Annotated in this window: 47 protein-coding genes (2 of these 47 running past the window's edge); 19 read left to right on the top strand and 28 right to left on the bottom strand. The window is 66.2% G+C overall.

All coding sequences use genetic code 11. The features are described from left to right. On the top strand, positions 1–1,279 hold the 3' portion of the coding sequence (locus QO207_RS02865; RefSeq protein ID WP_301479356.1) for an aspartate ammonia-lyase. 146 nt of this gene lie to the left of the window's left edge; 1,279 of the gene's 1,425 nt are visible here — the last part of the coding sequence; its start codon lies beyond the left edge, outside the window; it ends in the stop codon at positions 1,277–1,279. A 561-nt stretch (positions 1,280–1,840) separates the two neighbouring features. On the opposite strand, the gene QO207_RS02860 is transcribed toward QO207_RS02865, so the two are convergent. The 9 genes from QO207_RS02860 to gbcA form a co-directional block, all read right to left on the bottom strand. Further along, entirely contained in the window at positions 1,841–2,137 is a 297-nt protein-coding gene (locus tag QO207_RS02860; protein WP_301479354.1) for a cell division protein ZapA, read from the bottom strand. After that, positions 2,134–2,364: a hypothetical protein gene (locus tag QO207_RS02855; RefSeq protein WP_301479352.1), complete on the bottom strand. Its 231-nt coding sequence runs from the start codon at positions 2,362–2,364 to the stop codon at positions 2,134–2,136. The genes QO207_RS02860 and QO207_RS02855 overlap by 4 nt, the downstream gene beginning before the upstream one ends. A 257-nt stretch (positions 2,365–2,621) precedes the next feature. Continuing rightward, positions 2,622–3,398, bottom strand: a complete 777-nt coding sequence (locus tag QO207_RS02850) for an electron transfer flavoprotein subunit beta (RefSeq protein ID WP_301479351.1) — start codon at positions 3,396–3,398, stop codon at positions 2,622–2,624. Positions 3,399–3,496: 98 nt separating this feature from the next. Next, positions 3,497–4,729 (bottom strand): electron transfer flavoprotein subunit alpha/FixB family protein, encoded by a 1,233-nt coding sequence (locus QO207_RS02845; protein WP_301479350.1) that lies wholly within the window; start codon positions 4,727–4,729, stop codon positions 3,497–3,499. Positions 4,730–4,847: 118 nt separating this feature from the next. Then, positions 4,848–6,815: a dimethylglycine demethylation protein DgcB gene (gene dgcB, locus QO207_RS02840; protein WP_301479349.1), complete on the bottom strand. Its 1,968-nt coding sequence runs from the start codon at positions 6,813–6,815 to the stop codon at positions 4,848–4,850. 94 nt (positions 6,816–6,909) lie between these two features. After that, entirely contained in the window at positions 6,910–8,970 is a 2,061-nt protein-coding gene (dgcA, locus tag QO207_RS02835; RefSeq protein ID WP_301479347.1) for a dimethylglycine demethylation protein DgcA, read from the bottom strand. A 75-nt stretch (positions 8,971–9,045) separates the two neighbouring features. Then, positions 9,046–9,576 carry a 4-vinyl reductase gene (locus tag QO207_RS02830; protein ID WP_301479346.1) on the bottom strand — a complete coding sequence of 177 codons (531 nt, stop codon included), beginning with the start codon at positions 9,574–9,576 and terminating at the stop codon, positions 9,046–9,048. A gap of 170 nt (positions 9,577–9,746) precedes the next feature. Beyond that, complete coding sequence (locus tag QO207_RS02825; protein WP_301479344.1) at positions 9,747–10,724, bottom strand: dipeptidase; 978 nt, start codon at positions 10,722–10,724, stop codon at positions 9,747–9,749. 531 nt (positions 10,725–11,255) lie between these two features. Continuing rightward, complete coding sequence (gene gbcA / locus QO207_RS02820; protein ID WP_301479342.1) at positions 11,256–12,545, bottom strand: glycine-betaine demethylase subunit GbcA; 1,290 nt, start codon at positions 12,543–12,545, stop codon at positions 11,256–11,258. Between the two features lie 427 nt (positions 12,546–12,972). On the opposite strand from gbcA, the gene gbcB reads away from it, so the two are divergent. After that, positions 12,973–14,076 carry a glycine-betaine demethylase subunit GbcB gene (gbcB, locus tag QO207_RS02815; RefSeq protein WP_301479340.1) on the top strand — a complete coding sequence of 368 codons (1,104 nt, stop codon included), beginning with the start codon at positions 12,973–12,975 and terminating at the stop codon, positions 14,074–14,076. A 235-nt stretch (positions 14,077–14,311) separates the two neighbouring features. Here the strand turns inward: gbcB and fusA are convergent, their stop codons facing one another. Next, the gene (fusA, locus tag QO207_RS02810) at positions 14,312–16,360 is read right to left on the bottom strand and encodes an elongation factor G (RefSeq protein WP_301479338.1); all 2,049 of its coding nucleotides are present in this window, start codon (positions 16,358–16,360) and stop codon (positions 14,312–14,314) included. A gap of 911 nt (positions 16,361–17,271) precedes the next feature. Here fusA and QO207_RS02805 point away from each other — a divergent pair. Then, positions 17,272–17,589 carry a heavy metal-binding domain-containing protein gene (locus QO207_RS02805; RefSeq protein WP_301479337.1) on the top strand — a complete coding sequence of 106 codons (318 nt, stop codon included), beginning with the start codon at positions 17,272–17,274 and terminating at the stop codon, positions 17,587–17,589. A gap of 253 nt (positions 17,590–17,842) precedes the next feature. Here the strand turns inward: QO207_RS02805 and QO207_RS02800 are convergent, their stop codons facing one another. The 3 genes from QO207_RS02800 to QO207_RS02790 all read right to left on the bottom strand — a co-directional run bounded on the left by QO207_RS02800 (position 17,843) and on the right by QO207_RS02790 (position 20,262). After that, entirely contained in the window at positions 17,843–18,889 is a 1,047-nt protein-coding gene (locus QO207_RS02800; protein ID WP_301479335.1) for a low specificity L-threonine aldolase, read from the bottom strand. A 106-nt stretch (positions 18,890–18,995) separates the two neighbouring features. Then, positions 18,996–19,670 carry a hypothetical protein gene (locus QO207_RS02795; protein ID WP_301479333.1) on the bottom strand — a complete coding sequence of 225 codons (675 nt, stop codon included), beginning with the start codon at positions 19,668–19,670 and terminating at the stop codon, positions 18,996–18,998. A gap of 64 nt (positions 19,671–19,734) precedes the next feature. Further along, entirely contained in the window at positions 19,735–20,262 is a 528-nt protein-coding gene (locus QO207_RS02790) for a hypothetical protein (RefSeq protein WP_301479331.1), read from the bottom strand. 237 nt (positions 20,263–20,499) lie between these two features. On the opposite strand from QO207_RS02790, the gene glyA reads away from it, so the two are divergent. The 7 genes from glyA to fdhA all read left to right on the top strand — a co-directional run bounded on the left by glyA (position 20,500) and on the right by fdhA (position 29,844). Next, complete coding sequence (gene glyA, locus QO207_RS02785; RefSeq protein ID WP_301479330.1) at positions 20,500–21,753, top strand: serine hydroxymethyltransferase; 1,254 nt, start codon at positions 20,500–20,502, stop codon at positions 21,751–21,753. 114 nt (positions 21,754–21,867) lie between these two features. Beyond that, positions 21,868–23,118, top strand: coding sequence for a sarcosine oxidase subunit beta (locus tag QO207_RS02780; RefSeq protein ID WP_024766973.1), 1,251 nt, complete (start codon positions 21,868–21,870; stop codon positions 23,116–23,118). Positions 23,119–23,130: 12 nt separating this feature from the next. Then, positions 23,131–23,454 carry a sarcosine oxidase subunit delta gene (locus QO207_RS02775; protein WP_301479328.1) on the top strand — a complete coding sequence of 108 codons (324 nt, stop codon included), beginning with the start codon at positions 23,131–23,133 and terminating at the stop codon, positions 23,452–23,454. Continuing rightward, positions 23,454–26,474, top strand: coding sequence for a sarcosine oxidase subunit alpha (locus tag QO207_RS02770; protein ID WP_301479326.1), 3,021 nt, complete (start codon positions 23,454–23,456; stop codon positions 26,472–26,474). Before QO207_RS02775 ends, QO207_RS02770 begins: the two co-directional genes overlap by 1 nt. A gap of 172 nt (positions 26,475–26,646) precedes the next feature. Beyond that, the gene (locus QO207_RS02765; RefSeq protein ID WP_301479325.1) at positions 26,647–27,282 is read left to right on the top strand and encodes a sarcosine oxidase subunit gamma; all 636 of its coding nucleotides are present in this window, start codon (positions 26,647–26,649) and stop codon (positions 27,280–27,282) included. Between the two features lie 95 nt (positions 27,283–27,377). Further along, positions 27,378–28,235 (top strand): formyltetrahydrofolate deformylase, encoded by an 858-nt coding sequence (locus tag QO207_RS02760; protein ID WP_301479323.1) that lies wholly within the window; start codon positions 27,378–27,380, stop codon positions 28,233–28,235. Between the two features lie 409 nt (positions 28,236–28,644). Further along, a complete protein-coding gene (fdhA, locus tag QO207_RS02755) occupies positions 28,645–29,844 on the top strand; it encodes a formaldehyde dehydrogenase, glutathione-independent (RefSeq protein ID WP_081519115.1) in 1,200 nt (399 codons plus the stop codon). Positions 29,845–30,099: 255 nt separating this feature from the next. Here fdhA and QO207_RS02750 read toward each other — a convergent pair whose 3' ends face one another. The 7 genes from QO207_RS02750 to QO207_RS02720 all read right to left on the bottom strand — a co-directional run bounded on the left by QO207_RS02750 (position 30,100) and on the right by QO207_RS02720 (position 38,572). After that, entirely contained in the window at positions 30,100–30,507 is a 408-nt protein-coding gene (locus tag QO207_RS02750) for a lysozyme inhibitor LprI family protein (RefSeq protein WP_301479321.1), read from the bottom strand. Positions 30,508–30,693: 186 nt separating this feature from the next. Beyond that, a complete protein-coding gene (locus QO207_RS02745) occupies positions 30,694–31,806 on the bottom strand; it encodes a class II histone deacetylase (RefSeq protein ID WP_301479319.1) in 1,113 nt (370 codons plus the stop codon). Then, positions 31,803–33,194, bottom strand: coding sequence for a cytosine permease (locus tag QO207_RS02740; protein WP_301479318.1), 1,392 nt, complete (start codon positions 33,192–33,194; stop codon positions 31,803–31,805). Before QO207_RS02740 ends, QO207_RS02745 begins: the two co-directional genes overlap by 4 nt. Positions 33,195–33,260: 66 nt before the next feature. Beyond that, positions 33,261–34,307 carry an ABC transporter substrate-binding protein gene (locus tag QO207_RS02735; protein WP_301479316.1) on the bottom strand — a complete coding sequence of 349 codons (1,047 nt, stop codon included), beginning with the start codon at positions 34,305–34,307 and terminating at the stop codon, positions 33,261–33,263. 224 nt (positions 34,308–34,531) lie between these two features. Further along, positions 34,532–35,914 carry an aspartate aminotransferase family protein gene (locus QO207_RS02730; RefSeq protein WP_301479314.1) on the bottom strand — a complete coding sequence of 461 codons (1,383 nt, stop codon included), beginning with the start codon at positions 35,912–35,914 and terminating at the stop codon, positions 34,532–34,534. A 171-nt stretch (positions 35,915–36,085) separates the two neighbouring features. Beyond that, positions 36,086–37,579, bottom strand: coding sequence for an aldehyde dehydrogenase (locus tag QO207_RS02725; protein WP_301479313.1), 1,494 nt, complete (start codon positions 37,577–37,579; stop codon positions 36,086–36,088). Between the two features lie 195 nt (positions 37,580–37,774). Continuing rightward, the gene (locus QO207_RS02720; protein WP_301479311.1) at positions 37,775–38,572 is read right to left on the bottom strand and encodes a carbon-nitrogen hydrolase family protein; all 798 of its coding nucleotides are present in this window, start codon (positions 38,570–38,572) and stop codon (positions 37,775–37,777) included. A 204-nt stretch (positions 38,573–38,776) separates the two neighbouring features. Here QO207_RS02720 and QO207_RS02715 point away from each other — a divergent pair, with 204 nt between their 5' ends. From QO207_RS02715 to QO207_RS02700, 4 genes are all read left to right on the top strand, one after another. Next, a complete protein-coding gene (locus tag QO207_RS02715; RefSeq protein WP_192435430.1) occupies positions 38,777–39,685 on the top strand; it encodes a LysR substrate-binding domain-containing protein in 909 nt (302 codons plus the stop codon). 297 nt (positions 39,686–39,982) lie between these two features. Beyond that, a complete protein-coding gene (locus tag QO207_RS02710) occupies positions 39,983–41,026 on the top strand; it encodes a DUF5924 family protein (protein ID WP_301479309.1) in 1,044 nt (347 codons plus the stop codon). 78 nt (positions 41,027–41,104) lie between these two features. Further along, complete coding sequence (locus QO207_RS02705) at positions 41,105–41,944, top strand: acyl-CoA thioesterase II (RefSeq protein ID WP_301479307.1); 840 nt, start codon at positions 41,105–41,107, stop codon at positions 41,942–41,944. 71 nt (positions 41,945–42,015) lie between these two features. Then, the gene (locus QO207_RS02700; protein ID WP_301479305.1) at positions 42,016–42,789 is read left to right on the top strand and encodes a HEAT repeat domain-containing protein; all 774 of its coding nucleotides are present in this window, start codon (positions 42,016–42,018) and stop codon (positions 42,787–42,789) included. Positions 42,790–42,834: 45 nt separating this feature from the next. On the opposite strand, the gene QO207_RS02695 is transcribed toward QO207_RS02700, so the two are convergent. Continuing rightward, the gene (locus tag QO207_RS02695) at positions 42,835–43,176 is read right to left on the bottom strand and encodes a zinc ribbon domain-containing protein YjdM (protein ID WP_301479303.1); all 342 of its coding nucleotides are present in this window, start codon (positions 43,174–43,176) and stop codon (positions 42,835–42,837) included. A gap of 173 nt (positions 43,177–43,349) precedes the next feature. On the opposite strand from QO207_RS02695, the gene QO207_RS02690 reads away from it, so the two are divergent. Next, positions 43,350–46,322: an autotransporter outer membrane beta-barrel domain-containing protein gene (locus QO207_RS02690; protein ID WP_301479301.1), complete on the top strand. Its 2,973-nt coding sequence runs from the start codon at positions 43,350–43,352 to the stop codon at positions 46,320–46,322. A 174-nt stretch (positions 46,323–46,496) separates the two neighbouring features. After that, complete coding sequence (locus QO207_RS02685) at positions 46,497–46,721, top strand: hypothetical protein (protein WP_301479299.1); 225 nt, start codon at positions 46,497–46,499, stop codon at positions 46,719–46,721. Between the two features lie 72 nt (positions 46,722–46,793). Here the strand turns inward: QO207_RS02685 and QO207_RS02680 are convergent, their stop codons facing one another. The 3 genes from QO207_RS02680 to QO207_RS02670 form a co-directional block, all read right to left on the bottom strand. Further along, complete coding sequence (locus tag QO207_RS02680; RefSeq protein WP_301479297.1) at positions 46,794–47,360, bottom strand: c-type cytochrome; 567 nt, start codon at positions 47,358–47,360, stop codon at positions 46,794–46,796. Between the two features lie 230 nt (positions 47,361–47,590). After that, positions 47,591–49,405, bottom strand: coding sequence for a sodium-extruding oxaloacetate decarboxylase subunit alpha (oadA, locus tag QO207_RS02675; RefSeq protein ID WP_301479296.1), 1,815 nt, complete (start codon positions 49,403–49,405; stop codon positions 47,591–47,593). Between the two features lie 11 nt (positions 49,406–49,416). Next, complete coding sequence (locus QO207_RS02670; protein ID WP_024766119.1) at positions 49,417–50,832, bottom strand: acetyl-CoA carboxylase biotin carboxylase subunit; 1,416 nt, start codon at positions 50,830–50,832, stop codon at positions 49,417–49,419. Between the two features lie 241 nt (positions 50,833–51,073). Between QO207_RS02670 and QO207_RS02665 the strand changes: the two genes are divergently transcribed. Beyond that, entirely contained in the window at positions 51,074–52,009 is a 936-nt protein-coding gene (locus tag QO207_RS02665) for a LysR family transcriptional regulator (RefSeq protein WP_138213613.1), read from the top strand. Here the strand turns inward: QO207_RS02665 and QO207_RS02660 are convergent. Together QO207_RS02660 and hexR are read right to left on the bottom strand one after the other, a co-directional pair. After that, positions 51,963–52,145: a PA3496 family putative envelope integrity protein gene (locus tag QO207_RS02660; protein WP_301479294.1), complete on the bottom strand. Its 183-nt coding sequence runs from the start codon at positions 52,143–52,145 to the stop codon at positions 51,963–51,965. The genes QO207_RS02665 and QO207_RS02660 overlap by 47 nt on opposite strands. A gap of 157 nt (positions 52,146–52,302) precedes the next feature. After that, positions 52,303–53,187: a transcriptional regulator HexR gene (hexR, locus tag QO207_RS02655; RefSeq protein ID WP_301479292.1), complete on the bottom strand. Its 885-nt coding sequence runs from the start codon at positions 53,185–53,187 to the stop codon at positions 52,303–52,305. Between the two features lie 91 nt (positions 53,188–53,278). On the opposite strand from hexR, the gene zwf reads away from it, so the two are divergent. After that, positions 53,279–54,754: a glucose-6-phosphate dehydrogenase gene (gene zwf / locus QO207_RS02650; RefSeq protein ID WP_301479290.1), complete on the top strand. Its 1,476-nt coding sequence runs from the start codon at positions 53,279–53,281 to the stop codon at positions 54,752–54,754. Positions 54,755–55,036: 282 nt separating this feature from the next. Beyond that, positions 55,037–56,440 (top strand): tRNA 5-hydroxyuridine modification protein YegQ, encoded by a 1,404-nt coding sequence (yegQ, locus tag QO207_RS02645; protein WP_301479288.1) that lies wholly within the window; start codon positions 55,037–55,039, stop codon positions 56,438–56,440. Between the two features lie 255 nt (positions 56,441–56,695). Here yegQ and QO207_RS02640 read toward each other — a convergent pair whose 3' ends face one another. Together QO207_RS02640 and QO207_RS02635 are read right to left on the bottom strand one after the other, a co-directional pair. After that, entirely contained in the window at positions 56,696–57,403 is a 708-nt protein-coding gene (locus QO207_RS02640; protein WP_301479286.1) for a DUF3142 domain-containing protein, read from the bottom strand. A gap of 5 nt (positions 57,404–57,408) precedes the next feature. Further along, positions 57,409–57,671: the 3' portion of an outer membrane assembly lipoprotein YfiO gene (locus tag QO207_RS02635; RefSeq protein WP_301479284.1), read on the bottom strand. Its footprint extends 1,915 nt past the window's final position; the window shows 263 of its 2,178 coding nt (coding positions 1,916–2,178); the start codon falls outside the window, past its right edge — the gene reads right to left on this strand; it ends in the stop codon at positions 57,409–57,411.

Here is a 57,671-nt window from a genome sequence, read left to right as displayed (position 1 = left end):
GGTCGTCGCCCTGGCGATGGTCAAGCAGGCGGCAGCCGATGCCAACCACAAGCTCGGCCACCTGCCGGCAGACAAGCACGCCGCCATCAGCGAAGCCTGTGCCCGTCTGATCCGCGGTGACTTCCACGACCAGTTCGTGGTGGACATGATCCAGGGTGGCGCCGGCACCTCCACCAACATGAACGCGAACGAAGTGATCGCGAACATCGCGCTGGAAGCCATGGGCCACACCAAGGGTGAGTACAAGTACCTGCACCCGAACAACGACGTGAACATGGCGCAGTCGACCAACGACGCGTACCCGACCGCCATCCGCCTGGGCCTGCTGCTCGGCCACGACACCCTGCTGGCCAGCCTCGACAGCCTGATCCAGGCCTTCGCCGCGAAGGGCGTCGAGTTCGCCAGCGTACTGAAGATGGGCCGTACCCAGCTGCAGGACGCGGTGCCGATGACCCTCGGCCAGGAATTCCACGCCTTCGCCACTACCCTGGGCGAAGACCTCGACCGCCTGCGTCGCCTGGCGCCGGAACTGCTGACCGAAGTGAACCTCGGCGGCACCGCGATCGGCACCGGCATCAACGCCGACCCCGGCTACCAGAAGCTCGCCGTCGAGCGCCTGGCTGAAATCAGCGGTCATCCGGTCGTCCCGGCCGCCGACCTGATCGAAGCGACTTCCGACATGGGCGCCTTCGTGCTGTTCTCCGGCATGCTCAAGCGCACCGCGGTCAAGCTGTCGAAGATCTGCAACGACCTGCGCCTGCTGTCCAGCGGCCCGCGCACCGGCATCAACGAGATCAACCTGCCGCCGCGCCAGCCGGGCAGCTCGATCATGCCGGGCAAGGTCAACCCAGTGATCCCGGAGGCGGTGAACATGTGCGCCTTCGAAATCATGGGCAACGACCTGGCGCTGACCATCGCTGCCGAAGGCGGCCAGCTGCAGCTGAACGTGATGGAGCCGCTGATCGCCTACAAGATCTTCGACTCGATCCGCCTGCTCCAGCGCGCCATGGACATGCTGCGCGAGCATTGCATCACCGGCATCACCGCCAACGTCGAGCGCTGCCACCAGCTGGTGGAACACAGCATCGGCCTGGTCACCGCGCTGAACCCGTACATCGGCTACGAGAACTCCACCCGCATCGCCAAGATCGCGCTGGAAACCGGCCGCGGCGTACTGGAACTGGTTCGCGAGGAGAAGCTGCTGGACGAAGCCACGCTGGCCGACATCCTGCTGCCGGAAAACATGATCGCCCCGCGCCTGATTCCGCTGCGCGCCTGATCACCCGCCCGGTGCGAGCCGGGCACGTCTCACCGGTTGAGGGGGAGTACTCCTTCCTCACCTTTCAGGGATTGGTTACCCCCACTCCCTTCTTTTATGCCCGGCGCGGCGGACTTGTCCGAAGCGCCACGTCTCACCGGTTGAGGGGCCTTCTGGCCCACTCTCCTTTAGAAGGGACACCGCTTACCCCGGTGTCCCCTTTTTTTGCCTGCGATTTGGGTACGTCCAGAGATTGGACGCCCGCTCTCACTGGATATTTCTGAGCTCGGATCGGCCCTCACCCTAACCCTCTCCCAAAGGGAGAGGGGACTGTTCGGCGCAGGATGAGGCCATGGTGTCAGCCAGCACAATCTGCCCCCTCTCCCTCCGGGAGAGGGCTGGGGTGAGGGGAAGCCGCAGGCACGGAATCACCCGTGACAAGACGACATCGGCATAGGGCGCATGGGAGCGGACACTGTAGGAGCGAGCTTGCTCGCGAACACGATCTCACCTCGGTAGTGCCGGTGCAGAATTAGGTTCGCGAGCAAGCTCGCTCCTACAAAAAAGCAGAGACGCGCGGGATCAGTCCTGGCTTTGCAGGTGATCGCGAATCCGGCGGTTGAGGGCGGCGATACGCTCCACGGCGTCCGCCTCGTCGCACTCCTCGTCCTGCGCGCCGAGCTGGCGGGCACAGAGATTGAGCGCGGAGAGCACCATCAGCTCATTGCTGGTGACGTAGGGGAATTTTTTCTTGCTGGCGGTGATCTCCGCCTGCAACAGCGCGGCCGCGTCCTGCAGCCGGCGCTCTTCACCGGCCGGCGCCCGGACGCTGTACTCGCGCCCGAGGATGCGCAGGACGCGGACGCCGTCGCCACTCATGCGTGGGTGCGGCTGTCGCTGACGCGGCGGATCAGGGCCTGCAGGCGGGTAGCCGTGGCGTTGTGCTTCTCTTCCTGCTCCATCAGGGACAGCTGCAGACTGTCGTTTTCCTCACGGGCCTTGAGCAGCTCTTCACGCACCTGGGCGTTGTCCTGCACCAGCACTTCATTCTGCTGCAGCAGTTCGGCGACCAGCTGTTCAAGTTGTTCGAGGGTGGAATCGAGCATGGGAGCCTCCGCAAAGCCTTTCAAAGGGTGCGGAGGATAAAGAAAGGGGCGCCTGGGGGCCAGCAGAAACGCAGTTCTTCTGACAAGCCGTATGCTGTCAATTCAATAGCTTACGAGATGATTCTCGTGTTATTTCAACATCTTCCCTGCGCCATTACGCGTTTGGACCAGCCAATCGCGGACAAAGTCCGCTCCTACGGCAAACTCTGAGCGTAGGAGCGGACTCCGTCCGCGATCGGTATCAGGCCACTCCGTACTCAAACACGGATCACGCCCTCTTCGCGCAGCAACTTGAAGATCGCCTCGGCGCCCGCTTCGGGGGTGACGTCCTTGAGCACCTGCCCGGTGCCGCCGGAAGCCTTGGCGGTGGCGGCCTTCATGCGTTCGGCGCCGGTCTTGGCCTTGATCACCTTCAGCCGCTTGGGGCGCGGGCGCGCCGGTTGCAGATTGCCCTCGGCGAGCAGCGGGTCTTCCACCACTTCCACTTCGTGGGCTTCCAGATAACCGCGACGGGCCGGGCCGAATGCACTCTGCCGGGCCACCGGTGCGGCATTGTCGACGCTGGCGACGAAGGGCAGGCGCACCTTCAACCGCCGGCGCTGGCCACGGGGCAAGGCCTGCAGCACCTGGGCGCTGCCGCCTTCCACCTTCTCCACTTCTGCCAAGCCGATCACCAGCGGCCAGCCCAGGCGCTCGGCCAGCAGGAAGGGCAGCATGCCGGAGCCTTCGCCGGTTTCTGCCTGGGTACCCGTGAGCACAAGCTGTGCTTCGCTGTCGCCGAGGTAGGCTGCCAGCGCCGGCAGGGCGTCAGCGCCAGCGGGCTGCTCCAGCACCGCCAGCTCATCCAGGCCCATGCCGAGATAGCCGCGCAGTGCTTCCTCACCGGCATCGCCGGCATGCACCACACGCAGGCGCTTGCCGGCGAGGCTCATGCCCAGCTCCACCGCGCGCGCATCCTGCTCGGCGCGACGCGCACGGCCGGAGGCCGGGTGGGCGCCGACGGAAACCAGGGCGACGATGTTCAGGTCATTCATCAGACACCTCAGAATCGGTGTAGGAGCGAGCTTGCTCGCGAAGCTTCTGGCTTGGCAGGTTCGCGAGCAAGCTCGCTCCTACGAAGAGCATTCCGGGTTCAGGCCGCATCACGCGCCGCTCCATTGCGATGGGCCTCGGCCAGGGCCATCAGCGCCTTGAGGATCGCCGCGGAATCGCCGATCACCGAGAGGTCGGCGCGTTTGATCATGTCGCAGCCCGGGTCCATGTTGATCGCCACCACCTTGTCGCAGGAGCCGATGCCCTGCAGGTGCTGGATCGCCCCGGAGATGCCGACGGCGAGATAGACCCGTGCGGTGACCCAGGTACCAGTGGCACCGACCTGGCGACCGCGCGGCATGTGGCCGTCGTCCACCGCCACGCGCGAGGCGCCTTCAGTGGCGCCGAGGGCAATGGCGGCACGGTGGAACAGGTCCCAGTCCTTCACCCCGTTGCCGCCGGAAAGGATGAACTCCGCCTCGGCCATGGGAATCTGCGCCGGATCCACGGCCACCGGGCCGAGGTCCTCGATGCGCGGGAGATTGCGCGCGACGTTGCTTTCCAGCTCGACAGCACGGGCTTCGTGGCGGGTTTCGCTGACCGGCTCGGCGCACTCCGCAGCGGCCAGGATCAGACGCGGCAGCTCGCGGTGCAGGTCTTGCTGGCCGGCGCCGGCACGGCCGACGCAACGCTCGCCTTCGGCCTGCCAGACGCGGGTTGCCGGACGTTCGCCGAGGCTCGCGGCGAGGCGGCGACCCAGCTCGCCGCCACCGCTGCGGCTGTCTGGCAGCAGCCAGTGGCGCGGGGCGAACTGGCTGTTCGCCGAGCGTAGCGCCAGTACCCGTTGTTCCGGGGCGTAGCCGTCGTACTCGCTGCCATCGATCTGCAGCAGGCGGTCGACGCCGGCGGTATCGAAGGCGGATTCCTTGTGCCCACCGAACACCACGGCGAGCACCGCACCGTCGCTGCCAGCGAGCTTGCGAGCCAGGCCGAGCAGGTCGCGGTCGTGGCTGGAAAGGCGGCCGCCGACCATGTCCGGGACCACGGCGATGAGGAACGCCGGTTGTTCGAGAATCACCAGCGGCAGCTGTACCACTTCCGGAGTGCTACTGCGCTTGCCGCCGGTGCCCTGCTGGCCACCGGAGCGGTCGATGCGCTTGATGCCGTTCGGGCCAATGAAGCCGACCGCGTGGGGATTCTTGCGCACCACGCCGTTGGGGCCCATCCAGCGGCTTTCGCCGCCCTGGGCCGATTGCATGGCAGCGTGCAGTGGATGCAGGCGGTTGCGGGCGATCCACTCGGCGCGCGGGTCGCGGCGGATGATGTCGCTCATGCTCGATGCTCCAGGCTGATGTAGGGCGAATAACGCGCAGCGTTATCCGCCGATGAAGTCGGGGCGGCGGATAAAGCCGTTGGCTTTATGCGCCCTACGAGGGCGTCCGGCGCGTTCATCAGTGCACCTCCGCCGATTCTTCACGGCGCGCCAGCGAGGGCTTTTTTGCCGGCACCTCGGTGGCCTCGATGAGGACCTCGGCGACCAGTTCGGCGATGTCCTTGATCTCCGGGCGCGGTGCGACCACGCCTTCGAGCATCGCGGTGCACTGCGGGCAGCCCACGGCTACCAGCTCGGCGCCGGTTTCCTTGATGTCGACCATGCGCATATCGGGAATCCGCTGCTTGCCGGGGATATCGGTGATCGGCGCGCCGCCGCCACCGCCGCAACAGCGCGAGCGGAAGCCGGAGCGCTGCATTTCCTTCACCTCGATGCCGATGGCCTTGAGCACAGCGCGCGGGGCTTCGTACTCGCCGTTGTAGCGGCCGAGGTAGCACGGGTCGTGGTAGGTCACGCTGGCGGCCTTGCTCTGGCCGAGGTTCAGCGCGCCCTTCTGTACCAGCTCGTCGATGAAGGTGGTGTGGTGCAGCACCTGGTAGTTGCCGCCCAGCGCGCCGTACTCGTTCTTCAGCACGTGGAAGCTGTGCGGGTCGCAGCTGACGATGCGCTTGAAGCGGTACTTGGCCAGGGTGGCGATGTTGCGCTTGGCCAGGGTCTGGAAGGTGGCTTCGTCACCCAGGCGGCGGGCCACGTCGCCGCTGTCGCGTTCTTCCAGGCCGAGTACGGCGAAGTCGACGTTGGCGGCCTTGAGGATCTTCACGAAGGACCGCAGGGTGCGCTGGTTGCGCATGTCGAAGGCACCGTCGCCGACCCAGAACAGCACGTCGGCCTGCTGCTTGTCGGCCAGCAGCGGCAGGTTCAGGTCCGCCGCCCAGTTCAGCCGGCCACCGGGGGCGAAGCCGCCGGGGTTGTCGGTGGCGATGAGGTTTTCCAGCACCTCAGCGCCCTTGTTCGGGGTCGCGCCCTTCTCCAGGGTGAGGTGGCGGCGCATGTCGACGATGGCGTCGACGTGCTCGATCATCATCGGGCATTCCTCGACGCAGGCGCGGCAGGTGGTGCAGGACCAGAGGGTCTCGGCATCCACCAGGGCCTTGCCGCCCAGTGCAACGATCGGCTGGTGCGGGCCGCCGCTGTGTTCGCCGAGCGGTTTGCCAGGGTACGGGGAGCCGGCGAAGTTGGCGTCGCTGCCGCCGGCCAGGCCAATGACCATGTCCTGGATGAGCTTCTTCGGGTTCAGCGGCTGGCCGGCGGCGAAGGCCGGGCACATGGCCTCGCACTTGCCGCACTGCACGCAGGCGTCGAAGCCGAGCAGCTGGTTCCAGGTGAAGTCGGTGGGCTTCTCGACGCCCAGCGGCGCCATGGGGTCTGCCAGGTCCAGCGGCTTGAGGCCGGTGGAACGGCCGCCGCCGAAGCGTTCAGCGCGGCGGTGCCACGCCAGGTGCAGGGCGCCTGCAAAGGCGTGCTTCATCGGCCCGCCCCAGGTCATGCCGAAGAACAGTTCGGACACGCCCCAGGCCACGCCGACAGCGAGGATGGCCGCGAGGAACCAACCACCGAAGCCTTCCGGCAGGATGCCCGCCACCGGCAGGGTGGCGATGAAGAAGCTCGCCGAGAACATCAGCAGGCTTTTCGGCAGGCGCATCCACGGGCCTTTCGACAGCCGCGATGGCGGGTCGAGGCGGCGTTTGGCGACAAACAGTGCGCCGCAGAACATCAGCGCGGTGGCGGCCAGCAGGGCGAAACCAAGGATGCGGCTGTGCAGGCCGAAACCGTGCACCAGGATCGCCAGCAACGCGGCGGCGACGAAGCCGCCGGCGGTGGCCACGTGGGTCTTCGACATGTACTTGTCGCGCTCGACCACGTGGTGCAGGTCCACCAGGTAGCGGCGCGGCATCTTCAGCAGACCGCCGAGCCAGTCGACCTGGGCGGGCCGGCCGCGGCGCCACATGGCGAAGCGCTTCACGGCGCCGAATGCGGCCAGTGCCAAGCCTGTGAAAAGGAGGATGGGAAGCAGTGTGCTCAACATGGAAAACCACCTTGGCCGCAGCTACAGGCTACAAGCCGCAGGCTCCAGGCGAAGCACTCACCTGTCGCCTGTTGCCTGCAGCCTGTCGCCGCTCTTAGAAGTCCTTGCACAGACGCAGCGCGTCATAGATCGCGGCATGGGTGTTGCGCGGGGCCACGCAGTCGCCGATGCGGAACAGCAGATAGCCGTCGCCCGACTCGCTGAGGCACGGCTGCGGCTTGATCGCGAACAGCGCGTCGACATCGATCTGGCCCTTGTTGCGCGAGCCCTGCTTGAGCGCGTAGTACAGGCTCTCGTCCGGGCGCACGCCGTTCTCCACGACGACCTGGTCGACCACCCGCTCCTCTTTCGCGCCGGTGTATTCGTTCTCCAGCACCGCCACCAGCTTGTCGCCCTCGCGGTAGACCTTTTCCAGCATCAGGTCGCCGGTCATGATCACTTCCTTGGGGTACATGCTGCGGTAGTAGGTCGGGAAGGTGGTGCCGCCCATGGCTACGCCCGGCTTGATGTCGTCGGTGACGATCTCGACCTGGGAACCCTTGTCCGCCAGGAAGTCCGCCGCCGACATGCCGCCGAACTCACAGATGGTGTCGTAGACCAGCACGTTCTTGCCYGGCGCAACCTTGCCGTCGAGCACGTCCCAGCTGCTGACTACCAGCCCGTCGGCGGCGCCCCAGTGTTCGTTCTGCTCGACGAACGGATGGCCGCCGTTGGCCAGCACCACCACGTCGGGGCGCAGGTCGAGGATGGTGTCGGCGTCCGCGCCGGTGCCCAGGCGCAGGTCCACGTTCAGCCGCGCCAGCTCCAGCTGGTACCAGCGGGTGATGCCGGCGATCTGGTCGCGCTGCGGGGCTTTCGAGGCGATGGTGATCTGCCCGCCGAGCTGGTCCTTCTTCTCGAACAGGGTGACGTCGTGACCGCGCTCGGCGGCGACGCGTGCCGCTTCCATCCCGGCCGGGCCACCACCGACCACCACCACCTTGCGCTTCACGCCGGTGGTCTTCTCGATGATGTGCGGCAGGCCCATGTACTCACGGGTGGTCGCGGCGTTCTGGATGCACAGCACGTCCAGGCCCTGGTACTGGCGGTCGATGCAGTAGTTGGCGCCGACGCACTGCTTGATCTGGTCGACCTGGCCCATCTTGATCTTGGCGATCAGGTGCGGGTCGGCGATGTGCGCACGGGTCATACCGACCATGTCGACGTAGCCGCCTTCGAGGATGCGTGTGGCCTGATTCGGGTCCTTGATGTTCTGCGCGTGCAGCACCGGCACGTTGACCACTTCCTTGATGCCGGCGGCCAGGTGCAGGAAGGGTTCCGGCGGGAAGCTCATGTTGGGGATGACGTTGGCCAGGGTGTTGTGGGTGTCCGCGCCGGAGCCGACCACGCCGATGAAGTCGAGCATGCCGGTGTCGCTGTAGTACTTGGCGATCTGCTTCATGTCCTCGTGGGACAGGCCATCCGGATGGAACTCGTCACCGGAGATACGCAGACCGACGCAGAAGTCGTCGCCGACCTCCTGGCGCACGGCCTTGAGCACTTCCAGGCCGAACTTCATCCGTCCCTCGAAAGTGCCGCCCCACTCGTCGGTGCGCTTGTTGACGCGCGGGCTCCAGAACTGGTCGATCATGTGCTGGTGCACGGCGGACAGCTCGACACCGTCCAGGCCGCCGGCCTTGGCGCGGCGGGCCGCCTGGGCGAAATCGCCGATCACCCGCCAGATTTCCTCGATCTCGATGGTCTTGCAGGTGGCCCGGTGCACCGGTTCGCGGACGCCGGAGGGCGACATCAGGGTCGGCCAGTTGAAGCCGTCCCAGCGCGAGCGGCGGCCCATGTGGGTAATCTGGATCATGATCTTGGCGCCATGCTTGTGCATGGCGTCGGCCAGGTTCTGGAAGTGCGGGATGATGCGGTCGGTGGAGAGGTTCACCGAACTCCACCACTCCTGCGGGCTGTCGCTGGAGACGACCGAGGAGCCGCCGCAGATCGCCAGGCCGATGCCGCCCTTGGCCTTCTCCTCGTAGTACTTCACGTAGCGCTCGGTGGTCATGCCGCCATCGGTGGCAATCACTTCGGCGTGGGCAGTGGAGAGCACGCGGTTGCGGATGGTCAGCTTGCCGATCTGGATCGGCTGGAACATTGCCTCGAAAGCCATTGCGGCATCCTCACGGGATCAGAGGTTTCTTGTTGTGGTGGCGACCCTCGGGCCGCCCGTGCCGAAAGTCGTGAATCAGAGAGGTTTGACGACGAACAGGCCGTCGTCGTGGCCTTCCTCGGCGCCGCTGTAGACCTGCTCGGCCACGGTGCGCAACTCGCTGCCGCGCGCCTGGAGGATCTGGTCCATGGCGCCGGCGAACCAGCCGGTGAACATGTAGTCGACCTTGCGGTTGACCTTGCCGTAGACGTAGACGAAGGCCGAGTGCTTCAGGCGCACCTGGGCGGTGCCCTTGTCGAGATCGATCTGCTCGATCTGGAACAGCCCCCAGCCGCGCTGGGACAGGCGCTTCATGTAATGCTCGAAGACTTCCACGCCGACCAGGCCGTGGCACTCGGCTTCCTTCTCGCACCAGTGCCAGGCGGACTTGTAGCCGGCCTTGTAGAGGATTTCGGCATAGCGCTCGGCGCCCAGCTCTTCCTCGATGCCCATGTGGTTGTTGACGAAGAAGTGCCGCGGTACGTAGAGCATCGGCAGGGCGTCGGAGGTCCAGACGCCGGTTTCGCTGTCGACTTCGATGGGCAGTTCGGGGGCGTGTTTGGCCATGGTGGCAAGACTCCAGAATTCGTGTGTGCGGTTGCCCTCTCCCCAGCCCTCTCCCTGAAGGGAGAGGGAGCTATCCGTGCATGCGGAGGGTCAGGTGCATGCCGGCGACTCTGCTCCCCTCTCCCGCTTGCGGGAGAGGGGCTGGGGGAGAGGGCGCTGTTGAGGTTGAATCACTCACCCCAGACTTCGCCAAGGATGCGTACCCAGTTCTCGCCCATGACCTTGCGCACCACGCGCTCGGGCATGCCGCGCTTGAGCAGGGTCTCGGTGAGGTTGGGGAATTCGCCGACGGTGCGGATGCCCAGCGGGTTGACGATCTTGCCGAAGTTGGTGAGGCGGCGGGCGTAACCCTTGTCGTGGGTCAGCCACTCGAAGAAGTCCTGGCCGTGGCCCTGGGTGAAGTCAGTGCCGATGCCGATGGCGTCCTCGCCGACGATGTTCATCACGTACTCGATGGCTTCGGCGTAGTCGTCGATGGTCGAGTCGATGCCCTTGGCGAGGAACGGCGCGAACATGGTCACGCCGACGAAGCCGCCGTGGTCGGCGATGAACTTCAGCTCGGCGTCGGACTTGTTGCGCGGGTGCTCCTTGAGGCCCGACGGCAGGCAGTGGGAATAGGTGACGGGCTTCTTCGATTCGAGGATGACTTCCTCGGAGGTCTTCGAGCCGACGTGGGACAGGTCGCACATGATGCCGACGCGATTCATCTCCGCGACGATCTCGCGGCCGAAGCCGGAGAGGCCGCCGTCGCGCTCGTAGCAACCGGTGCCGACCAGGTTCTGGGTGTTGTAGCACATCTGCACGATGCCCACGCCCAGCTGCTTGAACACCTCGACGTAGCCCAGCTGGTCCTCGAACGCGTGGGCGTTCTGGAAGCCGAAGAGGATGCCGGTCTTGCCCTGCTCCTTGGCCTTGCGGATGTCGTTGGTGGTGCGCACCTGCAGCACCAGGTCGCTGTTGTCGCGGATCAGCTTGCTGCTGGAGACGATGTTGTTCACCGTCGCCTGGAACCCTTCCCACACCGACACGGTGCAGTTGGCGGCAGTCAGGCCGCCCTTGCGCATGTCCTCGAACAGTTCGCGGTTCCACTTGGCGATGATCAGGCCATCGATGACGATGCTGTCGGCGTGAAGTTCGGCTGGGCTCATCTTGGCGTCTCTCTATATCAGGCAAGGCTTGTCAGGCTTGGCGCGCCGGGGCTTGTGCCGACGCTTTGCAGGCAGGATATCCCTGCACCCCGAGGCGACCCGGTTCGAAAACGACCAGGGTCGTGCCGAAAGCGTCAAGCCGGCGACATGGGCGACAGCGTTTGCGTCGTGCAGGGGAATGTGAGGGCGGGAGGCGAGGATTGGCGCGGACTTGTAGGAGCGAGCTTGCTCGCGAACGCTCTTCGTTGCGGGGTGCGCAGCCAGGGCTGGGGAGAGGTTGTTACGGCGGCGGCACGGAGCCCGCCGGGAAGACGTTCGCGAGCAAGGACTAGGCGTCCCCCTCGGTCCTACGAAAAGCGCAGCGGCGAGCGCGTCAGCGCTTGCGCCAGCAGGCAATGAGGTTCCACGCCACCAGGCCGGTGACGAAGGCGGAGCTGCTGTAGAAGAGCATGGCGTCCACGTGGATTCCTCAGTAATGACAGCGCGTAACGACAACGCCCCCGAGGACGGGGGGCGCTGGATGGCGGGGGCTTACTTCTCGGCGACCAGTCGGGCGTGGGCGGACTCCTCGCCCAGGTTGTTCAGCAGGCGCTCGCTGTACCAGTCGAGGAAGTTGATCACGCCGAACTCGTAGGTCTTGGAGTACGGCCCCGGCTGGTAGGCGGTGGAGTTGATGCCGCGCTGGTTCTCTTCGGCGAGGCGACGATCCTGGTCGTTGGTGGCGTCCCAGACTTCGCGCAGGCGCGCCACGTCGTAATCGACGCCTTCCACCGCATCCTTGTGCACCAGCCACTTGGTGGTGACCATGGTCTGCTGCGCGCTGATCGGCCACACGGTGAAGACGATCAGGTGGTCGCCCATGCAGTGGTTCCAGGAGTGCGGCAGGTGCAGGATGCGCATCGAGCCCAGGTCCGGGTTCTGGATGCGGCCCATGAGCTTCTTGCTACCCTGCTTGCCGTCCATGGTCATGGACACGGTGCCCTGCAGCAGCGGCATGCGCACGATGCGATTGCGCAGGCCGAAGCTTTCGTGGGCATAGGGAATCTTCTCGGCTTCCCAGGCGGTGGTGCAGGCGGCGACCTGGTCCTTGAACGCCTGGCTGGCGCGCGGGTCGGTGACGTCGTCCCACTCCAGCAGGGTGTTCAGCAGCTCCGGGTGCGAACCGTTGCAGTGGTAGCACTCGCGGTTGTTCTCCAGCACCAGCTTCCAGTTGGCCTTTTCCATCAGCGTGGTCTGCACCGCGACCTTGGTGTTCTCCATGTCGTACGGCTCCATGTAGTGCTCGAGCGTACGCAGGAAGTCATCGATGGCCGGCGGGTTCTCCGACAGCGAGATGAAGATGTAGCCGCCGGCGGTCTTCACGTTCACCGGTTTCAGGCTGTAGTCCTTCATGTCGAAGTCGGCGCCCATCTCGGTGCCGGCGAACAGCAGGCGGCCGTCCAGCTCGTAGGTCCACTGGTGGTAGGGGCAGACCAGCTTGGCGACCTTGCCCTTGTCGCTGACGCACAGGCGCGAACCACGGTGCCGGCAGACGTTATGGAAGGCGTGGATCTTGCCCTCGGCGCCGCGCAGGACGATCACCGGATTGTCGCCGATCTGCAGGGTGAGGAAGTTGCCCTTGGCGGGGATCTCGCAGGTCATGCCGGCGATCAGCCACTCCTTGTGGAAGATCTCCTGCATGTCGATCTGGAACAGGCGCTCGTCGTTGTAGAAGGGCTGCGGCAGCGAGAAGCTGTGGTCGCGGCTGCGCAGCATCTCGGCGGTGGCCTTGCGGGCCGGTTCCAGCGGGTCGCCCAGACTCAGGGTAGTTGTGACGTCCATTGCTCGGTCCTCATGCCGCAGCCCGGTCGGGCTGCCGGCGGAAATAAGTGGCTGATACGGTTTGCCACGCAGGGCATTTGCGGCAGGTGCCAGGCGCGCCGAGTGCGCCGTTCCCCGCCGTCTCGCTCAACCTTGGGGGTTGCTCGGCATGCAGCTGAGTGTGGGGCCGCGCCCCGTAGGAACCCTTATCCATGGGCGACACGGCCACGTCATTTCCCGACGCGCAACGGCGCGCCCCAGGCGCCAGGTCGCGATAAGCATGCAAATGTCGCTGGCAGGTAAATGCGCGGGCGGGCGTCGTGCACACAATCCGCCCCATCAGGCATGCCGACAGGCCCCGTGCCTCCTGCGCCCAGGCGGCGCAGGCAGACGGGCCCCGGCGCTGCCCCATCAGGCCCAGCACGGCCCGCGTGCGCGGAGAGACAGCATGTCGACGAACAACTTCCTCAATCCGGTGAACACCCAGACCTGGGCCAACGGGCGCCACCTGGTGCGCTGCGTCAAGGCCATCCAGGAAACCTGGGATGTGCGCACCTTCTGCTTCATGGCCGACGCGCCGATCATGTTCTTCTTCAAGCCGGGGCAGTTCGTCACCCTGGAACTGGAGATCGACGGCCAGCCGATCATGCGTTCCTACACCATCTCCAGCTCGCCCTCGGTGCCCTACAGCTTCTCCATCACCATCAAGCGCGTGCCCGGCGGCAAGGTGTCGAACTGGCTGCACGACAACCTCAAGGAAGGCGACCAGGTCCCGGTACACGGGCCGGTGGGCAACTTCAACGCCATTGATTTTCCCGCCGAGAAGGTGCTGTTCCTCTCCGGCGGCGTCGGCATCACCCCGGTGATGTCAATGTCGCGCTGGTTCTTCGACACCAACGCCAACGTCGACATGGTCTTCGTGCACAGCGCACGCACGCCCAAGGACATCATCTACCACCGCGAGCTGGAGCACATGAACTCGCGGATCAACAACTTCAAGCTGTACCTGGTCTGCGAGAAGTACGAGATGGGCGAGTCCTGGGCCGGCTACCGGGGCTTCCTGAACAAGGCGATGCTGCAGCTGATGGCGCCGGATTATCTCGAACGCGAGGTCTTCTGCTGCGGCCCGACGCCCTACATGCACGCGGTCAAGCGCCTGCTCGAAGCCGAGGGCTACGACATGTCGCGCTACCACGAGGAGGCCTTCGGCCCGACCCCGCCGGAAGTGCGCGCCGACGTGAAGGAACTGGCCGCCGAAGCCGCCGAGGCGCCGGCCGTACCGCTGGCCGAGCAGAACCTGGTGGAGTTCTGCGAGACCGGCAAGAGCATCCGCGTGGCGCCGGGCGAGACCGTCCACGCCGCCGCCGCCCAGCTCGGCCTGCACATTCCCAAGGCCTGCGGCATGGGCATCTGCGGCACCTGCAAGGTGATGAAGCGCTCCGGCGAGGTGGAGATGGAGCACAACGGCGGGATCACCGACGAAGACGTCGCCGAAGGCTACATCCTGTCCTGCTGCAGCGTGCCCAAGGGCGACGTGGTGATCGAGTACTGATCACAGCCTGCCCCCACCTGCCCCACACGTTACCCACTGAGTTATCCACAGGCTACAGGTGTCCCGAGGCAAGCTCGGAGACACCTCTGGCCGAACCGCCTGGCCGCCTCGATCCCGTCTGCAACCCGCATGCCACGTGGCTTTCTCCTTTCCCGCGCACACGCCGAACAGGTGCGCGTGAAGGCCCAGCCACGGGCCTTTGCGGACACCGGCCGCGACGAATATCCACATTCGCTCAGTCCTCTTCCGGGGCCGCCTTGTAGCCGCTGGACAGGCGCTGCTGCACGTCCTGCGGCACGGCGCTGTAGTGGCTGGAAGAAAGACTGTAGAGGCCCTGGCCGGCAGTGATGGATTTCAGCCGGTTGGCGTAGCCGTCCAGCTCCGCCAGCGGCACCTGTCCACGCACCAGCGCGACGCTGGCCGACAGCGACTCGGTGCCCAGCACCTGGCCGCGGCGGCCGGTGAGATCGGCGGTGATATCGCCCAGGTGGCTATCCGGCGTCGTCACCTCGATCTGCATCACCGGCTCCAGCACGATGCCACCAGCATTGCGCAGCGCATCGAGCATGGCCTTGCGCCCGGCAGCCTGGAAGGCGATGTCCTTGGAGTCCACCGAGTGGCTCTTGCCGTCGAACACAGTGACCTTCACATCCTGTACCGGGAAGCCAGCCAGTGGCCCGGCCGCCAGTGCCGAGCGCACGCCCTTCTCCACCGAGGGAATGAAGTTGCCGGGGATCACCCCGCCCTTGATCGCATCGACGAAAGCGAAGCCCTCGCCGCGCGGCAGCGGCTCGATGCGCAGGAACACCTCGCCGAACTGCCCGGCCCCGCCGGTTTGCTTCTTGTGCCGGCTGTGGCCCTCGGCGCTGCGGGTCGCCGTCTCGCGGTACGGCACGCTGGGCGCGCGGGTCTGCACTTCCAGCTTGTACTGCCCGGCCATGCGCTCCAGCAGGTAGCGCAGGTGCAGTTCGCCCATGCCACGCAGCACGGTTTCCTGGGTGGAGGCGTTGTAGTCCAGGCGCACGCAGGGGTCTTCGGCTTGCAGGCGCTGGAGGATTTCCGCCAGGCGCTGCTCGTCGCCACGGCGGCTCGCCTCAATGGCCAGGCCCTGCATGGGCGTGGGGAAATCCAGCGGCTTGAGGTGGATGTGGTCCTCGTCGTGGGAGTCGTGCAGCACCACGCCGTAATCCAGTTCGTCGACCTTGCTCAGCGCACCGAAGTCACCGGGGATCAGCCACGGCGCCTCCTCATGCTTCTTTCCCTGCAGGCGCAGCAGATGGCCGACCTTGAACGGCTTGCGCCCGTCGCCGGCGAACAGCTGCATCTCCCGGCGGATGGTGCCCTGGTGCACGCGGAACACCGCGAGACGGCCGACGAAAGGGTCGATCGCCACCTTGAACACGTGGGCCAGCACGTGGGCGGCCGGGTCGGGGCTGCAGGTCACCGGGTGCTCGGCGCCCTTGTCGTCGGTGCGCAGGAACAGCGGCGGGTTGCCCTCGGTGGGATTGGGCGCCAGGCGCGCGAGGATATTCGCCAGTTCCGGCACGCCGGCGCCGGTGCGGGCGGAGACGAAGCACAGCGGAATCAGGTGGCCTTCGCGCAACGCGCGCTCGAAGGGTGCGTGCAGCGCCTCAGGCGCCACCTCGCCCTCCTCCAGGTAATGCGCCATCAGCGCTTCGTCCACTTCCACCACCTGATCCACCAGCGCCTGGTGCGCCTCGGCCACCGAGGAGAAATCCGCCGCGCCATCGGGATTGAAGAAACAATCCACAACCCGCGTGCCGCCCTCGGCCGGCAGATTGATCGGCAGTACTTCCTTGCCGAACGATTCGCGCAAAGCCGCCAGCAGACCCGGCAGGTCGATGCGTTCGGCGTCGATCTTGTTCACCACCAGCATCCGGCACAGCCCGCGCTCGCCGGCCCAGTCCATCATGCGGCGGGTGCTCAGCTCGATGCCGTTCTGCGCGTTCACCACCACCAGCGCGGTTTCCACAGCCGCCAGCGCCGGCAGCGCGTGGCCGATGAAGTCGGGATAACCGGGGGTGTCGAGCAGACGGACCTGCGCGCCTTCGTGCTCGAAGTGCACCAGGGCGGCGGCCAGGGAGTGGTGGTATTCGCGCTCCATGGGGTCGGAGTCGCACAGGGTGTCGCCGCGTTCCAGCGAGCCCATGCTGGGGATGGCACCGCAGTGCTGCAGCAGCGCTTCGGCAAGCAGGGTCTTGCCGCTGTCACCGTGGCCGACCAGGGCCACGGTGCGGATCTGTTCCACCGAGTAACTGGACATGCTGAATCTCCCGCCCCCAGGGTGATTGAAGTATAGGCAGCGGCCCTCCCGTCCCTGGACAAATATTGATCAACCCGGCGCGGGCTAGCACCAGCGCGGCTCGTAGCGATCCATCCACAACTCGCCCACACCTTGCTGGCAGAACGCTGCACAGCCGATGTGGAAAACCTTAGGCATATTTCGCTGCAGGCCAGCAACGGCGCGACTTTCGCTGTTTGATCAAAAAACGTACTGACACGAGAGAGGCGCGCGTGACGTGGCCTGCAGCGATCTGGGTACAGGTTGTCCACACCTTCTGCGAGGTTCGCCCCACAGGCATTGTGGAAAGTTTCCCGTAACCCGCGCCGCTGGGGAAAAGTGGCTGTGGATCAGTGTCTTGCCGGGATTGCTGATCAATCCTTGAGCAAGCCTCTGGAAGCTGCGCCAGCCGTGGTGCCGGTGCTGTTTTCCACAGGTGGCGCACAGGTGGGTCAACACAAACCGGGGATAGCGGTGGAAAGTTCGTGCACAGAAAATCTGCCGCAATCGATACACAGGCTCGCAAGCGATTGAAAAGACGTAATTGATCAGAAAACGACCAGCTTCAGGGAAGCCCCGCCCCATCAGCCTCGCAGGCACCTCCCAACAGTTTTTCCACAGGTTGGGCAGGCATGCCTCCACAGCGGCTGTGGAGATCTCCACAACACCTCATGAGTCGGCTGAAGGCCACGAATTACGCGGCCCCTGTGAAATTGAGCGGCAATTCCGCGCTATTCATGAAAGTGCCACGGCGCTGTCATTTTCCACCAGGTTGTCCACAGCTTTATCACAAGGTTGCCCCCGGATTTCCGGCAAATGCTGAAACACAGCTGGCGGGGCCTTCGATGGGGTGCGGGGCTATGCTGGATTTCCCCAGCAGAGGAGGCAGTCCGATGATCCTGACCACCACGCCCACCATCGAGAGCAAGACCATCCAGGAATACCGCGGCATCGTGGTTGGCGAGGCGATTCTCGGCGCCAACGTGTTCCGCGACCTGTTCGCCGGCCTGCGCGACATCATCGGCGGCCGCTCTGGTGCGTATGAGAAAGAGTTGGGACGGGCGCGGGAGATCGCCTTCGAGGAGCTGCAGGAGCGCGCCCAGGAGCTGGGTGCCAATGCAGTGGTCGGCATCGACCTGGATTACGAGGTGGTGGGGCAGAACGGCAGCATGCTGATGGTCAGCGTGAGCGGCACCGCGGTGCGTATATAGCGGATCAAGACCTGTAGGAGCGAGGGGAACGCCTAGTTCTTGCTCGCGAACAACCGCAGGTTCGCTTCATGCCGTGGAATCGGGCGGAATGCGGTTCGCGAGCAAGCTCGCTCCTACGAAGAGCCGTCTTGATCAAAATTTGAGCAGATGACTGCAGGCCACGTCATACGCGGCCCGCAGGCATTCATCCACAGGTTGGGGACAGGTTGCGCGAGCAACCGTCCCCAGCGCCTGGGGACAACTCAGGCGCCCATCACTTTGCGCCCATTACCCTACGAATGTCCGCCGCCAGCTGCTCGACGCGGGCGATCTCGGTATCCCACGAGCACATGAAGCGCGCGCCGCCGGCGCCGATGAAGGTGTAGAAGCGCCAGCCCAGCTGGCGCAGGGCCTCCAGGGCGGGTTCGGACATCTGCAGGAACACCCCGTTGGCTTCCACCGGGAACATCAGCTGCACGCCCGGCACGTCGGCGACGCGCTCGGCCAGCAGTTGTGCACAGCGGTTGGCATGGCTGGCGTAATGCATCCAGGCGTCGTCCTGCAGCACGCCGACCCAGGGCGCGGCGAGGAAGCGCATCTTCGAGGCCAGCTGGCCGGCCTGCTTGCAGCGGTAGTCGAAGCCTTCGGCCAGATCGCGGTTGAAGAACAGGATGGCTTCGCCCACCGCCATGCCGTTCTTGGTGCCGCCGAAGCAGAGCACCTCGACGCCGGCCTTCCAGGTCAGCTCGGCCGGGGTGGCGCCGAGGAACGCGCAGGCGTTGGAGAAGCGTGCGCCATCCATGTGCAGGTGCAGGCCCAGCTCGCGACAGGTGGCGCTGAGCGCCTGCAGCTCGTCCGGGCGGTAGGCGGTGCCGACCTCGGTGGCCTGGGTGATGGTGACCACCCGCGCCTTGGGATAGTGGATGTCCTGGCGCTTCAGGGCGATCTCGCGAATCGCATCCGGGGTCAGCTTGCCTTGGGCGTCGGTGCGCGCCAGCAGCAGCTTGGAACCGTTGGAGAAGAATTCCGGCGCGCCGCATTCGTCCGTCTCGACGTGGGCGGTCTCGGCGCAGATCACGCTGTGGTAGCTCTGGCACAACGCGGCCAGGGCCAGGGAGTTGGCCGCGGTGCCGTTGAAGGCGAAGAACACTTCGCAGTCGGTCTCGAACAGCTCGCGGAAGTAGTCGGAGGCGCGGGCGGTCCACTGGTCGTCGCCGTAGGCGCGCTCGTGGCCCTGGTTGGCCTGGGCCATGGCCGCCCAGGCTTCGGGGCAGATGCCGGAATAGTTGTCGCTGGCGAACTGTTGGGTGTTGTCGGTCATGGTGCGGCCTCGGAAAACGTTGTACGTCAGGCAGCAGCGTAGCAACGGATAGTCGCTCACCGCCGGAGGGCGCAGGCCTCCCGCTGGAGGGAGGCCGCGGGATGGATCAGGGCAGCTTGGTCAGCGCCATCTGCTCGGAGATCGGCACGAACAGCTCGCGCAGGGACTGGGCGGTGCCGCCGTTGGGCTTGTCCGGCGAGGTCATGTTGAGCACGTAGCGCCCCTTGATCAGGCCGGTCAGGCTGGATTCGCCGGCCTTCTCGTCCGGGCCCGGCACGCTGATCGCCAGCGGGTCGCCCATGCGGGTGCTGTCGATCACCGGCAGGAACTGCTCGCCGCCGAATTGCGCGGCGGTGCCGTTCTGCAGCGCGGCCTGGCGCGCCTGGTTGAGCAGCGAGACGTTCTTCGCGGTGGTGTCGCGCAGCTTGGCCTGGGCGGCCAGGTACTGCTTGGCGGCCTCGCCCTGCTGGTCGGCGCCGGGCGCCGGCAGGCCGGTGTCGGTCAGGGTCACGACCAGCTGCTGGCTGCCGTCCGCCTTGCCGTAGACGACGGTGGCGCTGTCGTAGCCGCACTCGCGGGACAGGTAGGCATAGCCGTAGATGGCCTTGGCCGGCGGCAGCGCGCGCTCCAGCTCGTGGCCGCTGCAGCTGTCGCCGGCCGGTGCGGCGGCGGTGCTGGCGGCCTGGGGAGCTTCGGCCTTGGCGGATTTACTGTCGTCACCACAGCCCTGCAGCGTCGCGGTGAGCAGCAGGGCGGAAAGCAGAGTCAGGGAACGGTTCATGGCGTCCTCGCATTTCGAAGACGCGCAGTTTAGTCCCTTGGCCGCAGGGTTCCTATCGGCAGCTTCATTGCGCGGTTTTGCAAACCCAGCGGCCAGCCTTCTCGTCGTAGCCGGCATCCAGCACCGCCACGCCGTCGCCGCGCGCCTCCAGGCAGAAGGTCTTCATGAAGGTCGCGCGCTGGCCATCCCCGCTGCTGTCGCGCCCGCCGAGGGTGACGTTGTACAGGCCGGGTTCCAGGGAGCGCGCCGGGGTTTTCTCGCGGAAGCCGGGGATCGCCCGGCCATAGGCGAAGCAGGTGTCGCTGCGCAGCGGCACGCCCTGCATCGGCTCGGCGCTGGCCGCCGACCAGAACGGCTCGTAAGGCTCGCGGGCGACTTCGATGGAGTACACCGCCACCTGCCGTTCATCTACCTGCAGCGTGCGGTTGAAGAACAGACCCGGCGACTTGAACGCCGCACCGCCGAAGCACAGCGTTCGCCCCTCCACCCAGACCCGCGCGTCGCCGTCGAACAGGCGTGACATGCCCGAGGCCGACAAAGCCGGCAGCAGCAGGGTCAGCGCCAGCGAACCCAATAGACAGAAGCTCTTCATCGGCAAAGCTCCGCGGGCCGCGCCGTCCTGGCGCGGGCATGTCGCATTCTGACCAGCCGCCGCGCGCAATTCCACGCACCCGGTCGCTTTTGCGCCGTTCACGGCATGTCGCAAACGCACCTACCCGCGACGTGCGCAGGCATCTGGGCTGGCAGGGCCAGTCATACCATCGCTGCCAAGGGGGCCATTTGCGTCCCGTACCGGCCAGGGCGCTGCGGCGCCACAGGGAGACCAGCGATGTTCAGCAAGCAAGACCAGATCCAGGGCTATGACGACGAACTGCTCGCGGCGATGGATGCCGAGGAAGCGCGCCAGGAGGACCACCTCGAGCTAATCGCTTCGGAGAACTACACCAGCAAGCGCGTCATGCAGGCTCAGGGCAGCGGGCTGACCAACAAGTACGCCGAAGGCTATCCGGGCAAGCGCTACTACGGCGGCTGCGAGCATGTGGATAAAGTCGAGCAGCTGGCCATAGACCGCGCCAAGCAACTGTTCGGCGCCGACTACGCCAACGTCCAGCCGCACTCGGGCTCCTCGGCCAACTCCGCCGTGTACCTGGCACTGATCAATGCCGGCGACACCATCCTGGGCATGAGCCTGGCCCACGGCGGCCACCTGACCCACGGCGCCAAGGTGTCGTCCTCGGGCAAGCTGTACAACGCCGTGCAGTACGGCCTGAACACCGATACCGGGCTGATCGACTACGACGAGGTCGAGCGCCTGGCCGTGGAGCACAAGCCGAAGATGATCGTCGCCGGCTTCTCCGCCTACTCCAAGACCCTCGACTTCCCGCGCTTCCGCGCCATCGCCGACAAGGTCGGGGCGCTGCTGTTCGTCGACATGGCCCATGTTGCCGGCCTGGTCGCCGCTGGCCTGTACCCGAACCCGCTGCCCTATGCCGACGTGGTCACCACCACCACCCACAAGACCCTGCGCGGCCCGCGCGGCGGCCTGATCCTGGCGAAATCCAACGAAGAGATCGAGAAGAAGCTCAACTCCGCCGTCTTCCCCGGCGCCCAGGGCGGCCCGCTGATGCACGTGATCGCCGCCAAGGCGGTGTGCTTCAAGGAAGCGCTGGAGCCCGGCTTCAAGGACTACCAGGCCCAGGTGATCAGGAACGCCCAGGCCATGGCCCAGGTGTTCATCGAGCGCGGCTACGACGTGGTTTCCGGCGGCACCGACAACCACCTGATGCTGATCAGCCTGGTGAAGCAGGGCCTGACCGGTAAGGAAGCGGACGCCGCCCTCGGCCGCGTCGGCATCACGGTGAACAAGAACGCCGTGCCGAACGACCCGCAGAGCCCGTTCGTCACCTCCGGCATTCGCATCGGCACCCCGGCCGTCACCACCCGTGGCCTGAAGGAAGAACAGTGCCGCGAGCTGGCCGGCTGGATCAGCGACGTGCTCGACCACCTGGGCGACGCCGACGTGGAGGCCAAGGTGGCCACCCAGGTCGCCGGCCTGTGTGCGGACTTCCCGGTCTACCGTTGAGTTTCCCGAGGCGCGTGTAGGAGCGAGCTTGCTCGCGAACCCGACAACCCATTCGCAAGCAAGCTGAGCCCTACCAAGAGCAGCCACGGCGACAAGAACAATCAGGAGCACCCCATGCAACGCTACTCCGGCTTCGGCCTGTTCAAGCATTCCCTGAGCCACCACGAGAACTGGCAGCGCATGTGGCGCACGCCCACGCCCAAGCCGGTGTATGACGTGGTCATCGTCGGCGGCGGCGGGCACGGCCTGGCCACGGCCTACTACCTGGCCAAGGAACACGGCATCACCAATGTCGCGGTGGTCGAGAAGGGCTGGCTGGGCGGCGGCAACACCGCGCGCAACACCACCATCGTGCGTTCCAACTACCTGTGGGACGAGTCGGCGCTGCTCTACGAACACGCCATGAAGCTGTGGGAAGGCCTGTCCCAGGATCTCAACTACAACGTCATGTTCTCCCAGCGCGGGGTCTACAACCTCTGCCACACCCTGCAGGACATGCGCGACGGCGAACGCCGCGTCAGCGCCAACCGCCTCAACGGCGTGGACGGCGAGCTGCTCAACGCCCAGCAGGTGGCCGAAGAGATTCCCTACCTGAACTGCACTAAAAGCGCCCGCTACCCGGTCATGGGTTCCACCGTGCAACGCCGCGGCGGCGTGGCCCGTCACGATGCCGTGGCCTGGGGCTTCGCCCGCGCTGCCGACGCCCTGGGCGTCGACCTGATCCAGCAGACCGAAGTGATCGGCTTCCGCAAGCAGGACGGCGCCGTCATCGGCGTCGAGACCAACCGCGGCTTCATCGGCGCCAAGCGCGTCGGCGTGGTCACCGCCGGCAACTCCGGGCACATGGCGATGCTCGCCGGCTTCCGCCTGCCGATCGAATCGCACCCGCTGCAGGCGCTGGTTTCCGAGCCGCTGAAACCCATCATCGACAGCGTGATCATGTCCAACGCCGTGCATGGCTACATCAGCCAGTCGGACAAGGGCGACCTGGTCATTGGCGCCGGCATCGACGGCTACAACGGCTACGGCCAGCGCGGCTCCTACCCGGTGATCGAGCACACCCTGCAGGCCATCGTCGAGATGTTCCCGGTGCTCTCCCGCGTACGGATGAACCGCCAGTGGGGCGGCATCGTCGACACCACCCCGGACGCCTGCCCGATCATCGGCAAGGCCCCGGTGAAGAACCTGTTCTTCAACTGCGGCTGGGGCACCGGCGGCTTCAAGGCCACTCCCGGCTCGGGCAACGTCTTCGCCGCCACCCTCGCCAAGGGCGAGCCGCATCCGCTGGCCGCACCCTTCTCCATCGAACGCTTCCACACCGGCGCGCTGATCGACGAACACGGCGCTGCCGCCGTCGCGCACTAAGAGGGCCCGACCATGCTGAATATCTTCTGCCCCCATTGCGGCGAGCTGCGTTCCGAAGAGGAATTCCACGCCAAGGGCCAGGCGCACATCCCGCGCCCGCTCGACCCGGCTGCCTGCACCGACGCCGAGTGGGGCGAGTACATGTTCTTCCGCGACAACCCGCGCGGCATCCACCACGAGCTGTGGGTCCACGCCGCCGGCTGCCGCCAGTACTTCAACGTCACCCGCCACACCGTGACCTACGAGATCCTGGAAACCTACAAGATCGGCGAAAAACCCAGCGTCACCGCCGCCGAGAAGAAGTCCGCCGTCCAGCCCGCCGTGGAGAAGGCCTAATGAGCCAGATCAATCGCCTGTCCCGTGGCGGTCGCATCGACCGCAGCAAGTCGCTCACCTTCAGCTTCAACGGCCAGAGCTACCAGGGCTTCGCCGGTGACACCCTGGCCGCCGCCCTGCTGGCCAACGGCGTCGACATCCTCGGCCGCAGCTTCAAGTACTCGCGCCCACGCGGCATCGTCGCCGCCGGCGCCGAAGAGCCCAACGCCATCCTGCAGATCGGCTCGCGCGAATCGACCCAGGTGCCGAACGTGCGCGCCACCCAGCAGGCCCTGTACAACGGCCTGGTGGCGACCGCCACCAACGGCTGGCCGAACGTGCAGAACGACCTCATGGGGATCTTCGGCAAGGTCGGCGGCAAGCTGATGCCGCCCGGCTTCTACTACAAGACCTTCATGTACCCGCAGTCCATGTGGCTAACCTACGAGAAGTACATCCGCAAGGCCGCGGGCCTGGGCCGCGCGCCCACCGAAGTGGACCCGGACAGCTACGACTGGATGAACCACCACGCCGACGTGCTGATCGTCGGCGCCGGCCCCGCCGGCCTCGCCGCCGCCCTGGCCGCCTCGCGCAGCGGTGCGCGGGTGATTCTCGCCGATGAACAGGAAGAGTTCGGCGGCAGCCTGCTCGACACCCGCGAGACTCTCGACGGCAAGCCGGCCGAAGAATGGGTAGCCAAGGCCATCGCCGAGCTGCAAGGCAATCCGGACGTGATCCTGCTGCCGCGCTCCACGGTCAACGGCTACCACGATCACAACTTCCTCACCGTCCACGAGCGCCGCACCGACCACCTGGGCGAGACCGCTCCGCTGGGCCAGGTGCGCATGCGCGTGCACCGGGTCCGTGCCAACCGCGTGGTGCTCGCCGCCGGCGCCCACGAGCGCCCGCTGGTCTACGGCAACAACGACGTGCCGGGCAACATGCTCGCCGGCGCCGTCTCCACCTACGTACGCCGCTACGGCGTGGCACCGGGCAAGAAACTGGTGCTGTCCACCAACAACGACTACGCCTACCGCGTCGCCCTGGACTGGCAGGAAGCCGGTCTGCAGGTGGTCGCCATCGCCGACGCCCGCCCCAATCCGCGCGGCGAGTGGGTCGAGGAAGCGCGCAAGCGCGGTATGCGCGTCATCACCGGCAGCGCAGTGATCGAGGCACGCGGCAGCAAACGCGTGACCGGTGCGAAGGTCGCCTCCATCGACACCTTCCGCCACAAGGTCAATGCGCCCGGTGAGTGGCTGGACTGCGACCTGGTCGCCAGCTCCGGCGGCTACAGCCCGGTGGTGCACCTGGCTTCGCACCTGGGCGGCAAGCCGGAATGGCGCGAGGACATCCTCGCCTTCGTTCCCGGCCTGGCCTTCCAGAAGCGCCTTTGTGCCGGTGCGGTGAACGGCGTGTTCCGCCTCGCCGATGCCCTGGCCGACGGCTACCAGGCCGGCAGCCAGGCGGCAGTCGACGGCGGTTTCAAGTCCGTTGCCGGCGAGCTGCCGGTGGTGGCCGAGCGTGCCGAGGACGCCACCCTGGCGCTGTTCCAGGTGCCCCACGAGAAAACCACGGCGCGGGCGCCCAAGCAGTTCGTCGACACCCAGAACGACGTCACCGCCGCCGCCATCGAACTGGCCTGCCGCGAGGGCTTCGAGTCCATCGAGCACGTCAAGCGCTACACCGCGCTGGGCTTCGGCACCGACCAGGGCAAGCTGGGCAACATCAACGGCCTGGCCATTGCCGCCCGCGCCCAGGGCAAGAGCATCGCCGACACCGGCACCACCATGTTCCGCCCGAACTACACCCCGGTGACCTTCGGCGCCGTCGCCGGCCGTCACTGCGGCCACCTGTTCGAGCCGGTGCGCTTTACCGCCCTGCACGCCTGGCACGTGAAGAACGGCGCCGAGTTCGAGGACGTCGGCCAGTGGAAGCGCCCGTGGTACTTCCCCAAGCGTGGCGAAGACATGCACGCCGCCGTGGCCCGCGAGTGCCGCGCCGTGCGTGAGTCGGTCGGCCTGCTGGACGCCTCGACCCTGGGCAAGATCGACATCCAGGGCCCGGACGCCCGCGAGTTCCTCAACCGCGTCTACACCAATGCCTGGACCAAGCTGGACGTGGGCAAGGCCCGCTACGGCCTGATGTGCAAGGAAGACGGCATGGTCTTCGACGATGGCGTCACCGCGTGCCTCGCCGACAACCACTTCGTCATGACCACCACCACCGGCGGCGCGGCGCGCGTCATGGAGTGGCTGGAGCTGTACCACCAGACCGAATGGCCGGAGCTGAAGGTGTACTTCACCTCGGTCACCGACCACTGGGCCACCCTCACCCTGTCCGGTCCCAACAGCCGCAAGCTGCTGGCCGAGGTCACCGACATCGACCTGGACAAGGACGCCTTCCCCTTCATGACCTGGAAGGAAGGCAAGGTCGCCGGCGTGCCGGCGCGGGTGTTCCGCATCTCCTTCACCGGCGAGCTGTCGTACGAGGTGAACATCCAGGCCAACTACGCCATGGGTGTGCTGGAGGCCATCGTCGCCGCCGGCGCCAAGTACAACCTGACGCCTTACGGCACAGAGACCATGCACGTCCTGCGCGCCGAGAAGGGCTTCATCATCGTCGGCCAGGACACCGATGCCTCGGTCACCCCGGACGACCTGAACATGGGTTGGGCGGTGGGTCGCACCAAGCCGTTCTCCTGGATCGGCTGGCGCGGCATGAACCGCGCCGACTGCCAGCGCGAGGACCGCAAGCAGCTGGTCGGCCTCAAGCCCACCAACCCGATGGACCTGCTGCCCGAGGGCGCGCAGCTGCTGTTCACCCCGCAGCACAGCATCCCCGCGACCATGGTCGGCCACGTCACCTCCAGCTACATGAGCAGCAGCCTGGGCTACAGCTTCGCCCTGGCGGTGGTGAAAGGCGGCATCAAGCGCCTGGGCGAGAAGGTCTATGCCCCGCTGCCGGACGGCCGCGTGATCGAGGCAGAAATCTGCAGCTCGGTGTTCTACGACCCGAAAGGTGAACGGCAGAACGTGGATTGATTCGGAGCCGCCGGCTGCCCTCACCCTAACCCTCTCCCAGGGGGAGAGGGGACAGTTCGGAGCCGCCGGCGAGCACGACACTCACAGCACACTCAGCTCGGCCCCCTCTCCCTAAGGGAGAGGGCTGGGGTGAGGGGAAACAGGCGATAAGCGCCCCCAAGGTGAACAGAACATGAGCAAAGCCAATCTCTACCAGCAACGCCCCGCAGACGGCATCCAGGCCGAGTCGCCGCTGCACCACGCCGAGCTGGGCAAGCTCGCCGCGCGCAAGCTGGCCAACGCCGGCGTAACCCTGCGCGAGAAGAAATTCCTCGGCCACCTGACCCTGCGTGGCGATGCCCACGACCCGGCCTTCGCCGGCGGCGTGCACAAGGCCCTGGGCCTGGAGCTGCCGGTGGCCCTGGGCCTGGTGGCCAAGGGCGAGACTTCGCTGCAGTGGCTCGGCCCGGACGAGTGGCTGCTGATCGTCCCCGGTGGCGAGGAATTCGCCGTCGAGCAGCGCCTGCGCGAGGCGCTGGGCGAAGAGCTGCACTACTCGGTGATCAACGTCAGCGGCGGCCAGACTCTGCTGGAGCTCGAAGGCGCCAAGGTGCGCGAAGTGCTGATGAAGTCCACCGGCTACGACGTCCACCCGAGCAACTTCCCGGTGGGCAAGGCGGTGGGCACCAACTTCGCCAAGTCCCAGCTGGTGATCCGCCATACCGGCGAGCACACCTGGGAACTGGTGGTGCGCCGCAGCTTCTCCGACTACTTCTGGCTGTGGCTGCAGGATGCCTGCGCCGAGTACGGCCTGCAGGTAGCAGCGTAAGAAATGCTCTTCCCCCTCTCCCTCCGGGAGAGGGCCGGGGTGAGGGAACCCCCACTCCAACCTCTCCAGCGAGAGGAAAACTTCGGAGCCCGACCATGAGCCGCACCCCCGATACCTGGATCCTCACCGCCGACAGCCCGAGCCTGCTGGGCACGGTGGACGTGGTCACGCGCTACCTGTTCGAGCAGAGCTGCTACGTCACCGAGCACCACTCCTTCGACGACCGCCTGGCGCAGCGTTTCTTCATCCGCATCGAGTTCCGCGCCGGCGACGGCTTCGACGAAGCGGCCTTCCGCGCCGGCCTCGCCGACCGCGTCTCGCCCTTCCAGATGAACGTCGAACTGACCCCGCCGGGCTACCGCAGCAAGGTGGTGATCATGGTCTCCAAGGCCGACCACTGCCTGAACGACCTGCTCTACCGCCAGCGCATCGGCCAGCTGCCGATGGACGTGGTGGCGGTGGTCTCCAACCACCCGGACCTGGAACCGCTGGCGCGCTGGCACGGCATCCCCTACCACCACTTCGCCCTCGACCCCAACGACAAGGGCGCGCAGGAGGCGAAGGTCTGGCAGGTGATCGAGGAAACCGGCGCCGAGCTGGTGATCCTCGCCCGCTACATGCAGGTGCTGTCCCCGGAGCTGTGCCGTCGCCTGGACGGCTGGGCGATCAACATCCACCACTCGCTGCTGCCCGGCTTCAAGGGCGCCAAGCCTTACCACCAGGCGTACCAGAAGGGCGTGAAGCTGGTCGGCGCCACCGCCCACTACATCAACAACGACCTCGACGAGGGCCCGATCATCGCCCAGGGCGTCGAGCCCGTGGACCACTCCCACTACCCCGAGGACCTGATCGCCAAGGGCCGCGACGTGGAGTGCCTGACCCTGGCGAAGGCCGTGGGCTACCACATCGAAAAACGCGTGTTCCTGAACGCCAACCGGACGGTGGTGCTGTAACGGCACCGATCCCGTAGGGCGGATAACGCCACAGGCGTTATCCGCCATGACAACCCGAACGGCGGATGGGTGGAGCTCATCCGCCCTACGCTTCCACCGGGACTGTGGTGCTCGCGGTAAAGCACCCTCTCCCCAACCCTGGCTACGCGCCCCGCTCCGAAGGGAGAGGGGGCAGTTCGGCGCCACCGGCTTGCACGGTGTCCGCCCCACACACGGATATCCCCTCTCCCGCTTGCGGGAGAGGGTTAGGGAGAGGGGCTCTTGAAGCCCAGCTCCCATGCACGAGCAACACCGACAGACCGCCGGCTGCCAATCCCCCGGCCCTGTCGCGCAACACACGACATCCCAGTGCAGAACCGCGAGCCGAAAAGGCCCGCCTTTGTACCCACAAACACAATGAGGAATGCGTATGTCTGGCAATCGTGGTGTGGTTTATCTCGGCCCGGGCAAGGTCGAAGTGCAGAACATCCCCTATCCGAAGATGCAGGACCCGCAGGGCAAGCAGATCGACCACGGGGTGATCCTTCGCGTCGTTTCCACCAACATCTGCGGCTCCGACCAGCACATGGTCCGTGGCCGTACCACCGCGCCGGAAGGCCTGGTGCTGGGCCACGAGATCACCGGCGAGGTGGTGGAGATCGGTCGTGGCGTGGAAACCATGAAGATCGGTGACCTGGTCTCGGTGCCGTTCAACGTCGCCTGCGGCCACTGCCGCACCTGCAAGGAGCAGCACACCGGCGTCTGCCTGACGGTCAACCCGTCCCGTGCTGGCGGCGCCTATGGCTACGTCGACATGGGCGGCTGGGTCGGTGGCCAGGCCGAGTACGTGATGGTCCCCTACGCCGACTTCAACCTGCTGCGCCTGCCCAACCGCGACGCGGCGATGGAGAAGATCCGCGACCTGACCTGCCTCTCCGACATCCTCCCCACCGGCTACCACGGTGCGGTGACGGCCGGCGTCGGTCCGGGCAGCACCGTCTACATCGCCGGTGCCGGCCCGGTCGGCCTCGCCGCCGCCGCTTCTGCACGCCTGCTGGGCGCCGCCGTGGTGATCGTCGGTGACGTCAACCCGACCCGCCTGGCCCACGCCAAGGCGCAGGGCTTCGAAATCGCCGACCTGTCCAAGGACACCCCGCTGCACGAGCAGATCGCCGATCTGCTGGGCGAGCCGGAAGTGGACTGCGCGGTCGACGCGGTAGGCTTCGAAGCCCGTGGCCACGGTCATTCGGGCTCGCAGCACGAGGCTCCGGCCACCGTACTGAACTCGCTGATGGGCGTGGTGCGGGTCGCCGGCAAGATCGGCATTCCCGGCCTCTACGTCACCGAGGATCCGGGCGCGGTGGACGCGGCCGCCAAGCAGGGCTCGCTGAGCATCCGCTTCGGCCTGGGCTGGGCCAAGTCGCACAGCTTCCACACCGGCCAGACCCCGGTGATGAAGTACAACCGCCAGCTGATGCAGGCGATCATGTGGGACCGCATCAAGATCGCCGACGTGGTCGGAGTGGAAGTCATCACCCTCGACCAGGCGCCCAAGGGCTATGGCGAGTTCGATGCCGGCGTGCCGAAGAAATTCGTCATCGACCCGCACAGCCTGTTCAGCGCCGCCTGACAGCAACGCGTTCCCGGCCGCGCTCCCCAGCGCGGTCGTCTCTCCAGGGAGCCGCAAGGCTCCCTTTTTTTGTTCCCCTGCCGGGACCTGTAGGAGCGGACCTTGTCCGCGAAATCCAGCGCGGCGGAATCTATCTGTGCCGGGAGCGCTCGTCTGTCGAGCATTCACCTGGCAACCAATGAGCGGCGGCAAAGCTTCGCGGACAAGGTCCGCTCCTACGCCGAGTTTCCCGGTGACACCATCCTGCAAATGCGCTCAGGGCTTGGGCGCCGGGCAGTTGAAGTCGCCTTCCTGGCAATCGGACAGCGCCTGCAGTTCCTTGATGCGGTTGTCGGTCATGGCCGTCAGGCAACTGTTGTAGGCCATCGGGTAGCCCGAGCCGCCCTTGGCGCCAGCCGTCTCGAACTGGCAGCTGAGATCGCGGTAGTTCAGCCAGGCCTTCTGCGCAGCGGTCAGGGCCTTCTTCTGCCCGGCATCCAGGCGCTGGCGATACTGCCCGTAGAGGTCGTTGAGGCGCTTATCGCTGGCCTTGTAGGCGGCGCCGGTGCAGGCGTTGATCTCGCCCTGGGTCTGGGCGTTGGCGCAGTCGTCGGCGGCCTGGGCGGCAGCGGCGAAGGCCAGCAGGCTGGCGGGCAGGAGCAGGGCAAGGGACAGGAACTTCATGGGGCGCGATCCGTTGTTTTGGATGGAACCACCACTCTAGCTGCTTCGGCAATAACTCGGCCAAGCGGCGGATAACGCCTGGGGCGTTATCCGCCCTACACCAGCGATCAGGCCCGGCAGGAATGTAGCGCGAATAACCGCTTGCGGTTATCCGCCGTTACATCGCCAATCCCTATCCTCGCATCATCAGCCGAGCAGCTTCGCCGCCATCCGCTCCAGCGCCTGGCGCTGGAAGGCGCGGAAGTCCGCGTCAGGCTGCTGGCCTTCGAGCATCGGCAGGAAGGGGTCGACCACTGCGGTGCGCACGCCGGCCATTTCCTCGATCACCGCATGACCGCAGAACGGCACGTAGGCTTCCGCGTAACCGCCTTCATGGACCACCACCAGGCGCCCGTTGCACAGGCGCTCGGCAGCGTCGCGCACGGCGGCGGTCATGAAGCGGAAGGTCTCGCTGTGGGCGAGCATGCGCGCCAGCGGGTCCACTCCGTTGGCGTCGAAGCCGCTGGCGACCACGATCAGCTCGGGCTGGAAGCGCTCCAGCGCCGGCACGATGATGGTTTCCATGGCTACGCGGTAAGCGTCGTCACCGCTGCCCGGATAAAGCGGCACGTTGAGGTTGTAGCCCTTGCCCGCGCCCTCGCCGATATCGCCCACCGCACCGCTGCCGGTGGGATAGCAGTCGGCCTGGTGGATCGACAGGGTCAGCACGTCGTCGCGGCCGTAGAAGATCGCCTCGGTGCCGTTGCCGTGGTGCACGTCCCAGTCGAGCACCGCTACGCGCTGGATGCCATGGCGGGCCTTGGCCGTCTCCACCGCCACGGCGATGTTCGCCAGGTAGCAGAAGCCCATGCCACGATCCGGCAGGCAGTGGTGGCCCGGCGGACGGGACAGCGCATAGGCGTTGTCCAGCTCACCACGCAATACCGCATCAACGGCGGCGATGGTCAGGCCGGCGGACTGCCGGGCGATGTCGTAGGTGCCGTGGCTGACCATGGTCTCCTCGCCCATGTCGCCGTGGCCGACTTCGCTGTAAGCCTTGAAACGCTCCAGGTAGCTGGCCGGGTGTACCCGCAGCAGGTCTTCCTCGCTGGCCAGCGGCGCGCTGGACAGGTGCAGCTGGGCGCTCAGCCCGGAGACGTCCATCAGGCTTTTCAGCCGGCGCTTGCTCTCTGGCGACTCGGCGTGGCCGGCGCCCACCGGCGGCTGCAGCCAGCCACCGACGGGAAGGATCAGCGCATGCAGCCCAGTCGCGTGCCAGAAGCAGCGTTCGTCGAAGAAGAACCCGGTGCGGCGGCTCATGCGCGGGCCGCCTTCAGTGCACGCTGGCGCTTGCGGCTGAACAGCCAGTAGACCGGCGAGACCACGCCCAGGCCGACCACCCAGGAGATGTCCGCACCGTTCATGGCCTGCGCCGCGGCGCCGGTGTAGAGCGCGGTGGACATGAACGGAACCTGCACCAGGATGCCGAGGATGTAGCAGTTCACCGCGGTCCAGTTGAAGGTGCCGTAGATGCCGCCGTCACGCCGGAAGAACGACAGCACGTCGTACTCGCCATGGGCGATCAGGTAGTAGTCGACCAGGTTGATCGCGCTCCAGGGCACCAGCACGTAGAGCAGCAGCAGGATGAAGTTGGTGTAGTTGGCCATGAAGTTGTCCTGGCCGAGCAGGGCGATGGTCAGCGAACCGCCGAACAGCGCCAGGGCGATCACCGCGCGCCAGCCGGCCTTGGCCGACCAGGCGGGAATCAGCGTCTGGCCGACGGTGATGGCCGAGAGGGTGCCGCAGTACAGGTTCATCGAGTTGGTGGCGGCGATGCCGATGGAGAACACCGCGACCATGACGGCGCTGAAGCCACCGGTCATCTCGATCAGGCCGGCGATGACGTCGCCCTCGCCAACCGAAAGGCCAACCAGCACGCCCAGCAGCATCGGCAGGATCGAACCCAGACAGCAGCCCCAGTAGCTGGACCAGAATGCGGTGCGCGAACCGGTGCCCTGCGGCATGTAGCGCGAGTAGTCGGAAACGTAGGGCGCATACGCCAATTGCCACAGCGCGGCGATGGACAGCGCGCCGAGGAAGCCGGGGATGTTGTTCTCGTTGCGCTGCAGCAGGTCCGCCGGCAGGCCGTGGACGAACACCAGCCAGACGAAGCTGACCAGCAGCACCGCGCCGGACAGCCAGGACATCACACGGGTGTAGCCGTGGATCAGGCGGTAGCCGAACACCGTGGCGATCACGCTGATCGTGCCCACCAGCAGGATGCCGGTATTGGTGCCGATCACCTCGTAGCGCGCATGCAGCGCCTGGCCGCCGAGCACCAGGTTGGAGGCGAAGAAGCCCAGGTACATGATCACCACCAGGGCGACCACCAGGAGTGAGCCGAAGGAGCCGAACTGGCCGCGGGTCTGCACCATCTGCGGCACGCCCAGCTGCGGGCCCTGGGCCGAGTGCAGGGCCATGAACACGCCACCCACCAGGTTGCCGAGCACCAGCGCCAGCACGGCGGCGAAGAACGGCAGCTTGAACACGGTGACCGCCAGGGCGCCGGTGACCACGGTCAGCAGCATGATGTTGCTGCCGAACCAGATGGTGAAGAGGTCGCGGGCGCGGCCGTGTCGTTCGTGTGCGGCGATGGGCTGGATGGTGCTCAGCTCCAGGGTCGTCGCCTGGTTTTGCGTCGTTGTCATTGTGATTCTCACGCGTCGTTGGCAAGGCAGGCCCGGCGCGAGCGCCGGGCTTGGATCAGGAAAGGATCAGCGGGCGGCCCAGGCGTTGAAGCGCTGTTCAAGCTCTTCGCCGTGGTCGACCCAGAAGGCCGCGTCCACCGAACGGGCGCCTTCGAGGTTGGCCGGCGCGGTGGGCAGCGCATCGCGCACGTCCGCCGGCAACAGGTCCAGCGTGCCTTTGTGCACCGGGCCGTAGGGGATGTTCTCGGAGAAGGTCTTCTGGGTTTGCGGCTGGCTGGCGAAAGCGATGAACTTCTCGGCCAGCGCCTTGTTCGGCGTGCCCTTCACCACGGCCCAGTATTCCGGGTCATACAGGCTGCCCGGCCAGACGATGCCCAGCTTCACACCTTCCTTCTGCGCGGCGGCGATGCGGCCGTTATAGGCGGCGCTCATCACCACGTCACCGGCGGCCAGCCACTGCGGCGGTTGCGCGCCGGCTTCCCACCACTGGATGTTGCCCTTGAGCTGGTCGAGCTTGGCGAAGGCACGGTCGACGCCTTCCTTGGTGCCGAGCACCTTGTAGAGATCTTCCTGTTTCACGCCGTCGGCCAGCAGGGCGATCTCCAGGGTGTACTTGGCGCCCTTGCGCAGGCCGCGCTTGCCTGGATATTCAGTGGTGTTCCAGAAGTCGGCCCAGGACTGCGGAGCCTTGGCGACCTTGGCGCCGTTGTAGGCCATGACCATGGACCAGACGTAGGTGGCCACGCCGCACTCGCTGAGGGTGCCGGGGACGAAGTTCTTCGCGTCGCCGATGGCCGCCGGGTCGATGTGTTCGAACAGGCCTTCGTCGCAACCACGCAGCAGCTCGGGGCTTTCCACCTCGACCACGTCCCAGGTGACCTTGCCGACGTCGACCATGGCTTTCACCTTGGCCATCTCGCCGTTGTATTCCCCGGCGACGATCTTGCCGGCGCCGCTGGCCTCGAAGGGCTTGAAGTAGGCCTGCTCCTGGGCCGCCTTGGTGGCGCCGCCGAAGGAGATGACGGTGATGCTTTGGGACTGTGCTTGAACACTGCTGACAGCAGCGGCAAGGGCACAGGTGATGGAGATGCGCGTGAGCAAGGACACTTTCATGGAACGACTCCCACAGCCGGATTGGCGTTGTTGTGTTGCTGGGCAGTACCCCCGGCCAGAAGCCGGGCAAAAGGGTTCCATCGCGCGGGCGTCTTTGCGCTCGCGGCGTTGTTATCAGGTATTCGTGGAGCCGTAGGGCGCATAACCCGGAATGGGTTATCCGCCGGTCAATCCACGGCGGATAACGCTGGCGCGTTATGCGTCCTACAGTCGGCTCCGGCGCCTTACAGCACGCCGATTTCCTGGGCCGTGCGGTCAACCGCGCGGCGGGTCTTGTCGACCAGCTCGTCGATCTCGGCACGGCCGGCGACCAGCGCCGGGGCCATGATCATGCGGCCGAGGGTGGAACGGATGATCAGGCCCTCCTCGAAGCCGATGGTGCGGCAGCGCCAGGCGATGTCGTTCTCGTTGTCGAAGCGCTTGCGGGTGGCCTTGTCCTGGACGAACTGCAGCGCGGCAACGAAGCCGGTGCCCTGGATATCGCCCACCAGCGGGTGGTTGCCGAAGACTTCGCGCAGGCACTGCTGCAGGTAGGGGCCGGTGTCGTTCTTCACCGCATTCACCCAGCCCTCGTCACGCAGTGCGCGCAGGTTGGCGACCGCCACCGCTGCCGCCACCGGGTGGCCGGAGTAGGTCAGGCCGTGGGCGAACACGCCGCCCTCTTCCACCAGCGCCTGGGCGATGCGCTTGCTCAGCACCAGGCCGCCCATGGGGATGTAGCCGCTGGTCAGGCCCTTGGCGATGGACAGGGTGTCGGGCTGGAAGCCGAAGTGCTGGTGGGCGAACCACTCGCCGGTACGGCCGAAGCCGCCGATCACTTCGTCGGCGCACAGCAGCACGTCGTACTGACGGCAGATGCGCTGGATTTCCGGCCAGTAGCTTTCCGGCGGGAAGATCATGCCGCCAGCGCCCTGGAAGGGTTCGGCGATGAAGCCGGCGACGTTGTCGGCGCCCAGCTCGAGGATCTTTTCTTCCAGCTGCAGCGCGCAGCGACGGCCGAACTCGGCCGGGGTCAGGTCACCGCCGGCAGCGAAGAAGTAGGGTTCGTCGATGTGCGCGATATCCGGGATCAGGCCGCCCATCTCGTGCATGAACTTCATGCCGCCCAGCGCGGTGGCCGCCAGGGTGGAGCCGTGGTAGCCGTTCCAGCGGCCGATCATGATCTTCTTCTGCGGCTTGCCTTCGATCTGCCAGAAGCGGCGCACGGTACGGATCAGCACCTCGTTGGCCTCGGAGCCGGAGTTGGTGTAGATCGCGTGGCTGTAGTGGTCGGGCAGCAGGCTGAAGAGGGTTTCGGAAAGCTCGATCACCGCCGGGTGGGTGGTGTGGAAGAACATGTTGTAGTACGGCAGTTCGTCCAGCTGGGCGGTGGCGGCGGCGGTCAGGTCCTTGCGGCCGTAGCCCAGGTTGGTGCACCACAGGCCGGACATGCCGTCGATGTACTTGTTGCCATCGTTGTCCCAGAGGTGCAGGCCTTCGCCGCGCACCATCACGCGCGGGCCTTCGGCGTTCAGCGCCTTCTGGTCGAGGAAGGCATGGATGTGGTGGGCCGCGTCCGCTTTCTGGTATTCGCGGGTATCACGTGGCGCTCTCTTCTGGTCGGTCATCGACTTTCTCCTCTATCCCTCGGCGGTGCTCCGGCAGCCGGCCTGAGGGGTCTTCAGGGGATCGAGGGCGACGGACTTACCTAGGCAGTCTCACCGGCCGTCTCGAACGGTTCGGTTAGGAATTCGGGCGTTGCTCAGGCGCCGAGTTTTAGCCCGGCAGCCTGTCTTGTATCAGTCGCGCAGCTGGAACCAGGTGGTCTTGAGCTGCGTGTATTTATCGAAGGAATGCAGCGAGAGGTCGCGGCCGAAGCCGGACTGCTTGCCGCCACCGAACGGAATCGCCGGGTCCAGCGCGTCAACGGTGTTCACCGACACGGTGCCGGCGTTCAGCTTGCGCGCCACACGGTGGGCGCGGTGAAGGTCGTCGCTCCACAGGGAGGCGGCGAGGCCGTAGATGCTGTCGTTGGCCAGGCGCACGGCTTCTTCTTCGCTGTCGAAGGGGATGACTGCAAGCACCGGGCCGAACACTTCGTCGCGGGCCAGGGATTGATCCGGGCGCACGCCGGTGAAGATGGTCGGCTCGATGAAGTTGTCCGAGCCGTTGAAGCTCAGCTGGTGGCCACCGCAGGCGAGCTGCGCGCCGTCGCTCTGGGCGCGGTCGATGCAGGCCATGATGCCGGCGGTCTGCTTGTTGTCGACGATGGAGCCGGCGCGGCTGGCCGGGTCCAGCGGGTCGCCCGGCGCCCAGTCGCGGGCCTTGGCGATCAGGCGTTCGACGAACTCGTCGTGGATCGAACGCTCCACCAGCAGGCGCGAGTTGGCCGAGCAGACTTCGCCCTGGTTGAAGAAGATGCCGAAGGCGGCCTTCTCGGCGGCCAGGTCCAGATCACGGCAGTCGGCGAACACCAGGTTCGGGCTCTTGCCGCCACACTCCAGCCAGACCTGCTTGAGGTTGGACTGCGCGGAATACTGCATGAAGTACTTGCCGACCTGGGTCGAACCAGTGAACACCAGGGCGTCCACGTCCGGGTGCAGGCCCAGGGCCTTGCCGGCGGTTTCGCCCAGGCCCGGAACGACGTTCAGCACGCCCTCGGGGATGCCGGCTTCCAGCGCCAGCTCGGCCAGGCGCAGGGCGGAGAACGGCGACTGCTCGGCGGGCTTGAGCACCACGGAGTTGCCGGCAGCCAGCGCTGGCGCCAGCTTCCAGGCGGCCATGTCGAGGGGGAAGTTCCACGGCACCACGGCGCCGATCACGCCCAGCGGCGTGCGGGTGATGGTAGCCAGGGCGTTCTGCGCGGTCGGCGCGACCTGGTCGTAGAGCTTGTCGAGGCTTTCCGCGTACCAGGAGAACACGCCGGCAGCGCCGGGCACGTCAATGTTCCAGGCGTCCATCACCGGCTTGCCCATGTTCAGGGTGTCGAGCAGGGCCAGTTCGTCGCGGTTGGCCATCATCAGCTCGGCGAGCTTCTGCAGCACGGCCTTGCGCTCACGCGGCGCCATGCGCGCCCACGGGCCCGTTTCGAAGGCCTTGCGGGCGACGCGCACGGCGGCGTCGACTTCAGCTGCGCCACAGGCAGCGACATTGGCCAGCAGGCGATTGGTCGCCGGGTCGATGGCCGCGAAGGTCGCGCCATCCTGCGCCGCCACGCGGCGGCCGCCGATCAGCGCGCTGTCGATGAAGGTCTGCCGGGCAGCACGCTGCCGCCAATCGTTGAGCTCGTACACCAGGGCACTCCTGCTTCGCTCGCCCTCGAGGGACGTTGTTGTTCGAATGTGGATTGGATGGTCGCCCAAGGCCTTGCCAAGGAAAATTATTAAATTTGTCTTCGGGATATATGAAAAAGCTGGGCAGCCACGCACCGGCCCGGAGCGTTGTGCGCCATTGCGGTGCACCCCTGCGCACCGCTGCAGGGCCCGTAGTCAGCGGGTCAGCGCAGCGTACAGCTCGGGCCGGCGGCCTGGCAGATAGGGGAAAGTCGCGGCCTGGCGGGCGCGCTGCTGCGGGTCGAGATCGACAATCAGCAGACTCTCCGCGTGCCCGGCGGCAGCCAGCCGTTCGCCATCCGGCGCGACGATGCAGGAGCCGCCGAGGAAGGCCAGCCCGTCCTCCACGCCGCAGTGGTTGCAGTAGGCGACGAACAGCTGGTTCTCCACCGCCCGTGCCGGGACTATCACGCCCGGCACCGCGCCGTATTCGGGCGTCAGCGCGGTGGGAATGAGGATCAGCCCGGCGCCGTTCAGCGCGTGGGTGCGCACCGCCTCGGGGTACTCCACGTCGAAGCAGATCAGCAGGCCGATGCTCCAGCCGGCGAAGTCGAAAGGCGCTTCCAGCACATCGCCGGCGCTGAACACCTCGCGCTCCATGGCACCGAACAGGTGCGCCTTGCGGTAGTGGCCCAGGGCGTTGCCGGACGGGCCGATCACCTGCACCGAGTTGTACGGCTTGCCGCCCTGCGGATGGCGTTCGGCGTAGCCGTAGGCGATGGCCAGCCCGAAGCGCTGCGCCAGCTCGCCGATGCGCGCGGCCGACGGCCCGTCCGCCGCTTCGGCCAGCTCGTTCATCCGTTGCGGCACGTTGTAGCCGCCCAGCCACAGCTCGGGGCAGAGCAGCAGTTGCGCGCCGGCAGCGGCAGCGGCGCCCGCCTGGCGCTCCAGTTGCTCGAGGTTGCCGGCGACATCGCCGGGGAGGCCGCAGGTCTGCCAAAGGGCCATGCGCATGAGCTTTACTCCAGGCTGCGTGTACGGGATTTGCAGGGGGTTTTCACCCGCTGTGCTGGAGTATGCCCGCGCCCGGAGGGTCGCAGCAGGCGGCCAAGGCCATGAAAAATGTGGTCCCCGGCGAGGAAAATCTTCGCCATGGGCCGCCCCCGCCGGCCGGCCCAACGGGGTATCTTGTATAAAAAAGCATCAACGAGGCGTGCAGTGGCTTCCTATACCTTGCGGCAATTGAAGTATTTCGTGACCACCGTGGAATGCGGCAGCGTGGCCGAGGCGTCGCGCAAGCTGTACATCGCACAGCCGTCCATCTCCACGGCGATCAAGGGGCTGGAAGAGAGCTTCGGCGTGCAGCTGTTCATCCGCCACCACGCCCAGGGCGTGTCGCTCACCCCCAGTGGCGCGCGCTTCTACCGCAAGGCGCAGGAACTGCTGCGCATGGCCCACGAGTTCGAGCAGAACGCCCTCGCCGACAACGACGTGGTGGCTGGGCAGATCGACATCGGCTGCTTCGAAACGGTCGCCCCGCTCTACCTGCCGCGGCTGATCTCGGGCTTTCGCGAGCGCTACCCCGGCGTGGAAATCCGCATCAGCGACGGCGAGCAGCAGGAGCTGGTGCAGGGCCTGACCGCCGGCCGCTTCGACCTGGCGCTGCTCTATGAGCACGACCTCGACGCCACCATTTCCACAGACCCGCTGATGCCCGCCCAGCGCCCCTACGCGCTGCTGCCGGAGAACCACCGCTTCGCCAAGCAGGACAAGGTGTCCCTGCGCGACCTGGTGCTGGAGCCGATGATCCTGCTGGACGTGCAGCCCAGCCGTACCTACTTCGTGCGCATCTTCGAGGAGCTGGGGCTGAACCCTCACATCGCCTTCAGCTCGCCGTCGATCGAGATGGTGCGCGGCATGGTCGGCCAGGGCTTCGGCTTCTCCTTGCTGGTCACCCGCCCGCACTCCGAATGCACCTACGACGGCAAGAAGGTGGTGACGGTGGACGTTGCCGAGGAGGTCAGCACCTCCGGCCTGGTCGCCGCCTGGCTCAAGCGCGCCCAGCTGACCAAGCCGGCGCAGCTGTTCGTCGACTTCGCGCGGGAGGAGTTGAGCGGGAAACACTGAGGCGCGCTTTTCGTAGGACCGAGGGGGACGCCTAGTCCTTGCTCGCGAATCACCCAACCTCCTGCGCGATGGCCTGCCCTCACCCTAACCCTCTCCCAGAGGGAGAGGGGACAATTGGGTAGGCTCTGAAAGCTAGGCGCTCGCCGGCTGACTCCATAAACGACCCTCCACCGCGGACGGCCCCCTCTCCCCCTGGGAGAGGGCTGGGGTGAGGGAAAAGCCCAAACACCGCGCCCTCCCGTCACTCCCCGTGCCCCGCGCCGACATCCGGGGTTACAATCTCGCCCCCATTTCGCAATGCCTCCCCGCCCCATGCTCATCTGGAAAGAGCGCGTGCAGCGCCTGATCACCTTCGTCCTCGGCCTGCTGCAGCGCTACCCGCACATCGTCGCCCTGTTCGGCTTCTGCTCCGGCGTCTTCAGTTTCATCATGGTGGACCGCCACCGCGCCGGCTTCGCCCGCGCCATGGCCATCGTCATGCTGGTCAGCTGGATCTGGCTGATGCTGGAGAACCTGCTCACCGACCGCTTCAAGCGCCGCTTCGGCTGGGAAGTCCCGCCGGGCCTGCTGCGCTATGCGACCCAGCTGATCCACCAGGAAAGCCTGTTCTTCTGCCTGCCGTTCTTCTTCGTCACCACCACCTGGAACAGCGGCCAGGCCCTGTTCACCGGCGTGCTGACGCTGGCCGGGCTGGCCGCGATCACCGACCCGGTCTACTACAAGTGGCTGTCGGTGCGCCGCTGGACCTTCCTCGGCTACCACACCCTGACGCTGTTCGCGGTGCTGCTCACCGCGCTGCCGATCATCCTCCACCTGAGCACCCCGCAGAGCTACCAGGCGGCGCTGGGCATCGCCGTGCTGCTGTCCTTCCCGAGCCTGGCGGTGACGGTGAAGATCCACAAATGGTGGCGCTGGTTCGCCCTCATCGGCCTGACCCTGTCCATCGGCGCGGTGGGCTGGTTCGCCCGTGCCTGGGTGCCGCCGTCGACCCTGTGGATGACCGAGATGGCGGTGACCGAGAGCTTCGACAACGCCCAGCGCACCCCCGGCGACAGCCTGGAGACGGTCAGCGTCGCGCAGATCAAGAGCCAGGGCCTCTACGCCTACACCGCGATCAACGCCCCGCGCGGGCTGAACGAGCGCATCTACCACGCCTGGCGGCTGAACGGCCAGGAAGTCGACCGCATCGCCCTCGACATCAAGGGCGGCCGCGAGGCCGGCTACCGCGCCTGGACGCACAAGCAGAACTTCCCCAGCGACCCGAGCGGCAACTGGCAGGTGCAGGTGCTGACCGAAGCCGGGCAAGTCATCGGTACGCTGCGCTTCGAGGTCACGCCCTGACCACTCGGTATCCTTGACCCGACTCGGCGCTTTCCCCTACAAGACCCTCTCCCCAGAACAAAAAGCGCCGAGAGAGTCATGACCGATACCGCCCTGCACCCGTTCGACCGCGCCGTGGCCCTGCAACCCGTGGCCGGCCAGCCCAACCTCTACGAGGGCCGCACCAGCCAGGACTACTGGAACATGGTCGGCCCCTTCGGCGGCGTCACCGCCGCGGTCCTGCTGCAGGGCGCGCTGCGCCATCCGCAGCTGCTCGGCAGCCCGGTGTCGCTGACGGTGAACTACGCCGCGGCGGTCGTGGCCGGCGCCTTCCAGGTCGAAGCCGTGCCGGTGCGCACCAACCGCTCCACCCAGCACTGGCTGCTGCAACTGACCCAGGCCGATGAAGCCGGCGAGCAGCAGGTCACCACCACCGCCACCCTGGTCACCGCGCTGCGCCGCGAGACCTGGAGCCTCACCGACATCCCCGCGCCGGACCTCGCTCCGCCCAGCGACTTCGAGCCGATGAGCCCCAACGCCAAGGGCGTGGCCTGGCCCAAGCAGTACGAGATGCGCCCGGTCTCCGGCGCCTTCCCGACCCAGTGGGACGGCACCGGCGAGACCAGCCGCAGCCAGCTCTGGCTGCGCGACGCCCAGGACCGCCCGCTGGACTTCCTGTCCCTGGCGGCGATGAGCGACATCTTCTACCCGCGCATCTGGCTGCGCCGCGCCACCCCGGTGCCGGCCGGCACCGTGTCGATCACCACCTACTTCCACACCGACGCCGCACAGATGGCCGAAGTCGGCGCGGGCTACGTGCTGGGCGACGCCCGCGCCCAGGAATTCCGCAACGGCTTCTTCGACCAGAGCGCCCAGCTGTGGAGCCAGTCCGGCGCACTGCTGGCGACCAGCAACCAGGTGGTTTACTACAAGGAGTAATCGCCGAGATGGCATCAGGGATGATCACCGTGCCAAGACACCAGAGCCTGACTAGCAAGAGCCTGGTTGGCATGGCGCTACAGCAATGGGACAGCACGTCTTCCTGGGACGCTATCTTTGCTCTTCGCTTTCGTCCCGAAGCGGAAACTGTCCGACGCTGCCAGCACCTGTTCGCCTCGAAGAACTGGCGCAAGCGGGCCTTGGCAGTGAACGTGATCTGCCAGCTGCAATTTCCGGATCATCGGGAGTATGCGCAGGACATCGCCCGCGAGCTGATCCAGGCCGCTCTCGCTGATCCACACAGTGAGGTTGTCGCTGCCGCAGCATTCGCCGCAGGTCATCGCGAATGTCCGAAGTGCCTGAGCCGGCTGATCGAACTGGCATCCGATCCTGATTGTGAGCTGCGCTTCGCAGCGACATTCGGGCTGGGGAAAAACCAGGACGTCAAAGCCATACCAACCATGCTGGCACTGGCGATGGATGCAGACGACGACGTCCGCAATTGGGCGATGTTCGGCCTGGGCTCACTGTGGGATCTGGATACCCCTGAAGTTCGCGATGCGCTCTGGCGCGGCTACTCAGACCGAGTCGACGAAATACGTGGAGAAGCCCTCGCCGGTCTGGCAAAGCGCCGGGACAAACGTGTGCTGGAACTCTTGCCCTCGGCACTGGAGGCAAACCTGTACTGGAATGTCGAACTGGTGGAAATGCTGTCCGAGCCTGAGTACCAGCCCGAGTTGCAGAAGCTCACGGACAGATCGTCTGCGGCCAGCGCTGACTACCGAGAGTCCCTGCAGATGCTGCTCGAAGAGGTCGCTGATTGGGGGCGAAGGAAACAAGGATGAAAAAGCCCGGCTCATGGCCGGGCTTTTTGTTGGCAGGAAGAAGGCTCAGACCTTCTTCACGAACTCCGACTTCAGCTTCATCGCGCCGATGCCGTCGATCTTGCAGTCGATATCGTGGTCGCCGTCCACCAGGCGGATGTTCTTCACCTTGGTGCCGACCTTCACCACCAGGGACGAGCCCTTGACCTTGAGGTCCTTGATCACGCTGACGGTGTCGCCGTCCTGCAGCAGGTTGCCGACCGCGTCCTTGATCACGCGGGCATCGCCGTCGGTCTCGCCCGAGCCGTCGGCGGACCACTCATGGGCACACTCGGGGCAGACCAGCTGGGCGCCGTCCTCGTAGGTGTATTCGGAGTTGCATTTGGGGCAGGGCGGCAGCTGGCTCACGGCGGTTCTCACACTGGAAGCGGTAAAAAGACCGCAGAGTATATAAGGTTTCTCCCTTTCCTGCCCGGCGACCCAGTTGGCAAAGAGCGGCAAAGCGCCAGCACCGTTACAGAACATTCATAATCCATCGCTATAAAAGGCGGCCTCTTCGATAAGAAAAAGGACACCACGCCATGCTGCACAAGCCCTCCCCGCTCGCGCTGAGCATCGCCCTGGTGCTGGCGAGCCTCGCCGCTGAAACCGCCGCTGCCGTTCCGGTGTCGCCCATCATCAGCGACGCGCAGACTGGCGGCCGGACCCTGGCCAACCAGGACACCCTGACCGTTACCAGCACCGGCAGCCTGGTCACCAGCGGCAAGAGCGTGGACCTCAAGGGCGCAGCCACCGGCACCGGCGTGGTCATCGACAACAGCGGCCTGATGCAGTCCACCACCGGCCGTGTGTTCGACACTTCCGGCAGCGACAGCACCACGCGCTTCTACCAGATCATCAACCGCGAAGGCGGACGCATCCTCGGCTACGACGATGCCATCCGCATGAACAACCCGTTCAGCGCCGGCAACGTGCTGGTCGACAACGCCGGCAGAATCTATTCGGCCACCGGCCAGGCGCTGGACTTCGACAAGCTGCAGAGCGCCGCGACCGTCACCCTCATCAACCGCGCCAGCGGCGTGATCCACAGCGATGGCAACGACGGCATTCGTCCCGGCGGCAATGCGACGATCACCAACTACGGCGAGATCAGCAGCTCGGACATGATCACCGCCGATACCAAGAACGACGGCATCGACTTCCAGGGCGCTTCGGGCGGCTACGTGGAAAACCACGGCCTGATCAGCGGCGGCCGCCACGGCATCACCACCGATGTCGGCGCCACCCTGATCAACTACGCCGATGGCGTGATCATCGGCCGCAACGGCTCGGGCTTCGGCTCCGATGGCGACGGCACGGTGATCAACTACGGGCGCATCAGCGGCGCCTACAACGGCCTGGTGGAAAATGGCGACGGCGATGGCGTGGACATCGACTACACCGGCCACATCGAGAACCACGGCATCATCGAAGGCCTCGGCGCTGCCGGCGAGAAAGACGGCTCGCCGAACGGCAGCGAAGGCATCGCCATGGGCGGCGGCACCATCATCAACTACGCCGGCGCGGTGATCCGCAGCGTCGACCGCGGCATCCTGGTCGACGACGGCAACGGCAACAGCGGCTTCGGCAAGACCTACCTGGAAAACCACGGCAGCATCACTGGCGAGAAGCTTTCCGGCGTGACCCTGTCCGGCGACCTCGACGACACCGTGATCAACGACGGCCTGATCCACGGCGGCAACGGCGTGGCCCTGGAGATGGGCGGCGGCAACGACAGCCTGGTGCTGCTCTCCGGCAGCCGCTTCGAAGGGTTGGTGGACGGCGGCAGCGGCCGCGATACCGTGACCTTCGACGACGCCGCTGGCGGCAGCTTCGGCAACAGCGCCAACTTCGAATGGCTGGACGTGAAACAGGGCAGCTGGACGCTCTCCAGTACCGACGATTTCAGTGAAGGCGGCGAAGTCTTCAGCGGCGCCAGCCTGAACAATACCGGCAGCTTCCTCGGCACCCTGCAGATCGATCAGGGCGCCAGCTACTCGGGCAGCGGCAGTGTCGGCGGCCTGAACGTCGCCGGCACCCTCATCGCCTCGCCGGCTAGCGGCGCCGCCCACGTGACCGGCGACCTGAACCTGCAGAGCGGCTCGACCCTGGCCTTCGGCGTGGAGCCCAGCGGCGCCCATGCCACCGTGCAGGTGGACGGCAGCACCCGCATCGACGGCTCGCACCTCACCGTGCAGGCCGGCAGCGGCAACTGGCCGTGGCAGAGCAGCGTGCAGGTGATCAGCTCCAGCGGCGGCGTCAGCGGCCAGTTCGCCGACGTGCAGAGCAACTTCGCCTTCCTCACCCCGACCCTGAGCTACAGCGCCAACAGCGTCGACCTGCAGCTGACCCGCAACGACGTGCAGTTCGGCGACCTGGCCAGCAGCGGCAACGGCCGCAACGCTGCCTCCGCCCTGCAAAGCCAGAACGGCGGCGCGCTGTACAACGCGCTGATCACCAGCGACGCGAGCAACGCCACCCAGGCCCTGGAACAACTGGCCGGCGCCAGCAACGCCAGCCTGGCCGCCGCGACCCTCGCCGGCAGCCAGCAGGTCGGCGGCGCCATGCTCAACGCCGTGCGCCAACTGGGCAGCGGCAGCTTGCTGGCCGCCACCGAGCGCAGCGATACGCCGATGCTCGCCGCCACCGGTGTGCCCAGCGAAGCCCGCAACCTGAATGACCCGAACGCTGCCGGCCGCCTGTGGATCCAGGGCATCGGCAGCCACGGCAAGCTCGACGCCCACGACAACAGCGGCGACCTGCAGCAGAACACCGGCGGCACCCTGCTCGGCGCCGACTGGGCGCTGACCCCGGACTGGCGCCTGGGCGTGCTCGGCGGCTACTCGCACACCGACCTGGACGGTAGCGGCGGCGTCTCCGGCGACATCGACAGCTGGCACCTGGGCGCCTACGCGCTGCACCAGAGCGGCCCGCTGGAAGTGCGCCTGGGCGCGGCCTACAGCAGCCACGACGGCGAGAGCAAACGCCGGGTCGAGTTCGACGGCTTCAGCGATCGTCCCAAGGGCGACTACGACGCCGACAGCTGGCAAGCCTTCGCCGAGACCGGCTACGCCATGGGCAGCGGCCGCCTGAGCGCCGAGCCCTACGCGCGCCTGGACTACCAGCGCTACGAGCGCGACTCGTACGACGAGAAGGGCGGCGCCGCGGCGCTGCACGTCGATTCCCAGGACCAGGACAACCTGAGCAGCACCCTCGGCCTGCGCATCGCCCGCCTCGATACCCTGAGCAACGGCATGAGCTTCACCCCGCGCCTGGGCCTGGGCTGGCGCCACACCTTCGGCGACATCGACAGCGAAACCCGCCAGTCCTTCATCGCCGGCGGCGACGCCTTCAGCGTCCAGGGCACCGCGCTGGACCGCAACAGCCTGCTGCTGGATGTCGGTTTCGATGTCGGCGTGTCGGCGCGCAACACCATTGGCCTGGGCTACAGCGGGCAGATGGGCAGCAACGCGCAGAACCACGCGCTGATCGCCCAGTGGCAGATGGCGTTCTGATCAGGACCAAGCGCTGAAAAAGCCCGGCAACCGCCGGGCTTTTTCTTTGCGGCGGCCAGGGCGCAATGTTCGGAAATTTCGCACACCGTCTCGGAGATCGGCACATGGCCTGATCCGGCGCGGACGGCAAAGCTTGCCGCCCCCGGTCAACCGACCGGGCTCCGCCCAATCCTGATGAGTGAGCACTCGATGAAAAAGCTTTGCCTCCTGATCGCCGCCTGCGCCGTCCTCGCTGCCTGCGACAAGCAAGAAGAATCCGTCTCGAAGACCGCCGTCCCCGCAGCAGCGGTTCAGCAGGAAGCCAAGCCTGCCGCGCAGCCAGAAGCCAAGCCGGCAGAACAGGCCGCCGAGCAACCGGCAGCCGAAGCCGCCAAGCCGGCGGAAGAAAAGCAGCAGTAATCCTGTTGCCTGGCCCAGTTCGCTGCGCCAAGCCAGTGTTCCAGCCAGCCACCTGCGGGCGGCTGGTTGCTGTCAGGGCTGCAACTGGCTGACGTAGGCGGCCAGCGCGGTGATGTCGTCCTCGCTGAGCAACGCCGCCACCGCCAGCATCGGCGAGTCGGCGCGGCTCGGATCCTTGTCGCGGTAGCGCTGCAGGGCGTGGGTCAGGTATTCGCCGGGCTGCCCGGCAATGCGCGGGAAGCCGTCATGGCCCAGGCCCTTCTCGCCGTGGCAGGTGGTGCAGACCGTGGCGAAACGCTGGGCGCCCTGCTCCAGCAGCGCCTTGTCCGGGGCGACGGCGGCGGGCCGGGCCGCCACTTTCTGCTGGCTGAAGTAGTAGGCGATATTCAGGCGATCCTGCAGCGTCAGCAGCTTCGCCGCCTGGTTCATGACGAAGTCGGTGCGCTGGCCGTCGACGTATTTCTCGAAGGCATCGAAGAGGTACTGCGGCTTCTGTCCGGCCAGGTTGGGGATGTACTCGCGCTTGCTGTTGCCGTCCTTGCCGTGGCACTTGCTGCACAGCAGGATGCGCTCCTCGGCCGCCGCATAGGCCTGCTCACGCTTGGCCGGGTCCTGCTCCAGCGCAGCGAGACGCTCCATCATCTCCGATGACTGACCCCATGCCTGGGCACTCGCGCAAAGCAGCACCCACACCAGTACGACTCTCCCCATCGCCGAACCCCGTCAGTTTTCCCAGCGTCGACGCTAATGGGTTTCTGAAGGAAGTTTCCGACGCWGATCAAGCAAAGCGGCGAATCCTCCGGGCAAAAAAAAGGGGGAGCATCGTGCTCCCCCGTGGGACTGAACCTTAAAGACCCGTCTGTCCTTGGTCAGCCTTCAATTTCAACCAGGATCTCACCGGGATTGACCCGGTCGCCCTTGGCCACGTGAATGGCCTTCACGGTGCCGGCGATGCCCGCCTGCACCTCGGTTTCCATCTTCATCGCTTCAGTGATCAGCACGGCCTGGCCGGCCTTCACGCTGTCGCCTTCCTTCACCAGCACATCGACGATGTTGCCCGGCATGGTGGTGCTGACGTGTCCCGGCTCGCTGGCCTGCTTGCGCTTGTTGCCGCCGCCGCCGATGAACTCGTTGAGCGGCTCGAACACCACTTCTTCCGGCATGCCATCCACCGACAAGTAGAAGTGGCGCTTGCCGTCGGTCTTCACACCGACGCCAGTGATGTCCACGCGGTAGCTTTCGCCGTGCACGTCGACCACGAACTCGGTCGGTACGCCCTCACCACCGGCGGCGGCGACGCCCTTGCCGTTGGGGATCGGCAGCAGCTCTTCGGGCTTCAGGGTGCCGGCGGCACGCTCTTCGAGGAACTTGCGGCCGATGTCCGGGAACATGGCGAAGGTCAGCACGTCCTCTTCGGACTTGGCCAGGCTGCCGATCTCTTCGCGCAGCTTGTTCAGCTCCGGCTTGAGCAGGTCGGCCGGGCGTACGTCGATGACTTCCTCGTTGCCGATGGCCTGGCGGCGCAGCGCTTCGTTGATCTTGCCCGGCGCCTTGCCGTAGCGGCCCTGCAGGTAGAGCTTCACCTCGTTGGTGATGGTCTTGTAGCGCTCGCCGGCCAGCACGTTGAAGAACGCCTGGGTGCCGACGATCTGCGAGGTCGGGGTGACCAGGGGCGGGAAACCGAGGTCTTCGCGGACCTTGGGGATTTCCGCGAGCACTTCGGCCATGCGGTTCAGCGCGCCCTGCTCCTTGAGCTGGTTGGCCAGGTTGGAAATCATCCCGCCCGGTACCTGGTTGACCTGCACGCGGGTATCCACGCCGGTGAACTCGCTCTCGAACTGGTGGTACTTCTTGCGCACGGCGTGGAAGTACATGCCGATTTCCTGGATCAGCTCCAGGTCCAGGCCGGTGTCGAACGGGGTGTCGCGCAGGGCGGCAACCATGGATTCGGTGCCCGGGTGGCTGGTGCCCCAGGCCATGCTGGAGATGGCGGTATCGATGCGGTCGGCGCCGTTTTCCACAGCCTTGAGCTGGCACATGCTGGCGACGCCTGCGGTGTCGTGGGAATGCACGACCACGTCCAGCGGCAACGCATCCTTCAGCGCCTTGACCAGCTCGCCGGTGGCGTAGGGGGTCAGCAGGCCGGCCATGTCCTTGATGGCGATGGAGTCGACGCCCATGTCCGCCATGGCCTTGCCCTGGGCGACGAAGGCATCGATGGTGTGTACCGGGCTGGTGGTGTAGGCGATGGTGCCCTGGGCGTGCTTGCCGGCAGCCTTCACCGCCTCGATGGAGACGCGCAGGTTACGCACGTCGTTCATCGCGTCGAAGATGCGGAACACGTCGATGCCGTTGACCGCCGCCTTGGCGACGAAGGCCCGCACCACGTCATCGCTGTAGTGGCGGTAGCCGAGCAGGTTCTGCCCGCGCAGGAGCATCTGCAGGCGGGTGTTGGGCAGCGCGGCCTTGAGCTTGCGCAGTCGCTCCCACGGGTCTTCCTTGAGGAAGCGCACGCAGGCGTCGAAGGTGGCGCCGCCCCAGACTTCCAGCGACCAGTAGCCGACCTGGTCGAGCTTGTCGCAGATCGGCAGCATGTCTTCAGTACGCATCCGGGTCGCCAGCAGCGACTGGTGGGCATCACGCAGGATGGTATCGGTGACGGTGACTTTCTTGGAAACGGTCATGTACGAATTCCTCACAGGCCAGCGTGGGCGGCAATGGCGGTAGCGATGGCGATGGCCAGGTGCGACGGGGTGCGCTTGATCGAGTACTGGGTCAGTTCCGGGTGGCTTTCGACGAAGCTGGTGTTGAACTGGCCGTTACGGAATTCCGGGTTTTTGAGGATTTCCTGGTAGTAGGCGGCAGTGGTCTTCACGCCCTGCACGCGCATGTCGTCCAGCGCACGCAGGCCACGGTCCAGCGCCTCTTCCCAGGTCAGCGCCCAGACCACCAGCTTCAGGCACATCGAGTCGTAGTACGGCGGGATGGTGTAGCCGGTGTAGATCGCCGTGTCGGTACGCACGCCGGGGCCGCCGGGGGCGTAGTAGCGGGTGATCTTGCCGAAGGACGGCAGGAAGTTGTTCTTCGGGTCTTCGGCGTTGATCCGGAATTGCAGCGCGAAGCCACGGTGGATGATGTCTTCCTGCTTGACCGAGAGCGGCAGGCCGGAGGCCACGCGGATCTGCTCGCGGACGATGTCGATGCCGGTGATTTCCTCGGTGATGGTGTGTTCCACCTGCACGCGGGTGTTCATCTCCATGAAGTACACCTCGCCATCGGCGAGCAGGAACTCCACGGTGCCGGCGTTCTCGTAGCCCACGGCCTTGGCCGCGCGCACCGAGAGATCACCGATGTAGGCGCGCTGCTCGGGGGTGAGCTGCGGGCTGGGGGCGATCTCGATGAGCTTCTGGTTGCGACGCTGGATCGAGCAATCGCGCTCGAACAGGTGCACGGTGTTGCCGAAGGAGTCGGCGAGAATCTGCGCCTCGATGTGCTTCGGGTTGACGATGCACTTCTCGAGGAAGACTTCCGCGCTGCCGAAGGCTTTGGTGGCCTCGGAGATCACGCGGGGGAAGTTCTGCTCCAGCTCTTCGCGGCTGTTGCAGCGGCGGATACCGCGGCCGCCACCACCGGAGGTGGCCTTGAGCATCACCGGGTAGCCGATGCGCTCGGCTTCGGACAGCGCTTCGGCCAGGTCGGCGACGTTGCCTTCGGTACCGGGGGTGCAGGGGACGCCGGCGGCGATCATGCTGCGGCGCGCTTCGGTCTTGTCGCCCATGCGGCGGATGACTTCCGCCGACGGGCCGATGAACTTGATCCCGCGTTCGGCGCAGATATCGGCCAGCTCGGCGTTCTCGGAGAGGAAGCCGTAGCCCGGGTGCAGGGCGTCGCAGCCGGTTTCCACCGCCAAGTTGACCAGGGCGCGCGGGTTCAGGTAGCCGGCCAGCGGGTCGGCGCCCAGGCTGTGGGCTTCGTCGGCGCGCTTGACGTGCAGGGCGTGACGGTCGGCATCGGAATAGACGGCCACCGAACGGATGCCCATCTCGGCGCAGGCACGCACGATCCGGACAGCGATCTCCCCACGGTTGGCGATCAGGATTTTCTTGATCACTGCGGCTTTCCCTCGGCCCGGGCCTTTTGGACCCCGGCGTAAAAACCCATCGGCAGCGCCGCTGACGGCAGCTGGACTCTCTTGTGGCTATTGCTTGGCCGGAGCGGGTTCCGGCGTGTTTTTACCCTAGCGCGGGAGGGAGGATTAACCAAAATCAATAATTATTGGGGTAGCCATAAAGAATGATTTATAGTTGCTCGAAAATGTCGCGATCAGGCCGAGTTCTATGCGTAAGTCATTGATGCGTATGACCCTTCGCCAGCTGCAGGTTTTCCGCGCAGTCTGCGAAAGCCGTTCCTACAGCCGCGCCGCGGAGGAAATGGCCCTGACCCAGCCGGCGGTCAGCCTGCAGATTCGCCAGCTGGAAGAGCTGGTCGGCCAGCCGCTGTTCGAATACATCGGCAAGAAGCTCTACCAGACCGACGCCGCCGACGCCCTGCTGCGCGCGACCACCGACATCTTCCAGCGCCTGGAAGTGCTCGACATGAACCTCTCCGACCTCAAGGGCTCGCTGCAGGGCCAGCTGCGCCTGGCGGTGGAATCCAGCGCCAAGTACATCACCCCGCACCTGTTCGCCGCCTTCCACGCGCAGCACCCGGACGTCAGCCTGAACCTCACGGTGGTCAACCGCGCCCAGGTGATCAAGCGCCTGTCGGACAACCGCGACGACCTGGTGATCATGTCCCTGGTGCCGCAGGACATGGCGCTGGAATTCCTGCCCTTCCTGAACAACCCGATAGTCGCCGTGGCACCGCCGGACCACCCGCTGTGCAACGCCGCGAAGCTCTCGTTGAAGGACCTGGAACCCTACCCGCTGCTGATCCGCGAGCCCGGCTCGGGAACGCGCAAGGCCTGCGAGGAACACTTCCAGCAGAAACGCGCGCACTTCCCGCAGACGCTGGAATTCGCCTCGCTGGAAGGCTCAAGGGAAGGGGTGCTGGCGGGATTGGGGCTGGCGCTGTTGCCGCGCCACGCGGTGAGCCGCGAACTGCAGTCCGGGTTGCTCCACGAATTGCCGGTGGAGGAACTGCCGCTCTACCGCAGCTGGTGTCTGGTGCACGCCCGCGGCAAGCGCCTGAGCCCTGTTGCCCAGGCGTTCGTCGCCTTCATCCGTGAAGAGCGCGCGCTGATCAGCCAGCTGGCCGAACGCTTCGCCGGCCCGCCTTCGCCGAAGTGAGGTAGGCGGCGGCGATCAGGTCGGGAAAATCCGAGGTTTCGTGGGCCAGGCGCTGGGCCTCCACACGGTCCTCGATGGCGCGCCGGAACTGCATGCGGCGCTGGTCCTCGAGCTTGCGACGGGTCTTGCTGTCCACTTAGAGCTGGGTGTCGTCGATATGGCGGGGCATCTCGCATCTCCCAAGGCCGAAGGGCTGGAGACGCCAGAATGCTGGCCACGGATGACCGTTTGACGACGTGGTGGTGAAGCGCCGGTGACGCCGACGAGCGGTCGGCGGCACCGTCAGGGCAGGATCAGGACGCCTCTTCCGGGCGTTCCTCATGGTTCTTGATCACCTTCGGCGACAGACGCAGGCTGCGCAGGCTGCGCTTCACGCTCTTCAGGTGATTCACCAGGTCCGGGCCGCGGGCCATGGCCACGCCCATCGCCAGCACGTCGATCACCACCAGGTGGGCGATGCGCGAAGTCAGCGGGGTGTAGATGTCGGTGTCTTCGTGCACGTCCACCGCCAGGTTCACCGTGGCCAGGTCCGCCAGCGGAGTCTGGCTCGGGCATAGGGTGATCAGCGTGGCGCCAGCTTCGCGCACCAGGTTGGCGGTCACCAGTAGGTCCTTGGAGCGACCGGACTGGGAGATGCAGATCGCCACGTCCGAAGGCTTCAGGGTCACCGCCGACATGGCCTGCATGTGCGGGTCGGAATAGGCCGCCGCGGACAGCAGCAGACGGAAGAACTTGTGCTGGGCGTCCGCCGCCACCGCACCGGAAGCGCCGAAGCCGTAGAACTCGACGCGCTGGGCATGGGCGATGGCCGCGACAGCACGCTCCAGGGCGTGGGTGTCGAGGTTCTCGCGCACTTCCATCAGCGAGTGCAGGGTGGTGTCGAAGATCTTCAGGCTGAAGTCCGCCACCGAGTCGCTCTCGTTGATCGAGAACTGCCCGAAACTGGCGCCGGCGGCGAGGCTCTGCGCCAGTTTCAGCTTGAGGTCCTGGAAGCCGCTGCAGCCGATGGCGCGGCAGAAGCGCACGATGGTCGGCTCGCTGACGCCGACGCTGTGGGCGAGGTCGGCCATGGAGCTGTGCATGACCGATGCAGGGTCCTGCATCACGTGATCGGCAACCTTGAGCTCCGACTTGCGGAGCAGATGACGCGACTGGGCAATGTGCTGCAAAAGGTTCACAGGGTTAGGCTCGGTGATAGTTGTCTGAAATTTATGTAGTCTTGATGTAGTTATACTACAAAACCATCCGAAAAGCCCAGGGAATAAGTCTGTGAAAACGCCTGCGAGCCTCGGCCTGCCAAGCTCTTGCGACATTCTGGTATTCGGTGGCAGCGGCGATCTGGCGCTACATAAACTGCTGCCGGCGCTCTACCACCTGCACCGGGAAAACCGTCTGCCGGCCGATACGCGAATCTTCGCCCTCGCCCGCAGCCAGCGCGACAACGCCTCCTACCTCGCCCTCGCCGAGCGCAACTGCCGTGCCCAGGTAGCGCGCAGCGACTTCTCCGCGGAGGCCTGGCGCAGTTTCGCCCAGCGCCTGGAATACGTGGCGATGGACGCCTCCCAGAGCGCCGATTTCGCCCGCATCGCCAAGGCCCTGAAACGCAGCGAAGGCCGCGTGCTGGTGCATTACCTGGCCACCGCGCCGAGCCTGTTCGCGCCGATTGCGCAGAACCTGAAGATTGCCGGCCTGGCCGGGCCGCTGGCGCGCATCGTGCTGGAGAAACCGCTGGGGCATTCGCTGGAGTCGGCAGTGGCGATCAACCAGGCCATCGGCGAAGTGTTCGACGAGTCGCGGGTGTTCCGCATCGACCACTACCTGGGCAAGGAAACCGTGCAGAACCTGATGGCCCTGCGCTTCGCCAACACCCTGTTCGAGCCGGTGTGGCGCAACGGTCACATCGACCATGTGCAGATCACCGTCAGCGAAACCCTCGGCGTGGAGAACCGTGGCGCCTACTACGACCACGCCGGGGCGATGCGCGACATGGTGCAGAACCACCTGCTGCAGCTGCTCTGCCTGGTGACCATGGAAGCACCGGTGCGCTTCGACGCCGAGGCAGTGCGCAACGAGAAACTGAAGGTGCTGCAGGCGCTCAAGCCGATTTCCGGGCAGGACGTGCAGGACAAGACCGTGCGCGGCCAATACACCGCCGGGCACATCGGCGGGCAGGAGGTGCCGGCCTACTGGTTCGAGAAAAATGTCGACAACGACAGCGATACCGAGACCTTCGTCGCCGTTCAGGCGGAGATCGACAACTGGCGCTGGGCCGGCGTGCCGTTCTACCTGCGCACCGGCAAGCGCATGGCGAAGAAGTGCTCGGAGATCATCATCCAGTTCAAGCCGGCGCCCAACGGCCTGATCGGCAACGGCGCCGGCGCAGCCAACCGCCTGTGGATAAGACTGCAGCCCGAGGAGCGCATCAGCGTGCAGCTGATGGCCAAGGCGCCGGGCAAGGGCATGCAGCTGGAACCGGTGGAGCTGGACCTCAACCTCGCCCAGGCCTTCAGCAGCAACAAGCGCCGCTGGGACGCCTACGAACGCCTGCTGCTGGACGTGATCGAGGGCGACTCGACGCTGTTCATGCGCCGCGACGAGGTGGAAGCGGCCTGGAGCTGGGTCGACCCGATCATCAAGGGCTGGCACGAGCACTACCTGAGCCCGCGCCCCTACCCCGCCGGCAGCAACGGCCCGGAGCAGGCGCAGACGCTGCTGGAGTTGCAGGGCCGTAAATGGCTGGAATGATCCGGCTTACGTAGGAGCGGACTGCGTCCACGATCGATTCCCCGCGGCTCCGAGCTGGCCGATGGCACATCGCGGACAGAGTCCGTTCCTACGCCCGCCGACACCTACCTGTAGGAGCGAGCTTGCTCGCGAACAGAGCCCACCGGCAGCTCCGGCGGCGTTGGGCGCTTCGCGAGCAAGCTCGCTCCTACGAAAACAGCCCCTTCGTTGACCTCGCTCAGCACGCGCAGCCCGCGGATTTCCTAGAGTGGCGGCCTTTTTCCCACTACCCGCTGCGCCGCCATGTCCCCCACGCCGTATTCCCCCGAACTGCTCTGCCCCGCCGGCTCGCTGAAGAGCCTGCGCCACGCCTTTGCCTACGGCGCCGACGCCGTCTATGCCGGCCAGCCGCGCTACAGCCTGCGGGTGCGCAACAACGAGTTCGACCACGCCAACCTCGCCACCGGCATCAACGAGGCCCACGCCCTGGGCAAGCGCCTGTACGTGGTGGTCAACATCGCCCCGCACAACGCCAAGCTGAAGACCTTCCTGCAGGACGTCGAGTCGGTGATCGCCCTCGGGCCGGATGCGCTGATCATGTCCGATCCCGGCCTGATCATGCTGGTTCGCCAGCATTTCCCCGAGGTTGATATCCATCTCTCGGTACAGGCCAATGCGGTGAACTGGGCCAGCGTGGAGTTCTGGCGCCAGCAGGGACTCAAGCGGGTGATCCTGTCCCGCGAGCTGTCGCTGGAGGAAATCGGCGAGATTCGCCAGCGCGTACCGGGCATGGAGCTGGAAGTCTTCGTCCATGGCGCGCTGTGCATGGCTTACTCCGGGCGCTGCCTGCTGTCGGGCTACATCAACCGCCGCGACCCCAACCAGGGCACCTGCACCAATGCCTGCCGCTGGGAATACCAGACCCACGCCGCCCACGAGGACGAGTTGGGCCACGCAGTGCGCAATGTCGAACCGACCCTGGGCATCGGCGCGCCGAGCCAGGAAATCGTCCTGCTCGAAGAAGCCAACCGACCCGGCGAGCTGATGGAGGCCTTCGAGGATGAGCACGGCACCTACATCATGAATTCGAAGGACCTGCGCGCTATCCAGCACGTGCAGCGTTTGACGCAGATGGGCGTGCATTCGCTGAAGATCGAGGGTCGGACCAAGTCGCACTACTACGTCGCGCGCACCGCCCAGGCCTACCGCAAGGCCATCGACGACGCGGTCGCCGGGCGCGCCTTCGACCTCGGCCTGATGGACACCCTGGAGTCCCTCGCCCACCGGGGCTACACCGAGGGCTTCCTGCGTCGCCACGTGCATGACGAGTACCAGAACTACCAGTACGGCCACTCGCTCTCCGAGCGCCAGCGGTTCGTCGGCGAATTCACCGGCGAGAGGCGCAACGGCCTGGCCGAGGTGCGGGTGAAGAACCGCTTCGAGGTGGACGACAGCATCGAACTGATGACCCCGGCGGGCAACCGCACCTTCCGCCTGCAGAAGCTGGAGAACAACCGCGGCGAAGCCATCGCCGTCGCGCCCGGCGACGGGCACGTGGTCTACCTCCCGCTGCCCGAGGAGCTGGACCTGCAATACGCCCTGCTGATGCGCAACCTGAAGGGCGGCACCACCCGCGATACGCAGGAGGCAGCGGCAGCCGGTGGTTGCGGGAACGATTGCGGCAAGTGCGGGTGTGGCGGCGGTTGAGTCCTCTGCCGCCGGAAGCCTATCGCGGACGGAGTCCGCTCCTACCCTAGGTTCAACACCCCGCCGGAACATGCGCCGCTATACCCAAACCGCCGGCGTGCGTAGGAGCGGACTCCGTCCGCGATCGGCCCGCCGCCCGCACCCGCATCACCGACTCTCCAGACCGTAGGGCGCATAACCCGGAACGGGTTATCCGCCGCAATGGCGGATAACGCCTGAGGCGTTATCCGCCCTACCCGATTCTGATCCGCGCGGTCAGGGGTTCTGCAGGAACACCACATACCCCCTGAACCACCGGCTCTGCGCCAGGTAGTCCGGCGCCCGCCACTGGCCGTACTGCGCCAGGCCGATGCGGTAGGGCAGCTGCAGGCGCGCCACGCGCGGCAGGTAGGCCTGGTAGTTGGGGATGGTGTGGCGGCCCTGGTAGGTCTGCACCACTACTTCGTCCACCACGCCGGCCAAACGGTTGATGGTTTCCGGCGCGGCGTTGCTGCCCCAGTCCATCAGCCCGGTGATGCTCAGCTTGCAGCCGGCGGGCAGGCGCGTGCGCAGGTCCTGGAGGAAGTCGACGTACTCGTTGAGGTAGCGCGTGCGCGCATCGAAGTCGATCTGCACGCCCACCACCGGGTTGCCCGCCGCGCGCCAGCGGCGCAGCTGCGACAGCAGGGTGCGGTAGATGTCCTCGTTCCAGCGCAGGGTGTGGGCACGGTAGACCACCCAGACCTCGCCCTGCTTCAGCCGCGGGATGGCGATGCCCTGGGCGATCAGGTGAGCGCGGCCATCGCTGTGGCGCGGCGCGCTGACCTGCCCTTGCAATACGTAGAGAGTGCGCGCCTGGGCCAGCACCGGCTGCGGTTTGACGCCGCTCCAGAGCCAGAAGGCATCGTGCTCGGCGGCATCCACCCCGGCCGCCGAGGCGTTGCCCGCGAGCAGCGCCAGGGTCATGGCCAGGGCGCGGCGCATCGGGCTTACCAGTAGTACTTCAGGGATTTGGCCCAGGGCGTTGCCGAGTACTGGCCCTTGAGGGTGCGGAACCACTGCTTGCGCTGCGCCGGGGCGATGTCCTGGCTGCCGCAGCCGTTGAAGCCGCTGGGCGCGTAACAGTTGATGGCGCGGAACAGTGCGTAGGCGCGGTCGTCTTCCGGTGCCTGCTTGTCGGCGATGACCTTGAGGTAGCCGTCCATGCGCGAATACGCGCTGCCGGGGAACAGCGATTCGCCGCCGCCCAGTT

This window comes from Pseudomonas sp. CAN1 (genome assembly GCF_030462585.1).
In the GTDB taxonomy this organism is placed as follows: domain Bacteria; phylum Pseudomonadota; class Gammaproteobacteria; order Pseudomonadales; family Pseudomonadaceae; genus Pseudomonas.
Note: the sequence above shows the minus strand (reverse complement) of the source record. Positions and strands in the feature narration are given on the sequence as shown.

Coding starts and splice junctions, on each gene's coding strand:
- QO207_RS02860 (WP_301479354.1), bottom strand. CDS start 2,137: ATGAGTGGCGACGGCGTCCGCGTCCTGCGCATCCTCGGGCGCGAGTAC.
- QO207_RS02855 (WP_301479352.1), bottom strand. CDS start 2,364: ATGCTCGATTCCACCCTCGAACAACTTGAACAGCTGGTCGCCGAACTG.
- QO207_RS02850 (WP_301479351.1), bottom strand. CDS start 3,398: ATGAATGACCTGAACATCGTCGCCCTGGTTTCCGTCGGCGCCCACCCG.
- QO207_RS02845 (WP_301479350.1), bottom strand. CDS start 4,729: ATGAGCGACATCATCCGCCGCGACCCGCGCGCCGAGTGGATCGCCCGC.
- dgcB (WP_301479349.1), bottom strand. CDS start 6,815: ATGTTGAGCACACTGCTTCCCATCCTCCTTTTCACAGGCTTGGCACTG.
- QO207_RS02830 (WP_301479346.1), bottom strand. CDS start 9,576: ATGGCCAAACACGCCCCCGAACTGCCCATCGAAGTCGACAGCGAAACC.
- QO207_RS02825 (WP_301479344.1), bottom strand. CDS start 10,724: ATGAGCCCAGCCGAACTTCACGCCGACAGCATCGTCATCGATGGCCTG.
- gbcA (WP_301479342.1), bottom strand. CDS start 12,545: ATGGACGTCACAACTACCCTGAGTCTGGGCGACCCGCTGGAACCGGCC.
- gbcB (WP_301479340.1), top strand. CDS start 12,973: ATGTCGACGAACAACTTCCTCAATCCGGTGAACACCCAGACCTGGGCC.
- fusA (WP_301479338.1), bottom strand. CDS start 16,360: ATGTCCAGTTACTCGGTGGAACAGATCCGCACCGTGGCCCTGGTCGGC.
- QO207_RS02805 (WP_301479337.1), top strand. CDS start 17,272: ATGATCCTGACCACCACGCCCACCATCGAGAGCAAGACCATCCAGGAA.
- QO207_RS02800 (WP_301479335.1), bottom strand. CDS start 18,889: ATGACCGACAACACCCAACAGTTCGCCAGCGACAACTATTCCGGCATC.
- QO207_RS02795 (WP_301479333.1), bottom strand. CDS start 19,670: ATGAACCGTTCCCTGACTCTGCTTTCCGCCCTGCTGCTCACCGCGACG.
- QO207_RS02790 (WP_301479331.1), bottom strand. CDS start 20,262: ATGAAGAGCTTCTGTCTATTGGGTTCGCTGGCGCTGACCCTGCTGCTG.
- glyA (WP_301479330.1), top strand. CDS start 20,500: ATGTTCAGCAAGCAAGACCAGATCCAGGGCTATGACGACGAACTGCTC.
- QO207_RS02780 (WP_024766973.1), top strand. CDS start 21,868: ATGCAACGCTACTCCGGCTTCGGCCTGTTCAAGCATTCCCTGAGCCAC.
- QO207_RS02775 (WP_301479328.1), top strand. CDS start 23,131: ATGCTGAATATCTTCTGCCCCCATTGCGGCGAGCTGCGTTCCGAAGAG.
- QO207_RS02770 (WP_301479326.1), top strand. CDS start 23,454: ATGAGCCAGATCAATCGCCTGTCCCGTGGCGGTCGCATCGACCGCAGC.
- QO207_RS02765 (WP_301479325.1), top strand. CDS start 26,647: ATGAGCAAAGCCAATCTCTACCAGCAACGCCCCGCAGACGGCATCCAG.
- QO207_RS02760 (WP_301479323.1), top strand. CDS start 27,378: ATGAGCCGCACCCCCGATACCTGGATCCTCACCGCCGACAGCCCGAGC.
- fdhA (WP_081519115.1), top strand. CDS start 28,645: ATGTCTGGCAATCGTGGTGTGGTTTATCTCGGCCCGGGCAAGGTCGAA.
- QO207_RS02750 (WP_301479321.1), bottom strand. CDS start 30,507: ATGAAGTTCCTGTCCCTTGCCCTGCTCCTGCCCGCCAGCCTGCTGGCC.
- QO207_RS02745 (WP_301479319.1), bottom strand. CDS start 31,806: ATGAGCCGCCGCACCGGGTTCTTCTTCGACGAACGCTGCTTCTGGCAC.
- QO207_RS02740 (WP_301479318.1), bottom strand. CDS start 33,194: ATGACAACGACGCAAAACCAGGCGACGACCCTGGAGCTGAGCACCATC.
- QO207_RS02735 (WP_301479316.1), bottom strand. CDS start 34,307: ATGAAAGTGTCCTTGCTCACGCGCATCTCCATCACCTGTGCCCTTGCC.
- QO207_RS02730 (WP_301479314.1), bottom strand. CDS start 35,914: ATGACCGACCAGAAGAGAGCGCCACGTGATACCCGCGAATACCAGAAA.
- QO207_RS02720 (WP_301479311.1), bottom strand. CDS start 38,572: ATGCGCATGGCCCTTTGGCAGACCTGCGGCCTCCCCGGCGATGTCGCC.
- QO207_RS02710 (WP_301479309.1), top strand. CDS start 39,983: ATGCCTCCCCGCCCCATGCTCATCTGGAAAGAGCGCGTGCAGCGCCTG.
- QO207_RS02705 (WP_301479307.1), top strand. CDS start 41,105: ATGACCGATACCGCCCTGCACCCGTTCGACCGCGCCGTGGCCCTGCAA.
- QO207_RS02700 (WP_301479305.1), top strand. CDS start 42,016: ATGGCGCTACAGCAATGGGACAGCACGTCTTCCTGGGACGCTATCTTT.
- QO207_RS02690 (WP_301479301.1), top strand. CDS start 43,350: ATGCTGCACAAGCCCTCCCCGCTCGCGCTGAGCATCGCCCTGGTGCTG.
- QO207_RS02685 (WP_301479299.1), top strand. CDS start 46,497: ATGAGTGAGCACTCGATGAAAAAGCTTTGCCTCCTGATCGCCGCCTGC.
- QO207_RS02680 (WP_301479297.1), bottom strand. CDS start 47,360: ATGGAGCGTCTCGCTGCGCTGGAGCAGGACCCGGCCAAGCGTGAGCAG.
- oadA (WP_301479296.1), bottom strand. CDS start 49,405: ATGACCGTTTCCAAGAAAGTCACCGTCACCGATACCATCCTGCGTGAT.
- QO207_RS02665 (WP_138213613.1), top strand. CDS start 51,074: ATGCGTATGACCCTTCGCCAGCTGCAGGTTTTCCGCGCAGTCTGCGAA.
- yegQ (WP_301479288.1), top strand. CDS start 55,037: ATGTCCCCCACGCCGTATTCCCCCGAACTGCTCTGCCCCGCCGGCTCG.
- QO207_RS02640 (WP_301479286.1), bottom strand. CDS start 57,403: ATGCGCCGCGCCCTGGCCATGACCCTGGCGCTGCTCGCGGGCAACGCC.